This is a genomic window from Longitalea luteola, assembly GCF_017356035.1.
GTDB classification, from domain to species: Bacteria; Bacteroidota; Bacteroidia; order Chitinophagales; family Chitinophagaceae; genus Niastella; species Niastella luteola.
Map to the genome: position 1 here is coordinate 1 of NZ_JAFIQX010000007.1, position 57671 is coordinate 57671.

37 protein-coding genes and 1 tRNA gene (1 of these 38 running past the window's edge) are annotated in these 57671 nt (G+C 47.0%); 27 read left to right on the forward strand and 11 right to left on the reverse strand.

Translation table 11 applies throughout. The features are described from left to right. Positions 1-324: 324 nt before the first annotated feature. Positions 325-399 (reverse strand) — tRNA-Val (locus JUB15_RS17390). Between the two features lie 284 nt (positions 400-683). On the opposite strand from JUB15_RS17390, the gene JUB15_RS17395 reads away from it, so the two are divergent. The 3 genes from JUB15_RS17395 to JUB15_RS17405 all read left to right on the forward strand — a co-directional run bounded on the left by JUB15_RS17395 (position 684) and on the right by JUB15_RS17405 (position 3266). After that, on the forward strand, positions 684-1502 hold the full coding sequence (locus JUB15_RS17395; protein WP_207513779.1) for a helix-turn-helix domain-containing protein: 819 nt from the start codon (positions 684-686) through the stop codon (positions 1500-1502). 181 nt (positions 1503-1683) lie between these two features. Beyond that, positions 1684-2664 (forward strand): hypothetical protein, encoded by a 981-nt coding sequence (locus JUB15_RS17400; protein WP_207513780.1) that lies wholly within the window; start codon positions 1684-1686, stop codon positions 2662-2664. A 92-nt stretch (positions 2665-2756) separates the two neighbouring features. After that, positions 2757-3266: an anthrone oxygenase family protein gene (locus JUB15_RS17405; protein WP_207513781.1), complete on the forward strand. Its 510-nt coding sequence runs from the start codon at positions 2757-2759 to the stop codon at positions 3264-3266. A gap of 84 nt (positions 3267-3350) precedes the next feature. Here JUB15_RS17405 and JUB15_RS17410 read toward each other — a convergent pair whose 3' ends face one another. The 5 genes from JUB15_RS17410 to JUB15_RS17430 form a co-directional block, all read right to left on the reverse strand. Continuing rightward, positions 3351-5225 carry a RagB/SusD family nutrient uptake outer membrane protein gene (locus tag JUB15_RS17410; protein ID WP_207513782.1) on the reverse strand — a complete coding sequence of 625 codons (1875 nt, stop codon included), beginning with the start codon at positions 5223-5225 and terminating at the stop codon, positions 3351-3353. A gap of 106 nt (positions 5226-5331) precedes the next feature. Continuing rightward, a complete protein-coding gene (locus JUB15_RS17415; protein ID WP_207513783.1) occupies positions 5332-8868 on the reverse strand; it encodes a SusC/RagA family TonB-linked outer membrane protein in 3537 nt (1178 codons plus the stop codon). Positions 8869-9016: 148 nt separating this feature from the next. After that, entirely contained in the window at positions 9017-10084 is a 1068-nt protein-coding gene (locus tag JUB15_RS17420; RefSeq protein ID WP_207513784.1) for a FecR domain-containing protein, read from the reverse strand. 252 nt (positions 10085-10336) lie between these two features. Further along, positions 10337-10900 (reverse strand): RNA polymerase sigma-70 factor, encoded by a 564-nt coding sequence (locus tag JUB15_RS17425; protein ID WP_207513785.1) that lies wholly within the window; start codon positions 10898-10900, stop codon positions 10337-10339. Between the two features lie 85 nt (positions 10901-10985). Next, positions 10986-11498, reverse strand: coding sequence for a YybH family protein (locus JUB15_RS17430; RefSeq protein ID WP_207513786.1), 513 nt, complete (start codon positions 11496-11498; stop codon positions 10986-10988). A 201-nt stretch (positions 11499-11699) separates the two neighbouring features. On the opposite strand from JUB15_RS17430, the gene JUB15_RS17435 reads away from it, so the two are divergent. The 17 genes from JUB15_RS17435 (at position 11700) to JUB15_RS17515 (ending at position 31398) form a co-directional block, all read left to right on the forward strand. Further along, positions 11700-12236: a phage tail protein gene (locus tag JUB15_RS17435; protein WP_207513787.1), complete on the forward strand. Its 537-nt coding sequence runs from the start codon at positions 11700-11702 to the stop codon at positions 12234-12236. Positions 12237-12264: 28 nt separating this feature from the next. Then, positions 12265-13197: a methionyl-tRNA formyltransferase gene (locus JUB15_RS17440; RefSeq protein WP_207513788.1), complete on the forward strand. Its 933-nt coding sequence runs from the start codon at positions 12265-12267 to the stop codon at positions 13195-13197. Between the two features lie 11 nt (positions 13198-13208). After that, on the forward strand, positions 13209-14555 hold the full coding sequence (locus tag JUB15_RS17445; protein ID WP_207513789.1) for a T9SS type A sorting domain-containing protein: 1347 nt from the start codon (positions 13209-13211) through the stop codon (positions 14553-14555). A 589-nt stretch (positions 14556-15144) separates the two neighbouring features. Next, positions 15145-15576 carry a CBS domain-containing protein gene (locus tag JUB15_RS17450; RefSeq protein ID WP_207513790.1) on the forward strand — a complete coding sequence of 144 codons (432 nt, stop codon included), beginning with the start codon at positions 15145-15147 and terminating at the stop codon, positions 15574-15576. A gap of 155 nt (positions 15577-15731) precedes the next feature. Then, complete coding sequence (locus tag JUB15_RS17455; RefSeq protein ID WP_242696396.1) at positions 15732-16112, forward strand: NADH-quinone oxidoreductase subunit A; 381 nt, start codon at positions 15732-15734, stop codon at positions 16110-16112. A 150-nt stretch (positions 16113-16262) separates the two neighbouring features. Continuing rightward, positions 16263-16901, forward strand: a complete 639-nt coding sequence (locus JUB15_RS17460; RefSeq protein ID WP_207513792.1) for an NADH-quinone oxidoreductase subunit B — start codon at positions 16263-16265, stop codon at positions 16899-16901. Between the two features lie 119 nt (positions 16902-17020). Further along, positions 17021-18769, forward strand: a complete 1749-nt coding sequence (nuoC, locus tag JUB15_RS17465) for an NADH-quinone oxidoreductase subunit C/D (RefSeq protein ID WP_207513793.1) — start codon at positions 17021-17023, stop codon at positions 18767-18769. A 316-nt stretch (positions 18770-19085) separates the two neighbouring features. Then, positions 19086-19634: an NADH-quinone oxidoreductase subunit NuoE gene (gene nuoE, locus JUB15_RS17470; RefSeq protein WP_207513794.1), complete on the forward strand. Its 549-nt coding sequence runs from the start codon at positions 19086-19088 to the stop codon at positions 19632-19634. Positions 19635-19636: 2 nt separating this feature from the next. Then, positions 19637-20914, forward strand: a complete 1278-nt coding sequence (gene nuoF / locus JUB15_RS17475) for an NADH-quinone oxidoreductase subunit NuoF (RefSeq protein ID WP_207513795.1) — start codon at positions 19637-19639, stop codon at positions 20912-20914. A gap of 161 nt (positions 20915-21075) precedes the next feature. Beyond that, positions 21076-23784, forward strand: coding sequence for an NADH-quinone oxidoreductase subunit NuoG (gene nuoG, locus JUB15_RS17480; RefSeq protein ID WP_207513796.1), 2709 nt, complete (start codon positions 21076-21078; stop codon positions 23782-23784). Between the two features lie 61 nt (positions 23785-23845). Next, the gene (nuoH, locus tag JUB15_RS17485) at positions 23846-24802 is read left to right on the forward strand and encodes an NADH-quinone oxidoreductase subunit NuoH (RefSeq protein WP_207513797.1); all 957 of its coding nucleotides are present in this window, start codon (positions 23846-23848) and stop codon (positions 24800-24802) included. Between the two features lie 111 nt (positions 24803-24913). Further along, positions 24914-25429 carry an NADH-quinone oxidoreductase subunit NuoI gene (gene nuoI, locus JUB15_RS17490; protein ID WP_207513798.1) on the forward strand — a complete coding sequence of 172 codons (516 nt, stop codon included), beginning with the start codon at positions 24914-24916 and terminating at the stop codon, positions 25427-25429. Between the two features lie 116 nt (positions 25430-25545). After that, positions 25546-26142: an NADH-quinone oxidoreductase subunit J gene (gene nuoJ / locus JUB15_RS17495; protein WP_207513799.1), complete on the forward strand. Its 597-nt coding sequence runs from the start codon at positions 25546-25548 to the stop codon at positions 26140-26142. Continuing rightward, complete coding sequence (gene nuoK, locus JUB15_RS17500; RefSeq protein WP_207513800.1) at positions 26135-26440, forward strand: NADH-quinone oxidoreductase subunit NuoK; 306 nt, start codon at positions 26135-26137, stop codon at positions 26438-26440. Before nuoJ ends, nuoK begins: the two co-directional genes overlap by 8 nt. Positions 26441-26503: 63 nt before the next feature. Beyond that, positions 26504-28387 carry an NADH-quinone oxidoreductase subunit L gene (nuoL, locus tag JUB15_RS17505; RefSeq protein WP_207513801.1) on the forward strand — a complete coding sequence of 628 codons (1884 nt, stop codon included), beginning with the start codon at positions 26504-26506 and terminating at the stop codon, positions 28385-28387. 11 nt (positions 28388-28398) lie between these two features. Further along, positions 28399-29868, forward strand: coding sequence for a complex I subunit 4 family protein (locus JUB15_RS17510; RefSeq protein WP_242696397.1), 1470 nt, complete (start codon positions 28399-28401; stop codon positions 29866-29868). A gap of 93 nt (positions 29869-29961) precedes the next feature. Beyond that, positions 29962-31398: an NADH-quinone oxidoreductase subunit N gene (locus JUB15_RS17515; RefSeq protein WP_207513803.1), complete on the forward strand. Its 1437-nt coding sequence runs from the start codon at positions 29962-29964 to the stop codon at positions 31396-31398. Positions 31399-31422: 24 nt separating this feature from the next. On the opposite strand, the gene JUB15_RS17520 is transcribed toward JUB15_RS17515, so the two are convergent. From JUB15_RS17520 to JUB15_RS17540, 5 genes are all read right to left on the reverse strand, one after another. Then, the gene (locus JUB15_RS17520; protein ID WP_207513804.1) at positions 31423-31812 is read right to left on the reverse strand and encodes a helix-turn-helix domain-containing protein; all 390 of its coding nucleotides are present in this window, start codon (positions 31810-31812) and stop codon (positions 31423-31425) included. 76 nt (positions 31813-31888) lie between these two features. Further along, a complete protein-coding gene (locus JUB15_RS17525) occupies positions 31889-32875 on the reverse strand; it encodes an ABC transporter ATP-binding protein (protein WP_207513805.1) in 987 nt (328 codons plus the stop codon). A 65-nt stretch (positions 32876-32940) separates the two neighbouring features. Then, positions 32941-33363, reverse strand: coding sequence for a VOC family protein (locus JUB15_RS17530; protein ID WP_207513806.1), 423 nt, complete (start codon positions 33361-33363; stop codon positions 32941-32943). A gap of 31 nt (positions 33364-33394) precedes the next feature. Continuing rightward, positions 33395-34138 (reverse strand): helix-turn-helix domain-containing protein, encoded by a 744-nt coding sequence (locus JUB15_RS17535; RefSeq protein WP_207513807.1) that lies wholly within the window; start codon positions 34136-34138, stop codon positions 33395-33397. A gap of 9 nt (positions 34139-34147) precedes the next feature. Beyond that, a complete protein-coding gene (locus JUB15_RS17540; protein ID WP_207513808.1) occupies positions 34148-36061 on the reverse strand; it encodes an adenylate/guanylate cyclase domain-containing protein in 1914 nt (637 codons plus the stop codon). A 505-nt stretch (positions 36062-36566) separates the two neighbouring features. Between JUB15_RS17540 and JUB15_RS17545 the strand changes: the two genes are divergently transcribed. From JUB15_RS17545 to JUB15_RS17575, 7 genes are all read left to right on the forward strand, one after another. Next, on the forward strand, positions 36567-37592 hold the full coding sequence (locus JUB15_RS17545) for an endo alpha-1,4 polygalactosaminidase (protein WP_207513809.1): 1026 nt from the start codon (positions 36567-36569) through the stop codon (positions 37590-37592). A 653-nt stretch (positions 37593-38245) separates the two neighbouring features. After that, positions 38246-39352: a hypothetical protein gene (locus tag JUB15_RS28470; RefSeq protein WP_242696398.1), complete on the forward strand. Its 1107-nt coding sequence runs from the start codon at positions 38246-38248 to the stop codon at positions 39350-39352. 89 nt (positions 39353-39441) lie between these two features. Then, on the forward strand, positions 39442-41907 hold the full coding sequence (locus JUB15_RS17555; protein WP_207513810.1) for a hypothetical protein: 2466 nt from the start codon (positions 39442-39444) through the stop codon (positions 41905-41907). Positions 41908-41917: 10 nt separating this feature from the next. Continuing rightward, a complete protein-coding gene (locus JUB15_RS17560; protein ID WP_207513811.1) occupies positions 41918-43021 on the forward strand; it encodes a hypothetical protein in 1104 nt (367 codons plus the stop codon). Between the two features lie 76 nt (positions 43022-43097). Continuing rightward, the gene (locus tag JUB15_RS17565; RefSeq protein ID WP_207513812.1) at positions 43098-51095 is read left to right on the forward strand and encodes a PA14 domain-containing protein; all 7998 of its coding nucleotides are present in this window, start codon (positions 43098-43100) and stop codon (positions 51093-51095) included. A 69-nt stretch (positions 51096-51164) separates the two neighbouring features. Next, positions 51165-51914, forward strand: a complete 750-nt coding sequence (locus JUB15_RS17570) for a LolA3 family protein (RefSeq protein WP_207513813.1) — start codon at positions 51165-51167, stop codon at positions 51912-51914. A gap of 77 nt (positions 51915-51991) precedes the next feature. Then, positions 51992-57671 carry the 5' portion of an EndoU domain-containing protein gene (locus tag JUB15_RS17575; RefSeq protein WP_207513814.1) on the forward strand. 3035 nt of this gene lie beyond the right edge of the window, so the window shows 5680 of its 8715 coding nt (coding positions 1-5680); it begins with the start codon at positions 51992-51994; the stop codon falls past the right edge of the window.

Genomic DNA, 57671 nt, shown 5'->3' on the forward strand with positions numbered 1-57671 from the left:
TCCTTTGGAGTGAAGTGTTTGGCCATTGTATTCGGCCGGTGGAAGGTTCTTTTCTTCCAAAAACAACACAAAACCTTCCTTATCTTTTATAAAATGCGTTATATCAAAATATTCAAGTGTCCCTTCCGGTAAAAAATAGCCTAACAATTGTTTTTCCTGGTCCTTTTCCAATGTTTCTTGTCCGTTTTATTTGGCTGCAAAACAACTACTTTTCTCCTAAATCCCCCAACTTTTCAACCTGATCCGTAATAAGATCATTCAATAAAAAAAGGCTCACATTGCTGTGAACCTTTCTGTTTCTTTGCTCTCTTTCGGTGAGCGCTGTGGGAGTTGACGGGGTCGAACCGCCGACCCTCTGCTTGTAAGGCAGATGCTCTAAACCAACTGAGCTAAACTCCCATTATTTTAAAAAACTTACTTACTCTTGAACCGTCGACTCTCGCGACTGTAAGTCGGGATGCTCTAAACCAACTGAGCTAAACTCCCTTTTTGTTCCCTTTCCCTCTCTTTCTATACCGCTGTTCCGTTTTGGGAGTGCAAAGATAAGGGATCTTATTTTTCCGCCAAATTTTTTTACATTGATAAAGAGGATTTTTTCTCTTTTTTAAACCACCGGGCACCCGGAAAATCAATAAATTGCATTAGCTCTCCATCCGGGGCAATTTTAAATCTTACCTGTTACAATGGACTATCGTATTATTTTGCCGCCTGAAAATTTACAGCGCTATGTAAAGTACTTCTGGGTGCTGGAAAGTAGTAATACCGGTGGATCCACCGTAACGTTCAGTCCGCTCGCCGATGGTTGTCCCGGCATCATGTTCCAACAGCCCGAAAAAGGCAGTTTCTACCTCGATGAAAATAAACAACTGCCCGGCATCTTCCTCTATGGCCAAACGGTTCAACCCACCAAAATGTATTTGAACGGAAAGCTGGATACGGTAGGCATCTGTTTGCAACCGCATGCTCTGCAAAGCGTCTTCGGCATCGACGCTCATGAACTTACCGGTACCTGTGTTGACCTGGGACTGGTTCAACATAAAAAAGAACGGCACCTGCAGGAACAACTTATGGCTGCCGTTGCTGTAGAAGAACAGATCAACCTGATTGCGGCCAGTTTACTCGATTCTGCGGCGCGCAACAGTGAACGGCAAGATGCCATTTCAGGATTTGCCTTAAAGGAAATAATCCATGGCAAAGGGGAGATCTCCTTTGCTGACCTGCAAAAAAAGCTGCAGCTTTCCGAACGCACAATGGAGCGCCGGTTCAAACAATCCATCGGCATTTCTGCTAAGTTATTCTCCCGCATCTGCCGTTTCCAGGAAGCGCTGACCCAGCTTCGGAAAAACAATTATCAGAAATTGTCCGATATCGCGTATGAGAACGGCTATGCCGACCAATCGCATTTTATTCGTTCCTTCAAAGAATTCACCGGCGTATCGCCTTTCGATTACCGTACTCAACTGAGTGAAGTGGCAGAAAATTTCCCTGTTATAAAAAAATAAGGTTCAAGGCTCAACTTACAACACAAGGTACAAGGCACAAGGCCCCGCTACAAGGCGTTGCATTTCCGTGCAAAAGTGTATTCCATTATCATATAATCATATTATCACATTAGTCTTGTCGGTTTTGTTCTATTTTCCACATGGCAGCGCTTATAATTTTGGTTTCATAAAGTTCGCATCTATGTACCGGATAATAACTGTTGCAATATTGGTGGTTTCAGGGGCATTAACGGCTATTTACCTGCCGGGTGCACAGGCCTACGGCGCTGCACCAAACGTTACCGGTATGCTGTTACCGCGGATCTCTGATTACAATATTTTTACAGGTGATCCGGTTAACCTTACGCCTGGCAATGGCTTTCAGGTATACGAACTGGCTACCGGTTTGTTCACCGATCATGCGGAAAAACAACGGCTCATCAAAATACCCGCGGGGCTGGCACTTACCGCCACCAATGATGGGTTGCCTCAATTTCCCGATGGAACCATACTCGTCAAGACCTTTTATTATTTCAACGATAAAACAGATCCGTCAGGAGGTAAACGCCTTATTGAGACGAGGCTGATGATCAAAAACAACGGTCAATGGCTGGCTGGTACATACGTATGGAATAACGATCAAACCGATGCCGTGCCTGGCACCAATGGGTCGAATATTGTCATTAGCTGGATCGACGAACAGGCTAGTACCAGGAAAATAACCTATCGTATTCCGGCTGCCAGGGATTGCGCCAGTTGTCATAATACCGGTAATTCCCTGATGCCGGTAGGGCCGAAAATCAGGAACCTGAACCGGGACGTACTGCGAAACAATAAATCAGTGAACCAGTTACAATATCTTCAGGAAGCCGGTATATTAAATGCGGTTAACCCTAACCGGTTTTCCCGTTTGCCCGACTGGCAAAACGAATCGTATCCATTGCCTGAAAGAGTTCGCGCCTACCTGGACGTGAATTGTGCGCATTGTCATAGCGACGAAGGTTCCTGCGCCCGTTCGGCAGTCCGTTTTGGCTGGGAAGTTCCATTTGCCGACACCCGGATCTCAGCCAAAAAGAACCGTATTATCAGTTTGATGGAAAAGGGCAGTATGCCCCGTACCGGAACTACCACGGTTGATACGAAAGCGCTTTCGCTAATAAAGAAATGTTTTCAAGTTCAATAACATTATTACAATCACAAAGTATAAATCACAAAAACCAGATACCTTCCAAAATACAAAGCCGAAAAAATAAATAAATTATAAACACCAATACAATGACCTTCGCTAACATCGCTCTTCTGATAACCGCTTTTACAACTGCGCTTATTGCAGGACTCTTTTATGCTTATTCCTGCTCGGTTAACGCGGGGCTGGGCAAATTACCGGATGCCGGTTACCTGGCTGCCATGCAATCGATCAACCGGGAAATACTGAATCCTTTATTCTATATGAGCTTTATGGGCACGCTGCTCTTATTGCCGCTCAGCGCCTGGTTGCAATACAGCCATCCTGCGCCCATGCGTTTTTATTTATTACTGGCGGCTACCCTCGTATATGCTATAGGTACTTTTGGCGTTACCATTATGGGCAATGTGCCGCTCAACAATGCGCTGGATGGCTTCAACATCCAGGCCGCTTCTCCCGAATTGATCAGTCAGCAACGATCGCTGTTTGAAAAGCCCTGGAATCAATTGCACAGCATTCGCACCATTGCCAATGCCATTGCATTGATCCTGGTATTGCTGGCCTGCCTCGTGAAACAGGATGGGATGAAAGCGTTGTAATTGTACTCTGTTCAAAGTATTGCCCATTTATACAAAGGCCACTCAATTACGAGTGGCCGTTTTGCTGCGTATGAAAAATACTCCCTACCAACCGGGAGCCTGTTGTAAGGCCGGATCTTTTATCAATTCATCCTGCATAATAGGGAAGAAGTAGTGCGTAGGGGCTACGAATACCCAGGTGGAAACATAAAACCGCTGCATACTGTATTTCTTTCCACCGATCATTATTTTGCCATTGGCATCTTCTACCGGTTTCATGCCATTTACCATGCGCTGGCATTTTGGATATGGCCAGAAGTTTTGCGAGCGGGTATCGTTATCGTTACCGGCTGCCTGCCAGGCCTGTTCCCTCGCCAATTGTACAGCGCTGCTGGGTTCCAGGTACAGGCGTGCCGTAAACCAGCGTTTGTTCTCATAAAAGAACTCTACCCTGCGTTCGCGTTGAATGTATTCATTGGTTTTTTCTTTATCGCCTTTAACGGCCGGTGGTACCGGCGCCATAAACGACCGCTGTCTTATGGTGTTCAGCATGGTCATGATCTCATCGGGTGAACCGCCGGTCTCATTCAGCGCTTCTGCATAAATGAGCATGATCTCGGGTAACCTTATCAGCGGAAAATGGATCTGGAAACCCACGCCATTACCGGGCCGGTAATCTTCTCGGTAGAATTTGCGCAGGAAATAACCGGTGGTAGTGGAATTGGTGGCGCCGATCCTGTCGGGGCCGGTAGCCATATTCTTGACCGAATTGCGGAAGGTGGCGCCATTGTAAATAACGTCTCGGTACAGCCGCGGATCACGTTTGATGCCATCATAGGGGTTGGCATCGTCATAGCCATCGGCCACTGCGCGGGCATCGTATATGGGGTAGCCATAACCATCGGGAGCAATGTATTCATACTCATCTACCTGTTCCTGCACAGGTTGCTGCCGCGACCCACCGCCTTCTGAAGGGGGATAGTTGTCGCCCTGCCATGCTTCCCATTTATCGTTCATGAGCATAAAGATGCCTTCTGTTCTAAACGCATTGAAATCATAGAAAAGCTGGTATAACCGCGTGTACACTTTATTGTTACTGCCCGATACAAAATCGCCTGGTCCGTAGTTGGCATACAATCCATAACGAAGCTGGCCGTTTTCCATTCTCAGGTTTAGCACGGCTTTGGCGGCATCGCGGGCGGCTTCCCACCGTTTATTGTCACGGCCGCTGTAGCTCTCTTTCCCTATGCGGGTATCATTGGGTAAAACACCGCCATTGTACAGGGGGGTAGCGGCCATCCAGCGTACAATCGCTTTCAAGGCCAGGGCTGTTCCTTTTTCAACCCGTGCAAATTGCGGATCGGTTTGATTTACCGGCAACAGGGCTATGGCCGAATCGCAATCGCTGCTGATCTTTTCTACCAGGGTATGAAAGGGTTCCTGTTTAATGGCCAGGTCGCCATTGGGATCGATCAGGTAATCGATATAAGGTACTTCGCCATACAACCTGGCGGCCAGGTAATGATAATAGGCCCGCATAAAATAGGTTTCACCCAGCCGTACGTCCAGGTCGCCTTTGTTGAGCGGGTTATCTGGCGTACCATACATCTTTACGCCATGAAGGATCAAATTGGCAATTCGAAGGGTGGCATAGATATCGCCCCATTTAAATCCGCTGCCCGGCTGGTCGTTGGGATTCCAGCCGCCTGTATTGTAGGTGCGCGACTGGCCATTCTCAACCGTTGATCCGCGGCATTCATCGGTAATGGCGCTCAGGGAAAAATGTTGCAGGAAGGCCAGGCCGCGTGAGCGTGATTTGAGATCGCTGTACAGATCGGTGACCAGCTTGTTCACTTTTTCATAATCGGCGAATACCTGCTGCTCTGTCATCTGATCATCAGGTTTACGATCGAGGAAGTCTTTTTTACAAGCAAAAAGCCCGATGGCAAGTATGTTTATTATTAAGATTGCTTTTTTCATAAAAGAAAATTTTACGAATTAAATGAGCGTTGCAGGTTACAGGTTGCATTTTGCCGGGTTCTTCGCGAATGGCTGGTTTTCCCTGTGACCTGAAACCTGTAACGTATTAGAGGGTGATATCGAGTCCGAAATTCACCACTTTCATGATCGGGTACCAGTTACCATTGGCATCGTTGGTTTCGGGATCAACATCAACAGTTTTCAGGTTATCGAACGTGATCATGTTCATACCCTGAATGTATATGCGGGTCCGCTGCAGTCCTGCCCGTTTCATCCACCTTGTTGGCAGATAGTAGCCCACTTCAAAATTCTTTAACCGCAGGTATTGGGCGTTATACAGGAACAGACTGCTGTTGTATTGTTTGTTGTTGTCGTATTTGCCATAATGCAGGGCTGGATATTTTGCGGTTGCTGCGGTCTCGGGTGTCCACCGTTGCAGGTGCATGGGTTTTACTTTACCCACTTCATCGTTCTGATAGATCGGGAAATCGTAAGTGGCCGGCCCCCCCAGTAACAGTGAAGTATGGGTAGCGCCCTGGAAGAGGATGCTCACATCGAATGATCTGTAGCGGCAACTGATGGGAATGCCGAACTGGATCTCCGGTACACGGGGATAACCCCTGGCTATGCGGTCGTTCAGGTCGGTGATCTGGCCGTCGCCATCGATATCGACATATTTTACATCACCAGGTATTACGGTGCCCCATTTTTGAAAACCGGTGCCATTATTCATCTGGTTCAGGTCATCTGCTTCTTTCTGGCTATTGATAAATCCATCGAATACATATACAAATGGTTGCCCCACGGGCCTGCCTGTACGATATTGCCAGGGATAGGTGCGAAGGACTTCACGCTGGTATTTGATCTTGTTGCGGGCAAAGGAAAAGTTAGGCCGTACGGAATAAGTAAAATGGCTGCCGATCTTATCGCTCCAGGTTATTTCAAAGTCGAGCCCCCTGTTGTCAACAGTACCTACATTCAATAAAGGAGCATTGGTGCCTACGAGCGAAGGAAATCCCTGTTTATCGGCGCCGCTGAGGTCGGTAATGATATCGTAGCGGTGCTCATGGAACAGGTCGACGGTAATGGTGAGTCTTCTGCGTAAAAATTCGAGGTCAACGCCCAGGTTGATCTTTCTGGCTTTTTCCCAGGTAAGTATCGGGTTAGCCAGCCGGCCGGGGCGTATACCGCCGGGATTATTATTGTTTTGGGTACCGAAATTATAGGAGTCACCGGAGTTGTTGTAAAACTGCAGGTAGCCGAACCGGTTATCGCTGGGGTTTGAACCGGCCTGGTCGTTGCCTACGAGTCCAATGGAACCTCTGATCTTAAACAGATCGAGCCAGTTTTGTGTGAACTGCATGAAATGTTCATTGCTTACCACCCAGCCTACAGAACCGGCGGGAAATTTGCCATAGCGCCGGCCGGGGCCAAAGTTTTCAGAACCATTATACCCCATATTGAACTCCAGCAGGTAACGCTGATCGTAGTTATAAGTAAGGCGGCCTGAAATGCCCTGGTAACAGAACGGAACTTCGTTGTTCTTTATTCTGATAGAACGGTTGGCCAGGATTAAGCCGGATATATTGTGTTTGCCGAATGTTCTTAGGTAGTCGAGCTTGAGCTGGTAATAGGTGCGGCCGATCTCGTCGTCGCGCGAATACGTATTGCCCAGTGTGTTATCGGTAGAGCGGCGGGGGGTACTGTATGCACCCGTATAATGACCGGCTTTCATATATACGTCAACGCCTTCGGTGGGATAAAAAGTTGCATAGCCGGGATATACGCGGTAGCCCTGCGATTCGGTGGGCACTGAGCGTGTTACCCAGTAACCGCCCTGCCGGTCGTAGGAGAACATGCCTTCAAACTTCAGACCTTTCGTAAGAGCATCCAGCTTGTAACCCATAATAAAGGTACCATCCAGGTAATTGACGCGCTGGTTCAAATAACCGGTTTTCGACAATTCGCCCAGCATATTGAACCGGTAGGTTTGCGTGCCAAAGAGCATGCCATTGGGAAAGTTCACATTGTAGGCTGCATTGCTCGGGTGGTCATTGCGCTCGAGTACGATGGGGTAGTGGGGCGGTTGGGTGTTGGCAATTTCAATCACCCGGTTAGCGGTAGTGCCAGGCGCATTGCGGTCGGTTAAACGGGCGCCCAGTATCAGGGTGGCGTATAGCGATGGGGTGATATCTACATCTATATTCGATCTGAAATTATACCGCTTGAAAATGGCCTGGGTGTTATATGGATCTTTTATGGTTTGCCGGTAATTTCCGTTCTGTTGAAAATAGTTGCCCATGATGAAATACCGGGCCTTGTTGCTTCCGCCCTGGATGGTTAAACTGTAGTCCTGTTGAAAGCCGGGTTTGAAAGCATAATCGAAATAATCTATGTTATACCCAAGGCCATCGGAATTGTCGCCTTTGGCCTTCCGGTAATTTTCTATTTGTTCTTCGGTAAAAAGGTTCAGGTTACCCGGTGAAACGCCGGGGTTATCGTTGATCCTGGCTTCGTTGAACAAAACGGCGTAATCGGCCGAGCCCAGGTATTTGGGAAAATGGATTGGGGTATTTATGCCGTCGGATACTTTGAAGTTCAGGGACGCTTTTTCCGAAACCTTACCTCTTTTGGTTGAAATGACAATTACGCCATTAGCGCCGCGTACGCCAAATACAGCCGTAGCTGAAGCGTCTTTCAGAATGGTGAAGCTTTCAATTTCATCGGCGCTTAAATAATTCAGCGATCTTTCCACGCCATCGACAATGACAATAGGCCGGGCATTACCATAGGTGCCGATGCCGCGGATATAGATATCGCTGATGTCTACACCCGGTTCACCGCCCGCAAACTGGTTAACGTTCAGTCCGGGCAGCCTGCCGGCGAGGGCATTGGTTAAATTGGCGGTGGGGCTTTGCTGCAGCTCGCGGGAAGAGATAGCAGCTACAGCGCCGGTGACCGTCATCTTTTTTTGGGTGCCGTAACCAACGACCACTACGTCTTTCAAATTCTGCGCATCTTCTTTTAAAGAAACGGCCAGCGATGTGCGTCCCTGCAAGGCTATTTCCTGCGATTGAAAGCCGATAAAGGAAAATACGATCGTTGCTTCTGCATACGGCACATTTAAAGAGAACCGCCCTTCGCGGTCTGTGGTGGTGCCGGTGGAGGCGCCGCGTACCATCACTGATACGCCAGGCAGCGGTGTGCCTTTGTCACTTAGAACCTGCCCGCTTACGGTGATGGGTGGCGGTGTTTCTGGATGCGCTGCCTGTTCGACTGTTTTTTTGGGAATGGCCGGTGCATTGTAAAGCAGGATCTGCTTTTCGTCGATGACGCTGAAGAGAATGCCTACCGGTGAAAGCACATTGGCGAAAAGTTCGGCCAGTTTCCTGTTCACCAGCCGGCAGGTAACTTTTTTATTCAGGTTAATGATGTCGCTGCTGTAAATGAAGGAGACACCTGTTTGTCGTTGAATTTCCTGAAGCACTTTTTTTACTTCAACCTGGTCTATGCTGAGGTTGATCTTTTTGTCGAGCACATTCTGTGCATGTGCCTGTACTGTGTTGCTGCAGGTAATGATAAGGATCAGTTGCCACAAAAGGAGGCGTGTAACGATCCCGATATGCAATCGTTCTTTTCTCATAGTGAAGATTTAATTCAATCAGTAAATAGGTTCGCAGTTTTGGTTTTATATATACAATAGAGGGCCTGTCTGCATTATGCAGCGCAAGACATACCGCAGCAGGCCCCGGTATTTTTCTTAACAGTTTTAAGTGATGAAATGACAGGTGTTACAGATCGCCTGTTCTGGTTTCTTTTATGATTATTTGTGTGCCGTTTATCTCGTAAAAGGTTTGGGTTGATCTACAGATATATTCTAACTGTGTGAACAGGCTATACGTTGACAGGTCTCCGGTAAAATGGCGCCGGCCCAGTTGTTCGTTCTCTACTGTTATAAGAATGCCATATGCATAACTCAGGGTTTCAACTACCTGTTGTAATGCAGCCTCTTCAAATACAAATGGTTCTTTGACTGGCTGGCTGGCGGTGCCGGGTTGTTTGTTTGTTTTTGACAGGGGTTGCGGGTCAGCTACAAGGCCCGTGATCAATTGTTTTGAAGCGGCATTGAAAGTTACTTTTTTGTTAGGGGTAAGCACCACGCCTGTGCTGGCGTCCTGTTCAATTGTATTTTCGGATGCCTGCTGTTTATACACCAATACTTTTCCCGTAACAACAGCCACTTCTATATCCGGGTTGGTTGTATGTTGGGTGATCTGGAAGCTGGTGCCCAGCACTTCTGTTGTTAATCCGTCGTTCAGATGCACTTTGAAATGTTTTTTTTCATCATGATACACGTTGAAAAAAGCGCTTCCCTTTAAATAGATCTCGCGGGTAGTGCCTGTAAATACAGGCGGATAATATATAATGGCGCCGGGTTGCAACGTGATCTTAGTACTGTCTGCCAGCAACACCAAACGCACCTGATCCGTTCTATTCGTCAGGCTGTCATACCCCGCCTGTTTGGCTATAGTTGCCAGTGACCCGTTTTTTGTCGGTTGCTGCCGGTACAAAATAATAGCGGTAGCGATCATTATCAGGAATGCGGCAGCGGCAACCACGCGATACCAAAGCCGCGCCGTGACAGATTTCCGATGCACCGGTTCCGCCTGATCCTGCAGCTTCCCCCGCAAATTCTTCCACAGCCTGGCTTCGATCTGTGATCTTTCGGCTTCGGACAAATGAAGATCGCTGTTCCTGGTCAAGGTCTCATACCATTCCAGTACAAGCTTCTCTTCAGCCGAAGTGCATTCGCCTGCAAGGTATTGTTGTAATAAACGATCAAAGTTCGACTGGTTCAATAACGGTGTTTAGTATATGACGTAGTTTTGAAGGTGATCCCTAAAATATAATACAAGTTTTTTTGAAAGAGAGCTGGGATCAGTTTACAGTTTACTGTTCGCAGTTATTGAGATATTAAGTGCTGTAAAGGAGATGCGGAAAACCGTGAAACCGGCAGCCGTGAAACGTGAAATGCTGAAACCAAATCCTGCCTGTTTGCCGATTATCGATGACGGTTATCGATTGCAGGCCGCCGATTGCCGCATTTACAATTACAACAATGTAAAATAGGTATTCAGGTAATTGCTTAAATGCTGGCGGAGCAGTTTAAGCGATTTGGTGATGTGGTATTCTACGGCTTTTTCGGTGAGTTGCATATGGCCGGCGATTTCCTTGACCGATTTGTGTTCGTACCGGCTTAATTTGAAGATGATCTGCGTTTTTTCGGGTAATTCATGCAGGTGGTTTTCGATCAAGACCATCAGTTGTTCCTGGTCAAGCTGCTCCGCCAAACTGGCCGTGGCGGCAGTGGGTTGATAACTTTCCAGAAATTTATTTTTAACAGCCTGTTGCCGGTGATGATCTATGACCATATTTCTCAGGGAGACCGTAAGAAAGGCGCCCCAGTTCTTTACCTGTAAAGAGGTGCGGTTACGCCATATTTTTTCAAAAAGATTTTGCACCAGTTCTTCAGCGTCGGGCGCAGAACCGGTGTATTTGAAAGCCACACAATATAATTGGTACCAGTACTTTTTATACAAAGCTTCAAAAGCAGCCATGCCGTCCCGTTGCAGGGACAATTCATTTCCACTATTTGACGCGGCGCTGGCAAACATACTGTAAGAGGAAAGGGTTTACTACTAATTTACTTTGAAAGTATGTGTTTTTTGCCAGATAAAAAACGATTTTGCAAAAAATATATTAAGGCTTCTTCATGGGCATGCTGCTGTTCCCGATGTCGCGATAGATCTTCCAGGTGCCGTTTTCGGGTTTCCATACTACTACATATTTGCCTTTGTCAAGCGTTTTATTGTTTGCCCCGATCATTTCATACGTTCCGGTTTCGGCGAGCACCTCGGCACTGCCGATAACATCCTGGGTAGTGATCTTCAGATCTTTCATGCCCATTCTAATGACACCACCCCAGGCGGAAACTATGTCTTTGCCTTTAAATGGTTCTGCATTATTGAACATGAGCCATCCATCAGTTGTGTAATGAGCCGCTAAGGCGTTTGAGTCGCCTCTTTTTGCTTCCTCCATAAACTTTGCGTTATCGCTTTCGATGGCTGCTCTTGCTTTGGAAAGATCAAATGCAGCTGCGGTGTGCCTGTTGGCATTGTTGGCATTGTTGGCTGCGTTTTCAGTAGCAGCATTTTCGCAGGCTGTTATAAAAAGGTTACCAGCCGCTAATAATAAGAAGCAATAGTTTTTCATGTTGATGTTTTGCACTAAAGGTAGTTCAAAACTTAACCAATGATTTCGATTTTGATAATTGTCAAATCCTTTTGCTATTTAAATGGTTCCAACAGTAACAGACAAGTGAAAACATGATCATTGTCAATTTTGTGAATGAATTTCGAATGTATAATTATCATAATTTTAAACAACCATTTTTTCACCATTAAACTACATCTCATGGAGGGTTATATTGGTCAGGTCATTTTATTTGCCGGTAACTTTGCTCCCCGAGGTTGGGCTTTTTGCCAGGGCCAGCTGTTATCGATCGCGCAAAACACAGCACTGTTCTCTATTCTTGGAACAACGTATGGCGGCAACGGTCAAACTACTTTTGGGTTGCCAGATCTTCGTGGCAGGGTGCCCGTTGGTACGGGAACCGGGCCGGGGTTGAGTGCCTGGGATCTGGGGCAGATGGAAGGCGCCGAGAATGTAAGCCTTGGGGTAAATCAAATGCCTGCACATAACCATAGTGTTATGGTAAGCAGCGGTGCTGCCAATTCCGCCACGGGTAAAGGCAATTATCTCGCCAGTCCCAACGGGACGTTTGCCGGTGATCCTGTAAAGGTCAACGCATATAATGGTACACCTACCGATCTTTTGGGTACCAGCACCATAACCAATTCGGGCAGTGGTGCACCGCATTCCAATATTCAGCCTTCACTCGGCTTGAATTATATCATTTGTATGGAAGGTATTTTCCCATCGAGGAATTAAGGGTCTGCTGATTAGTGCCTGGAATAATATGAGAACAGGCATTGTTTCGAATTCAACACTTAGTTTGCCGCTTTTAAATTACCTGCATAGTGCGGGAGAAGACATTATTGTTTTTTCAGCAGAAAAAGCGGTTTATGATAAAGGCGCTGTGGCTTCTTTTTGTGCGGGCGCAGGCATTGCCTGTTTGCATGAAAAGAGCAGCGGCCAGTCTTTATACGATTGGGTAGCTGCACAGCATCCCGATATCGTATTTGTAATTGGCTATGACCGCATCATACGCACGAACAGGGTAGCCAACGTCATGCCCCATATTTATAATGTGCATTTTGGTCATTTGCCAGAATACAGGGGACCTAATCCTGTATTCTGGCAATTAAAAAATGGTGTTCCGTCGCTGGCCATTACTATCCATCGCATCAACGACCAGCTCGATGCCGGCGATATTTCTTGGAAAAAAGAATATCCAAACGAACCTTTTTACAATTATGGATATGTGCATCAACTGATGAGTTATTACCTGGTGGAAGGTGTCAGTTCTTTGTTGCAATTAAAAAAACGCGGACAAACGATACCCAATACGGCGCAGGACGAACAAAAATCGGCATATTTTACCCGCCCAGGCATTGAAGACGTCTGTATATGCTGGAAGACCATGAGCGCCACGGCTATTTGCGATCTTGTAAAAGCCTGCAATCCCTGGAACAATGGGGCTATCACTTTTTACAATGGTTTTGAACTGCGGATCACCGATGCCGAGCCTGTTTCGCCGGAGGAAGCAGGAGCCGCAAAAGAAAATTATCCTCCGGGAACTATCCTCGATACTTCTCCCTTATTACTGGTTGCATGCAATCATAATGAAGTTGTCAAAATTCATTCCCTTGTAGTTAATGGCACATTAATGCCCGGGCGGTTTGCAGCGAACTATGGATTCTCCATAGGACAGTCATTTGCTAATATCTGAAAACATGAATTATGGTCAGAAAATTACACGCTGCATACATCGTATGTTTATTACTCCAATTCGTTATCCAGGAAACGGTATGGGCTCAAACTACTCTGGTGGCCGGTGATATTGTTGTTGTAGGACTAAATGCTGATGACGCATATCCTAATCAACGTTGGGCATTTATTACAACAAGAAGTATAGCTGCTGGCACGGTTATTCATTTTACCGATAAGGGGTACGATGCTACTACTGGTAATTTCAGGCTGCCTAATGCTGATCCTGCCAATGAAAATGATGGGTATATGACATGGACGGTGCCTTCGCCCATTGCAGCAGGAGTTGTGATTTTTGCTACCAATAACACGGTGAATGGCTCTACGAGTGGGGTAACAGGGCAGTTAGGAAGTGCATCGGGCGGAGAAGGATTTACGTTTCAGGGCGACCAGATCATTGTGTACCAGGGAACAAGCGGCACGGCGGCCGGAGCCACTTTTATTTACGCAATAAACACAGGCCAACATGTAAGTTATGGAGCCAGTCCGGGCAGCTGGACCACCACCGGCACAGTTGACTTTGACCATTTTTCTTACCTCCCGCCAGGATTAACCAATGGGTCAACAGCTGTGAGCTTAACATCGAATGTTTCAAATACCCCTGTAACAACGGCTGGTGGTAATTTCGGATACGATAACATGTATTACGGCGGACCAACTACCGGTACCAGGGCGGCTTTACTTACCGCCATTGGTAATCCCGCCAACTGGTTAGGCAACAATACGACTGCTTTCAATTTGTCATCAGGCGGTGTATTACCTGGCACTTTCTCGGTATTACCTGTTACCTTACTTCATTTAAGGGCGGAAGAAGCCACTACCGGCACCGTCACGCTTAACTGGAGTACGGCCATGGAAATTAATAACGACCATTTCACCATTGAACGAAGCGGGGATGGCATTCATTATACGGTGATCGCTATGTTACCGGGCAAAGGGAACTATGACCAGCCAACAGATTATTTATATACAGATCATACAGCCGGTCAGGGCGATAATTTTTACCGGTTAAGTCAAACCGACCGCGATGGTAAAATGACAATACTGGGTGTGCGGCTGGTAACGATCCAACAGGTCCACTTACAGGTGGGGCCCAATCCGGCCGTACACTATATTGACGCTGCCTTTAACAGGGGCGACTGGCACGAAATAAAACTGTATAACAGTGCCGATCAGCTGCTGCAACAAGTTCCATTGGCTGAAACAACCACCCGCATTCGGATCGGTTTGCAGAACTACAGGCCGGGGACTTATTACGTTGCATTTATCGGGCGCAATGGCAAGGGTCATACGGTGCGGAGGATCGTGAGGACTAATTAGCTGATGTGCTGATTAGCTAATGTGATAATTTGATAATTCAATGATCAAAGTGCGGGTACGAAGTCATAGTTGGGGGCCGTGGAAACCGTGGTTGGTAAACACTGTTCTTGCGACAGTCAACTAAAAAAGAAACGCGGGCAATGCTGATCGGAAACAGTAACCAATAACGTAACCGGTAATTAGTGTCAGGCATTTGTAATGGGTAACTGGTATCAGGTATCGGGTCACCGGTAACTTGTATCAGGCATTCGTAATGGGGTAACTATTATCAGGCATCGGGTCACCGGTAACTAGTATGAGGCATCCGGTAATGGGTAACTAATATCAGGTATCAGGTCACCGGGAACTAGTATCAGGCATCCGGTAATGGGTAACTAGTATCAGGTACCCGGTACGCGGCAAAGAGCATTATGTAACTGCCCGCTGGAAAATGCGCATTGCCCATTGCGTACGGCCAACTGCCCGCTGTGCAACGCCAACTGCCTGTTTCACCGGCCCTAAACGGCCACCTGCATTTTCGCGGATAAATTTTTTATTTAATAAAAAAAATTTAACTTAACAGTATAAATAAGCTCTTAAAACAATTACCATGGATACGGTAAGAGATATACTGCAAATCAAAGGACACGTAGTATATACGGTAAATCCGGAGAGCTCCGTGTACGAAGCATTGGAGACCTTGGAGTCGAAAAATCTCGGTTCACTGGTGGTACTGGAAGAAAATGGTAAACTGGATGGAATTTTTACAGAACGTGACTACGCCCGCAAAGTAATATTAAAAGGAAGATCCTCAAAAGAGACCAGGGTACGGGATATAATGACCGAAAGCCCGGTGTTTGTTACTCCTGATTCAAAGATCGAATACTGCATGCAATTGATGACCGATAAACATATCCGTCATTTGCCTGTACTGGAAGACAATGAATTAATTGGACTCGTTTCAATCGGTGACCTCGTTAAGTACATCATCGATCAGAAAGATTTCATTATTCAGAACCTCGAACATTATATTACAAGTTAAGCAACCAACCTGATCGTACTAACATTGTGGGTGTTTGGCCTGGGTGCCTTTAGATTTGATCATCTGAAGGACGTTTATGCATCTGTATAAATGTCCCTCAAGCTAGCCGTATGTTTATGCCGGGAAATGAAATCCATAGTAATCCATTATGGCCAATGCTATTGTACGCAGGACTGGTAGTCTTTCTGCTTGCTGCCATTCTGTTACTGTCTTACCTGTTAGGTCAACATCACCATGACCGTGCTACCAATAAACCATACGAAGGAGGAATAGAACAAACAGGTTCTGCGCGACTTCGTTTTTCTGCCCAGTTTTACCTCGTTGCCATGTTGTTTGTGATCTTCGATGTAGAAGCCGTGTTTATCATCCTCTGGGCATTGGGCTTTTACGAACTCGGCTGGCCGGGCTATATTGGCGTTGCTATCTTCATCGCCCAGCTGGTAGTGGTATTGATTTACGAATGGGGGATAGGGGCACTGGATATAGGGCTCAATGTTAAGAAAATCATGAAAAAATATAAGCAGTTGACGAGTTGACAAGTTAACATGTTGACAAGTTGATAACGGTTAAATAGACAATACGGTTGGATTAATAAGTTGATATAGTTAATACGTTGACAAGTTGAAGTTATTAAATTCTCAGAAGCACGCTTCTGTTAACAGTGAACTGTAAACTTTGAACTATTTATGAAATGGTGGTTAAGCAAAACAAATGATTCCACCGGGAATTTTTCCGGGAACGGCAGCATGGAAGAGGCCGTGCGGCAAAGCATTATGCTTACCTCCGTACAAAGCCTGCTGGCCTGGGGCCGGAAAAATTCCATGTGGCCGTTCCATTTTGGTTTAAGCTGTTGTTTTGTTGAAATGGCCACCAGTATTACCAGTAAATACGATGTGGCGCGTTTTGGCGCCGAAGTCATCCGCGGTACCCCCCGCGAAGCCGATGTGATGGTGATAGCAGGAACGGTATTCATTAAAATGGTGCCTATCATCAAACGGTTACACGAACAAATGATGGAGCCCCGCTGGGTGATCTCTATGGGAAGTTGCGCCAACAGCGGTGGTATGTACGATATATACAGTGTAGTGCAGGGCGTTGACAAATTCCTGCCGGTTGATGTATACGTGCCCGGTTGCCCGCCCCGGCCCGATGCATTTATGCAGGGACTGATGTTACTGGCCGATGCTGTAGGTAAAGAGAAGCGGCCATTAAGCTGGGTGATCGGTGAACAGGGCGTAATTAAACCGGCCATGACTTCCATGAAGGAAGTGAAACGCGAAGAAAGATTGAACCGGGTAGATTTTAAAGGGGTTGATGAAATATAAAACGTTTATTGTTTATGGTTTCTGGTTTATAGTTCTTTCCGGGGCAGATCCCCGTTTTTACTCGAACAGCCAGATAGTTTGAAACCATAAACAAAAAACAATAAACAAGAAACCGTATTATGGACGATGCCGATTCCATATTGCAACAATTACAACAACAGCTGGGCGTTGGATCTTTGTACCAGCAGCAAACTGTTGATGACATACTCACCCTGTGGGTATCGAAGGAGAAAATTATACCTGCCATACAATTCCTGAAGACAGCTGCTGCCGGTCCGTTTAAAATGTTGTATGACCTGTTCGGTATCGATGAACGGAACAGGAACCGCTACAATGGCCTGCCAATGGCCGATTTCACCGTTGTATACGTGCTGTTCTCATTTGAACAGAATTGTTTCATCAAGCTGAAAGTGGCCCTGCGTGGCGAATATCCTTCAATAGCTTCCATTTGTTCTATATTCAAAAATGCGAACTGGTATGAACGCGAAGTATATGATATGTTCGGCATCCGGTTCGACGGACACCCGCATTTGACCCGCATCCTGATGCCGCTTACCTGGGAAGGGCATCCTTTGCGTAAGGAACATCCGGCACGGGCAACCGAAATGGGACCTTTTCAGTTGCGGGATGAATACCAGGACCGCCAGCAGGAAGCGCTCCGCTTCAAACCGGAAGACTGGGGCCTGCTGGAACATGGCGATGATGCCGATTTTATGTTCCTGAACATCGGCCCGCAACACCCGGGCACCCATGGTGTGTTACGCATCATTTTACAGCTGAATGGAGAAGATATAGTGGATGCCGTACCAGAGATCGGCTTTCACCATCGGGGGGCCGAAAAAATGGCCGAGCGTCAAAGCTGGCATACCTACATTCCTTATACCGACCGTGTTGATTACCTGGGCGGCGTTATGAATAACCTCGCTTACCTGCAGTCAGTGGAAAAGCTGGCAGGTATTGAACTGCCCGACCGGGCGTTGGTGATCCGCGTAATGTTGTGCGAACTGTTCCGTATTGCCAGTCACCTCGTTTGGTTTGGCACTTTTGCCCAGGACCTGGGTCAGTTGTCACCCGTTTTTTACATGTTCACCGACCGGGAAAAGATTTTCGATATTGTTGAAGCTATCTGCGGCGGCCGTATGCATCCCAACTGGTTCCGCATTGGTGGGGTGGCGCAGGACCTGCCCAACGGCTGGCAGCAATTGGTACAACATTTTGTCGACTATTTTCCGCCCAAGATCAGAGAGTATGAAAAGATGGTCATTCGCAACAGTTTGTTCAAGGCCCGCACCAAGGGAATTGGCATTTATACGTTGGAAGAAGCCATCGAGTGGGGCGTTACCGGACCCGGTTTGAGAGCCTGTGGCCTGGAATGGGACTGGCGCAAAAAACGTCCATACAGCGGGTATGACATGTTTGAATTCGATATACCTGTTGCCCAGCATGGTGATTGTTTCGATCGCGCATTGGTACGGGTGGAAGAAATGCGGCAAAGCCTGCGTATTGTTAAGCAGTGCCTGGAAAATATGCCGGCCGGAGATTATAAATCGAGCCACCCGTTGACCACGCCGCCATTGAAGAAATTTACCATGCAGGATATTGAAACGCTAATCACGCATTTTCTGAATGTGAGCTGGGGACCGGTAATCCCAGCGGGTGAAGCCATGAGTTGTATTGAAGCTACCAAGGGTGCCAATAGTTATTACTGCATCAGTGACGGCAGTACGGCAGCCTATCGCGTACGCATCCGCACCCCGTCATTTCCGCACATGCAAATGGTACCCTATATCAGTAAGGGATATACTGTCGGCGATCTGTTAAGCATTTTGGGAAGTATAGACTTTGTGTTGGCTGATATTGATCGGTAATCCCCCCAGCCCCCTAAAGGGGGAGAAAGAAGTATGAAGTAAGAAGAGGTATGAAGTAGGAACTGCGAAGTATGAAGTATGGAGGAGATTTAAGACTGGAGTGGTTGGGTTTGACGATTGTCGATTGTCGATTGTCGATTGTCGATTGCCGATTGTTGATTGCCGATTGTTGATTGCCGATTGCCGTTTGACAATTGCCGTTTGCCGTCTGCCGACTCGCCCGGGTGCCGCCCTGGCGGAGGCCGATTCACCATTCACCATTGACCATTGACCATTGACCATTGACCATTTGACCAAAAAGCCTGAACAATTATAAATGATAACACAAAAAATAAATAAGGACAATATAACTACATCCGGTGACACTGCTCATTACACCGAGGGCTTACAGGAAGAACAATACCTGACCGACCTGGAACGGCAGGCTATTGATCATGAAGTGGCCCTTGTTCCCTATAAAAGCGCAGCAGTGATTGAGGCATTGAAAATTGTGCAGCATCACCGCCGGTGGATCAGCGATGACAGCCTGAATGCCATTGCAGCTTACCTGCAAATGAGTCCGGCCGAAGTAGACAGCGTGGCCACTTTTTATAACCTCATTTTCCGTAAGCCGGTGGGCCGCCATGTGATCCTGGTATGCGACAGCATTTCGTGTTATGTGATGAAATATGGTGACATCTATAAAGCCTTGCAGGAAAAGCTGCATATAAAATTTGGTGAAACCACCAGCGATCAATGTTATACGCTATTGCCGAACTGCTGCCTGGGTTGTTGCGACCATGCGCCGGCAATGATGATTGATAATGATCTGTACAAAGATGTAACTGTAGACATGCTCGACCGCATATTACAAAAATACAGCTGATCATGGAACGTCCGCTCACACAATACATTCATCCAGGCTGCCCGCCCTTCGATATCCGGGAATATGAAATGACGGGCGGTTATTCAGCGCTGCAAAAAGTGCTGAAAAGTATGACACCCCAGGAAGTGCAAAAGCTGGTGCAGGACAGCGGACTCAAAGGCCGTGGCGGCGCTGGTTTCAATACGGGTATGAAATGGAGTTTTGTGCCGATGGGTGATAGTGCCCCGCATCCGAAATATCTTATTGCGAATGCCGATGAAATGGAACCCGGCACCTTTAAGGATCGCCTGTTGCTTGAAGGCAATCCGCATCAATTGATCGAAGGTATGATACTCGCGGCCTATGCCATTCAGGCCGATGTATCTTATATCTTTTTGCGCTGGGCTTATAAGAAAGCCGCGCAGTTGCTGCGTAAGAGCATTCATGAAGCGTATGCGGCCGGCTTACTGGGTAAGAACATTCTTGGCAGCGGCTTCAGTCTGGAAATGCATTTGCATACCGGCGTTGGCCGCTATATGTGTGGCGAGGAAACAGCGCTCTTGAATGCCCTTGAGGGAAAGCGGGCCACACCAAGAGCCAAGCCTCCCTTCCCGCAGATAAGTGGTTTGTATGGCAAGCCAACCATTGTGAATAATGTAGAAACACTTTGTAACCTCCCACACATCGTGAATAATGGCGCCGAATGGTTCAAAAGCCTGGGTAATGGCAGTGCAGACAGCGGTACCAAATTATACGGGGTTAGCGGAAAAGTCAATAATCCCGGATGCTGGGAACTGCCCATGGGTGTCACCGTGCGCGAACTGATCGAAGAGCATGCCGGTGGAATGAAGAATGGTTACCAGTTAAAAGGTTTCTTACCAGGTGGCGCTTCCACCGATTTCCTGACCGCTGAACACCTCGATGTAAAAATGGATTTTGCGTCTGTGACTGCGGCGGGCAGCCGGTTAGGTACTGGTACTATGGTCGTGATGGACGATGCCACCTGCCCGGTTGGCTTTGTACATAACCTGCAACATTTTTTTGCGCAGGAAAGCTGCGGCTGGTGTACGCCCTGCCGGGAAGGTTTACCGTGGGTAGAAAAACTGTTACTGAGCCTGGAGCAGGGTAGTGGCACCACGGAAGATGTAGAACTGCTGCAGATGCATACACAATGGCTGGGGCCCGGTAATACGTTTTGTGCTTTAGCGCCGGGCGCTATGGAGCCATTGCAGAGTGCGTTGAAGTATTTTAGGGAAGATTTTGAGAAGCATGTGGCGCTACGTAGATGCCCTTATCAATAAAAATATAAGTATGAGAAATTAATAAAGCGTTACAAGTTACAGGTTGCAAAGTTGCAGGGCAGAAAACTGAATTGACGGCCTTGAAACCTGGAACTTGTAACCTGCAACAGTTACTTAGGATCCCAAAACGGTTAATTGAACGAAATACATTTTTTAGTTTCATGTCAACCATCTACATCGATAACAAACAATACGAAGTAAAAGCAGGTAAGAACCTGCTGGAAGCCTGTTTGGGGTTGGGCATCGACCTGCCTTATTTCTGCTGGCATCCGGCACTGGGAAGTGTGGGCGCCTGCCGCCAATGTGCCGTTAAGGTTTTCAAAGATGAGAACGATACCCATGGCCGGCTGGTCATGAGCTGTATGGAAAGTATAAGGGACGGATTGCATTTGTCGGTGTCAGATAAAACGGCCAAAGCTTTTCGCAGCCAGGTGATAGAATGGCTGATGACCAATCATCCGCACGATTGCCCCGTATGTGACGAAGGGGGTAGTTGCCACCTGCAGGATATGACCGTAATGACAGGACATGATTACCGGCGGTATCATTATAAAAAAAGAACCTATACCAATCAATACCTGGGTCCCTTCATTCATCATGAAATGAACCGTTGCATACAATGTTACCGGTGTGTGAGGTATTATCATGAGTATGCAGGAGGCAAAGACCTGAATGTATTTGCCGCCCATAACCATGTTTACTTTGGCCGGGAACGCGATGGCATATTGGAAAGCCCGTTCAGCGGGAACCTGGTAGAAGTTTGTCCGACCGGTGTATTTACCGATAAAACGCTGCGCGAGCATTATACCCGGAAATGGGATCTTACCACCGCGCCGTCTGTATGTAATCATTGCAGCGTGGGGTGTAATACCATTGCGGGCGAGCGGTACGGACAATTGCGCTGTATCACCAATCGCTACAACAGCCAGGTGAATGGTTATTTTCTTTGCGACCGCGGACGGTTCGGGTATGAGTTTGTGAACAGTGCGAACCGCATTACGCAACCGCTTATCCGGAATCGCACTGTCGAAGCGGTGGACGAAGCGGTGTTAATGGATCACCTGCGTGCTTTATTGACCAATCATACTCTTATAGGCATTGGCTCGCCAAGGGCTTCTATGGAAAGTAATATCGCGCTGATGCAGCTGGTGGGCAAGGAAAACTTTTACCAGGGCATTAGTGACAATGCAGTATTCGTTGAAAAGCGGATCGTAGAAGTGATGCAATCAGGTGTTATCAAAACGGCTTCCCTGCATGACATCCAGCAATCAGACGCCATAGTTATCCTGGGCGAAGATCTCTGGAACACAGCCCCGGTAATGGCCCTGGCTGTTCGGCAGGGCGTGATGAAAACAGCCGCCCATCAGGCGCTGCAAAACCGGGCGATCGCTGAGTGGCACGATGCTGCCGTTAAAGAACTGGTGCAGCAGGAAAAGGGTTTCCTGGCCAATTGTACGGTGAGTTCTTCACCGCTCGATGAGATCAGCAGTAGTGTAATGCATAAAGCCCCCGAGGATCTCGCCCGGTTAGGTTTTGCCATTGCGCAGCGATTGAATATGGTATTGCCTGTGGTACAGTTGAACGACGACATGAGCACGCCGGCAGCAGTCATCGCCGCTGCTCTACAAAAAGCAAAACGGCCGGTGATCATCAGCGGCGCGGGTTATTACAATGAAGCTTTGATAAGGGCCGCTTTCGATATTGCCGCAGCTTGTAAAGCAACCGCTGAAGAAGTGCACCTGGCTTATGTAATGCCCGAATGCAACAGCATGGGGCTGGCCATGATGCAGGCCTCCGGTTTCGAGAATGCAGTGCTGCGCACCAGCCGCGTCAATAACGTCACCGCTATTGTGCTGGAAAACGACTTATATAGAAACGTGCCTGCACAGATTGCGGATGTATTCTTTAACAACTGTCAGCATTGCATCGTGCTCGATTCCTTACATAACGCTACCACCCAACATGCCGATGTATTGATACCTGCCGCCAGTTTTGCCGAAGCCGATGGCACGCTGGTGAATTATGAAGGCCGTGCCCAACGGTTCTACCAGGTGTTTGTGCCGGCGAATAAAAACATGCAGGAAAGCTGGAAATGGCTGATGAAAATGCAGCCGGTACAAACCGGATCAGCCGTTGAACGATCTTATCATCCGGAAGAAGTGCTGGCAATGGGCGAACAACTGTTGCCCCGCCTGTCGGGAATAACGGCGGTTGCGCCTCCTCGTAACTTCAGGGTGAACGGGCAACCCCTGCCGCGCGCACCGCATCGCTATAGCGGACGCACAGCTATGTTGTCGAACCTGACGGTTAGTGAACCCAAACCAAAGCAGGATTACGATTCGCCCTTCACATTTACGATGGAAGGCTATTCCGGTATGCCGCCGTCGCCACTGATCCCCTTTTTCTGGTCGCCGGGCTGGAATTCGAATCAGGCGGTGAATAAATACCAGGAGGAGCCGGGTGGTTCGCTGAAGAATGAACATGCCGGGAAACTATTGTTTGAATATAAACAGGATGCCACACCGGTTTATTTTAAAGATATCCCGGAAGCATTTATGGTGCGCCACGAAAAGTGGCTGTTGTTACCACAGTACGAGGTATTTGGTTCAGAAGAATTGAGTGCGTATTCAAAAGGGATCAGCGAGCTGTCGCCATCGCCCTATGCCGCTTTGTCGCAGCTGGATGCAGACCCGCTGAGTCTGGTAAACGGATCGTTGATCACGGTAAAAATATTTGAACAGGTGTATGAATTGCCGGTGAGGATCAATGCTGCCATTCCCAAAGGTGTAATGCTGATGCCTGCGGGACTGGCGGGAATGCCGGTGATGGCCTGGAACTCTTGGGTGCAGATCATCAGCATCAGGTTATAAGTTCAAAGTTTATAGTTGAAAGTTCAAAGTTTTAAGTTCACCACTCACCATTCACCATTATATGAGTGCAACAGAACATATACTAATTGTCGTCGGCGTTTTATTCGTGCTGCTGAATATTGCGGCCGGGTTGATCTGGGTTGAACGCCGTTTGCTGGCGCTCTGGCAGGACAGGCTGGGACCGAACCGGGCCGGTCCGCTGGGAGTCCTGATCGTGCTGGCCGATACGCTGAAATTATTCTTCAAAGAAGACTGGATCCCGCCTTTTGCCGATAAATGGGTGTTTATACTGGCGCCGGCCATAGTGGTTGGCAGTGTATTGTTAAGTTTTGTGGTCATTCCGTTTGCACCGGGCATTGTTGTCGCCGATCTCAACATCGGCATCCTTTTCTTTTTAGCCATGTCATCGCTCGGCGTGTATAGTATTGTGTTAGGCGGCTGGGCTTCGAATAATAAATATGCTTTGCTGGGTGCTTTACGCGGCGCTTCACAGATGATCGCTTATGAAGTGTTTATGGGACTGTCGCTGATGGGGGTAGTAATGCTGTCTGGTTCTTTCAACCTGGGTGATATAGTAGCTGCCCAGCAGAACTTATGGTTTGTAGTGACCCAGCCTGTTGGCTTTGTCATATTTTTTATTGCGGGTATTGCCGAAACGCATCGACTGCCATTTGATATTCCGGAAGCGGAAAGTGAGCTCATTGCCGGTTATCATGCAGAGTATTCCGGAATGAAATTCGGGATGTTCTTTATCGGTGAGTACCTCGGTATCACTTTGATCTCGGCCATGATCGTTACGCTGTTCTTTGGCGGCTGGCTGGGACCTGCATTCTTGCCGCCACTGGCCTGGTTTGTGATCAAGTTGTTTTTCTTTATCGGGTTGTTCATTCTTTTACGTGCCTCGTTGCCCCGGCCGCGGTATGATCAACTGATCTCCTATGGCTGGAAGATAATACTGGCGATAGTACTGGCGAATCTGTTAATAACAGGCGCTATCGCTTTATGGTTAAGAGGGTAATGGTGAATGTGATAATTGGCTAATGTGATAATATGATAATGATCTTCACTTAACGCCAATTGATAATGGTCGATTCACGATTGAATCTTTTGAAGTAATAAATCAGTGATTATGATAAGTCATTTAAGAACAATGTGGTTGGTGTTTCTACACCTTTTCAAAAAAAAGGTAACGATCGAGTATCCCGAAGAAAAAGCGGAATTGCATCCGCGTTACCGGGGCCGCATCGTGTTGACCAAAGACCCTGATGGCGGTGAACGTTGCGTGGGTTGCTATTTGTGTGCAGTGGCTTGTCCGGTAGATTGTATAGCGCTGCAGGCGACGGAAGATGAGAATGGCCGCCGTTACCCCGACTTTTTCAGGATCAATTTCTCGCGCTGTATTTTCTGCGGTTATTGTGAAGATGCCTGTCCAACCTATGCTATACAGCTGATCCCGGATTTCGAAATGGCTGACTATAACCGGCAGAACCTGGTGTTTGAAAAGGAAGATCTGTTGATTGATAGCCAGGGAAAATACCCGGGTTATAATTTTTACCGCGTGGCTGGTCTGGAAGCCGGCGTTAAGAAAAAAGGGGAAGGGGAGAATGAGGAGAAGCCTGTGGATGTGCATAGTTTATTACCGTAGGTAATGGTGTTCCAGGGTCCCCTGTAACCTGCAACTTGTAACCTCTTACGGCCTCTTAGGTTCCCTAACAACAAAATTGTCAACCAACCTACTTATTCATTTATCAAACTATCAACTTGTCAACTCTTTTTTATATATCGTCCATCGTGGCCATAGCATCAACCATCATGGTGATCACAAGGTATCATCCGGTGCATGCCTTGTTATATCTGGCGGTGTCTTTTCTGTCAGTGGGAATGATCTTTTTATCGCTGGGCGCTCCTTTTGTGGCAGCGCTTGAGATCATTGTGTATGCCGGGGCCATCATCGTGCTGTTCATATTCGTGGTGATGATGCTGAACCTGGGGCAGGAAACAGCCCAGCAGGAGAAAGAATGGCTGAAACCAAAAGTATGGGTAGTGCCATCGGCCCTTGTATTGGTATTACTTGCCGAAATGCTGTTATTGTTGTTTACCGGCAGTCAGCAGGTGATGCAGGTATCGCAGGTAGATCCGCGCAAAGTTGCGCTCTCCTTATATGGTGAATATATTATTGCTGTGGAGCTGATCGGTTTTCTCCTGATGGCCGGTATCGTGGGAGCAGCCCATATCGGCAAACACAGGAAACCGTCTTTGCACCGGTTCCTGCAGAATGGTGATACGGAAAAAGAGAAGGCAATGCCGGTGCGGGAGCAGGAAGTTATTTCAAACGAACAAACCGTATTACATGACTGATAGCGCCAATATGGTATTGATGGTTGCCACGGTATTGTTTGCCCTGGGACTGGTAGGTGTGCTTACGCGCAAAAATGTAGTGTTTATGCTGATCTCTGTCGAGGTCATGTTGAATGCTGCGGGAATGGCATTTATAGCGGCGGGGTCCAAATGGCAACAACCCGATGGGCAGGTCATGTTTCTATTTATTCTGGCCATGGCTGCCGCCGAAGTGTCGGTGGGACTGGCGCTGGTCTTACAGATCTATCATCAGCATAAAACGATGGATGTTGAGGATCTGAAAGAACTCAAAGACTAACTAGCTGATGTGATAATTTGATAATGTGATAATTCGATAATGAAATACAATAAACTGTAAACTATGAATAGTTTACTGGCATATATACCAGCCTTACCATTACTTGGTTTTATAATCCTGTCATTGTTCGGAAGACGGTCGCCGAAGCCCGTCATTGCATGGGTTGGCGCCGGAACAGTGTGTTTGGCTGCACTCATTACCATCGCCGTTGGAGTGGCATTCATGCAATCGACACCAGCGAATGGCGCGTACAGTCAATTGTTGTGGTCCTGGTTCAGAGTAGGGGCGTTATCGGTTGATATCAATCTGCGTGTTGATGCATTAACCCTTGTCTTTATTTTTATCATCACCTTCGTTGGGGCCCTCATTCATATATACTCGGCTTTCTTTATGTGGCACGACAGGGATATGGCCCGCTTTTTTGCCTCGATGAACCTGTTCGTGTGTTCCATGTTGTTACTGGTTATGGCCGATAACCTGGTGCTCCTCTACCTGGGCTGGGAGGGCGTTGGTCTGTGTAGTTACCTGCTCATCGGTTTCTGGTATGAGGTGCCCTCCAACAGCCGGGCAGCCAATAAGGCCTTCCTCATTACCCGTATCGGCGATACCGCTTTGCTGATCGGTTTATTCCTGTTGTTCAAAGAACTGGGCACCCTGAACATGAATGCCATTCAGCAACAGGCGCCACAGCATTTTACCACCGGAAGCGCTGACATCGTGCTCATTACGGTTCTTTTGCTGGTAGGCGGTATGGGTAAATCGGCACAAATGCCTTTGCAGACCTGGCTGCCCGATGCCATGGCGGGACCTTCCCCGGTAAGTGCGCTTATTCATGCAGCTACAATGGTTACCGCCGGGGTATATCTTATTGCCCGCATGCATGGACTGTTTTTGCTATCACCGGTAACCATGGCGATTGTCGCAATTGTCGGGGCAGTCACCCTGCTGGTTGCGGGGTGCAGCGCGCTGGCGCAAACAGATATCAAAAGGATACTGGCGTATTCAACCATCAGCCAGATCGGTTATATGTTCCTTGCATTGGGAGTGGGCGCCTGGAGTGCAGCCATTTTCCATTTCTTTACCCATGCTTTTTTCAAAGCCCTGTTATTCCTTGCTGCCGGGGTGGTAATAGAAGCCCTGCATCATGAGCATAATATTTTCAGGATGGGCGGACTCCGAAAAAGAATGCCGGAAGTATTTATCACTTTCCTGGCCGGAGCGGCGGCGTTGAGCGCCCTGCCGCTGGTGACTGCAGGATTTTTCAGCAAGGATGCTATTCTCTGGTATAGCTGGAGCAGTGCCGGCGGAACTTCCGTATTATGGTTCATGGCATTGGTGGGTGCTTTCATTACGGCTTTGTACAGCACCCGTTTAATGCTGGTAGTATTTTGGGGCGAAATGCGAACGCCTGTTCATCAGCAACCTGATCGCGGTATGGTCATTCCCCTGATCATTCTGGCTTTTTTCTCCATTACGGCCGGGTTTATAGAATGGCCGCACAATATGCTCCATCTGTCGCTTTTCTCTGACCATGTTCAACAGGTATTACCCGCGACAGTAATGAAACGCGACCTGCCCTCCGAGTGGTTGTTCCAGGCAATAGCAACGGTCATTACACTAACGGGCGTATACATAGGCTACATGTTGTATTACGGGAAGTCGGGTGTACGGTGGCAGCAATCGCCGCCTTTGGCAGCCACCCGCGATTTCTTTTTCAGCGGATGGAAATTCGATCAGTTGTATAATTTTCTGTTTGTAAAACCATTCCTGTTCTTAACCCGGGTAAATAAAAGTGATGTAATCGACAAATTGTACAACGGCATTGCCCAGGCGGGTTTGCGTCTGAACGGCTGGTTCTCCGTTTCGCAGAACGGCTCCCTGCGCTTGTATATCGTAGGTGTGCTGGCAGGCATCCTGTTTATTATAACCCTTCAATTATTGTTATGATATTGGTTTTAATGATAGGCATATTACTCGTGGGTGGCCTTACCTGCTGGCTGGTGGCCCAACGGTATCCGTTAATGGGCCGGTTGATCGCATTGATAGCAGTCATCATTGCCTTCCTGTTGCCGGTGGGCTGGTATGCACAGTATGCGTCGGAGCTCACGGTAACCGGTAACAATTGGTTAATTGATTACCAGGTGAACTGGATCCCTGCATTTGGTATCAGCTTTCACCTGGCTATGGACGGACTGAGCTTTATTATGATACTGCTCACTTTTTTGCTGGGCATGTTATCGGTATTGTGTTCCTGGAATGAGGTGCGTGAGAAAACCGGATTTTATTTCTTCAACCTTTTATGGACACTGGCTGGCATTGCCGGCGTTTTTGTCGCCATGGACCTTTTCCTGTTTTATTTCTTCTGGGAAGTGATGCTGGTGCCCATGTACTTCCTGATCGCCATCTGGGGTGATTTCAATCGCCGGTATGCTGCGTATAAATTTTTCATTTTTACCCAAACCGGTGGACTGCTCATGCTGTTGGCCATACTGGCCCTGTATTTTATTCACGCCCAACAGAATGGCGGCCAGTTTACATTTGATTATTTCGCGCTGTTAAATACCACATTCGACAACAATGTTACTGCCCGCTGGATCATGCTGGGATTCCTGATCGCTTTTGTGATCAAGCTGCCTATGGTGCCGCTGCATAACTGGCTGCCCGATGCACATAGCGAAGCGCCTACCGCCGGTAGTTTGATCCTGGCCGGATTGTTATTAAAGACGGGTGCTTATGGTATCATCCGGTTTGTATTGACTTTGTTCCCTGAAGCTTCAGCAAGTATTGCCTGGTGGGCCATGCTGTTAGGTGTGGTGGGTATTGTGTATGGCGCTTTGCTGGCCTTTGCACAAACCGATCTTAAACGGCTTATTGCCTATACATCAGTGAGCCATATGGGATTCGTGTTGTTGGGTGTTTTTGCTTTTCGGGAAATAGCCCTGCAGGGGGTGGTCATGCAATTGCTGACGCACGGTGTAAGCACAGGCGCATTGTTTGTGCTGGCCGGCATGTTAAAAGAAAGATTACACACGAGGGATATCAATCAAATGGGTGGTTTGTGGACGGCCATGCCGCATATGGGCGCCCTGGCGATGGTATTTGTGATGGCTTCGCTGGGCCTGCCCTTCCTGGGAAATTTCATTGCCGAATTCCTGATCCTGATGGGCGCCTTTGAAGTGAGCCCGGTATTGACCATCATTGCCAGTGCCGGTTTGGTGTTGTCGGCTTTGTATTCCCTGCGGATCATGCAGAAAGTATTTCAGGGGCAGTTGCAAACTGTTTCGGAACCGCCTAAAGACCTTAGTGCCAGAGAATGGATCATCATGGCCTCTTTAACAGCGACGATCATTTTTCTCGGTCTTTATCCGCAACCGGTCCTTGATACGGTACAGGGTTTTGTAGCGCAGTTAGCACGTTCTAATTTATAGTTTACAGTTTATAGTTTAAAGAATCCGGTTTTTATAAGTTAAAACTGAGAACTTAAAACTTAGAACTTAGAACTTAGAACTTAAAACGTTGTTATGACAAATTTACAATTGCTTGCTCTTCTGCCTTTCATGGTGCTGGCCACCGCAGCTGTTGTGGTGATCCTGCTTATTGCGTTTAAGCAAAGTCATACCGTTATACAGGTTACCGGCTTTTTCATGATGTGCGCAGTAGTGCTTGCGATGTGGTTTGTGCGCGATACCCTGCCGCGCGAAGTACCGCCCCTGTTGGTGGTGGATGGACTTGCCGCTTTGTTTACCGGGCTAATTATTTTTTCGGTATTGGTGGTAGGGCTGCTTTCCTATATTTATTTTGAAGAACGGGAAGAGAACCCGAAGGAATATTATATCCTGCTCTTTCTGGCCACGCTTGGAGCGGCTGTTCTTACCATCAGCCGGCATTTTATTTCTTTTTTTATAGGGTTGGAATTATTGAGTGTAAGCCTGTATGCGTTGATCGCCTATTTGCGCAACCGCAATAATGCAATAGAAGCGGGCGTGAAATACCTGATGCTGGCCGCCTTGACCTCGGCTTTCCTGTTGTTCGGCATGGCCCTCATCTATATGGAAACAGGCAGCATGGAGTTTACAGCCATTGGCAACGCTATCACAAAAAGCGGTACTTCGGTATTGTTCCTGATGGGCATTGGCTTAATAGTGGTGGCCATTGGATTTAAGCTGGCGCTGGTGCCTTTTCATCTATGGGCTGCAGATGTTTACCAGGGCGCACCTGCGCCGGTGACTGCGTTTATTGCCACTGTTTCGAAGATCGGGGTGTTTGCGGTGTTTGTACGATTTGCCCAGGCGATCCATTTACATGAAAATGCGCTGGCTGTAACCGTTCTTACAGTTATTGCCATTGCCTGTATGATTGCCGGCAATGTGCTGGCCCTGATGCAGCAGAATATTAAGCGACTGCTGGCATATTCTTCCATTGCCCATTTTGGCTATTTGCTGGTGGCGTTTTTGTCGGGAGATGCCGGTGTTGGCGCCGGGGTATTTTACCTGCTTGCCTACAGCATTACGCTGTTATCAGCTTTTGGGATCATTACCTTGTTATCAACCCGCCGGAAGGATGCCGATGAGTTGAGCGGCTATCGCGGACTGTTCTGGCGTAATCCGTTAATGGCGGCGATCTTTACCGTGGCGCTGTTGTCGTTGGCAGGCATTCCGCTGACGGCAGGTTTCCCGGCCAAATTCTTCATACTTACAGTTGGCGTGCAACAGCATATGTGGTTGCTGGCCGTCGTACTGGTGCTCACCAGTGTTATCGGTTTGTATTATTACCTGCGCATCATCAGCACGTTGTTTGCATCGCCGCCATTGTCACCGGCAAAGGAAAAAAGCCTGCATCCATTGTTTTATGCAGCCACATATACCTCTTTGGTGGTGTTAATGTTCCTCCTGGCCTGGCTCGGTATTTTCCCTGGCTTCATAATAGACAATGTGCAGGAGTTTTTGGTCATAAGATAACGGCGGGCACAGGAAAAGGCCATCCTAAGCTGTTGGCGGCAGTGAAATAGTTTCCCGGAAGGTTTTGGGAGTCATACCGGTGAACCGTTTGAAGAATTTTACAAAATTCGACGGATCGTACGTAAGCTGACGCGCTATTTCCGAAATGGACAAAGGAGAAGTAGCTAACAGATCTTTTGACAACGCTACCAGGCGCTCTTCAAAAAGATCGCAGCTCGAACGGCCCGTTACTTCCTTTACGGTATTGCTTAAATGAATGGGATGGATATGAAGAATATTCGCAAAGTCGGCGATCTCATGCATAACCTCTACCTGTCCGGCCTTTAATTCCTGGATATGTTTGTCAAGCTCAGCAACATACTGGTTTACGATCTCTCTTTGGCGGGCAGAAGTTATTGTCGTAGTCTGTTCCATATTGATCACTAAAGTTACGAATAATTATGACAGCCCTTAGCCACCAGGGATTGAGTTAAATTCCGCCAGCCAACAGCTATTTAATGCCAGCTGAATATTTTTTAAAGCTAACGAAAACTGTCTGCCCTCGGCCAACTTCACAAGTATCCATTTTCACCGTGACCATGCTTTCAGGCAATGCAATTTCTATTTCATAACTGCTGCCCAGGAATGTAATTTCGGTTACTTTTCCCGCAACCGCTGTCTTGCTTTTTTTTGCAGAGAGGGTAAAGGCTTCCGGCCGGATAAATAATTTCTTACCATTACCGTATCCTTTAGGGATCTCACCGAAAGCAGCGGCCTGTGTTTTTGTCAGTACGATAAATTTGCCGAACAGGCCCGCTACATAGTCATTGACCGGTTGCCGGTAGATCATTTCAGGCATATCCTGTTGAACGATCTGGCCGCTTTTCATAACAATAATTTCATCGGCCCAGCTGAGGGCGTCTGCCGGATCATGAGATACCATTAAACAGGTAATGCCCAGTTTTTCACCCATCGCCCTGATCACTGCCCGCAGGGTATTACGGTGTAAAATATCGAGGTTGGAAAAAGGTTCATCGAGCAAAAATAATTTAGGCGCACCGATCAGTAAACGTGCCATCGCGATCCGTTGTTTTTCACCCCCCGAAACCTGGTCAGTTTTCCGTTTCAGTAAATGACTGATATGACATATTTCATAGAGGTTCTGAGCTTCCTCCCCAGGCAGTGTATTGGCATATTCCAGGATCTCTTCTACGCGGTAATTGTTTCTTAACTCAAAATGCTGCGACAAATACGCCATTTTCGGATGACCGGGGATCAGTTTTTCATTCGGTCCTTCTACGTGTTTGTTCTCAAACAATACATCGCCGCTATCAGGTTGAATCAGTCCGCCAATGATCTTCAGCAGGGTACTTTTACCAGAGCCTGATTCGCCCACGATGGCCAGTTTCTGAAATTTTTTCTGATTGAATGAAATGTCCTGCAGAACCTGGTTGCCATTGATTTCCTTACTGATCGACTGGACCTTTAATAACGTCATATTGGCCTCAAAAGTAATTCAATAAGGCGCAAGTTCCAAGGTAGGCAGGATGATAAAGGTTTGAATTAGCTGGCTTTTTCAGCAAATCCAAGTATGTAACCATTGGGGTCTTTCAGATAAAATTCATGCATGCCGTACCAGGTTGTTTTTAAATCGGTTACCTGCAGGTTTTTCGCTTTCATTTTTTGATGGAATTCTTTGATTCCGGTAATGTCCATATAAAAGGAAACCGAGGCGCCGATAGACAAACCCTGTGAAAAAACAACATCTTCTTTGAATGTGTCGGAACGCTGGAAAAAGATCTCTACAGAATCCTTTTGCATCATGGCATAAACGTATGATTTGTCTTTTGCAAAGGATTGTTCAACTCCGTCTTGTGATTCAGGAACGCACATCACCAGTTTAAACCCGAAATGCTCTTCGTAATAAGCAACAGTTTGAATTACGTCTGTCACTTCAAAATTGGGGGTGAGTTTTGTAATTTTCATTATAATCGTTCTTTTGATTTATAATACAAAACTACCGGTAGGATTTCGTGGTCAATTGTAAAAATCGGACGTTCTGGTTTTTGAACAGTTCGCGCGGTGTAGTACCCGTAAACTTTCTGATCTCTTTTATAAAATGTGACTGGTCAAAGAAATTATTATCCGGAAAAAGGTTTCCTTTAGCGATCTCATGATAGGAAGCGTTGCATCGTACGATGTTTAGAAAAGTTTTTAGGGAGAAGCCAAACTGACTGTTAAAGTATCGGTTGATCTGGCGGCTACTCCAAAAAACTTTATCAGCAAGTTCGTCAACAGAAAGAATTTGCTTATTATAGACCAGGTCAAAAAGTTTGAGTTTCCTGTTGTCAATCTCTTTTAAGTGTTTAATGGAATATTCCAAACGATTGGTTATCTCCAGGGTGAATCTTTCAAAATCATTACGCTGATACTCGTCAATATTCCAAAACTGTAACGGTAAGTTTTTGCGGGTGTTGAGTAGGGATCTAATTTCGTGTTGAAATAAATATTCGGTTGCTAAAAGTTTAAAGCGAATAGCAAATAGTTTGGTGGATGTTGGAATGCTTACGTTTATTGGTTTTGTCCAAACGCCTGTTAAGTTTACGCGGCTTAAAATTCCATCTTCAAATGCTGCGATCAGGTCGAAATAGCCGTCTGGAATGATGGTGTGTTCAACTTCCGTGTCAAAAGTTTCATATTCCCAAAAACTTTGGATAAAGTTTGTTAAAAATCCTTTTGCTGCTATTTCTCTGTATCTCATCGAAGTACTTTAAATGCCCATTCTTTGCTTCAATCCTTCAAACCTCGGGTCTGCTTTCACCACTTTATACGGCGGGTATTCAATGAAGCAGGCCACAGGTCCCATTCTTTTGTCGATGCATTCGTTCAGGTAATGAAAAGTTTTATCAAGGTCGCCGATGCCCAGCCAAACGGCGGCAAGGTCGCCATCCACCACAGAGTCGGGTTCTTCCTGTTGCCTTTTTTCGAGTTTATGCACGCATTCCATAGCTTTATCCATCATGCCTAGGCGGGCATAACAAACACCGAGTCCCATAATACCTTTCAACGGGTGATTGGTAAGCCGGTGCACTTCTTTGAACAGCTCAAGGGCGGCATGCCAGTCGCCTTTCATGCCTATGGCCCACGCTTTCAGCTCGATCGCACTACGCATTTCGGGATTCATCTCCAGCAGTTTTTCTGCCTGGCGAACGGCATCATCGAAGCGTTCCTGGAATATATACATGTTGCCGAGCGACCGGATGATGCCGGGAGACAGTGGATCGATCTGTTCTGCCTGTTCCAGCACTTTTACGGCCTGTGCTTTTTGCGCCTGGGCCACATAATAAAAACCGAGCAGGTCGTAGGCGGCTACCTCGCTGGGATTTAATTCAATGGCTTTTTGCAGGGCATCGTATGCTTCCTGCCATTTCCACTCATAATATAAGTACGCCATCGCCTTGGCAATATAGCCTTCAGCAATGGTGTCATCCAGCTCCAGGGCTTTATCGGCATATTGATGACCGATCTCGAAAGCCGTGTGCGGGATCATTTGCCCGTATGATCCGAGGGCGCAATAGGTTTGGGCTACCATGGCATAGGCCTGGGCATAACCGGGCTCCAGGGCAATAGCCTGCTTAAAACATTCAATGGCCTTACGATTGTCAGCCGGCGTTATCTTGTTCTTGAAATGTAATCCTTTCAGATAATGGGTATAGGCGGTAATGTTTTTGATGCTCGATTTAATGGTCGGTTTTTCCCTGCCCGTCAGATCTTCCTTCAGTTTGTTGGCAATGATACCGCTGATCTCATCCTGTACTTCAAAGATATCATCGAGCTTGCGGTCGTAGGTTTCGCTCCAGATATGAAAACCATCGGCGGCGTTGATGAGCTGGGCGGTAATGCGTACGCGGTTACCGGCTTTGCGTACGCTGCCTTCGAGGATCTTGTCAACGTTCAGTTGAATGGCAATGTCGCGAATGTCGTCGTGTTTGCCTTTAAAGGCAAATGCCGATGTACGGGAGGTCACCTGCAACCCATCTACGCGGGTAAGCGCGTTCAGCAATTCTTCGGTAATGCCGTCGCTGAAATATTCGTTTTCAGGATCAGCGCTCATGTTTACAAAGGGAAGAACAGCCAGCCGGTTTACCGGAGCCGCCGTCTTACCTCGAACTTCGTTGCGGCCCGGTACCACTATGCCGTTGTTGGCAATGGCAAATACCCTGACAGGCTGTTTGATGTTCTTGAGTTCGAAATAACCCAGCTCACGGGTTTGAATATGTTCCTGGTTACGGATCTCGTCAAACACTTTTTCTGACACAAAAACACCGCCGGGTACGGCCAGCGATTCAATGCGGGAAGCAAGGTTAACGCCATCGCCATAAATTGCTTCTTCTTCAATGATCACATCACCGGTATGGATGCCGATGCGTAATTCTACCCTGGGATGTTGCTGTAATTGCTGTTGGATATCAATAGCGGCGTGTACGCTATCTATAGCGCTGTTGAAAATGCTCAGGGAACCGTCGCCATAATATTGTAAAATTTTACCATGGAACCGGGCGATGGTGGCTTCCAGTACTTCCTTAAGCCGCTGGCGTTTACTGCGGGCCAGTTGCTCATTTTCCTGCATGAGGGCTGTGTAGCCGGTCATATCGGCAAATAATATAGCTGCAAGTTGACGCATAACAGATGCAATTTAAGTAATCTGTGGCAGGTAGCGAGTAGGAAGTGGCTACTGGGGGGAATTGGTCAATGGGGAATGGTCAATGGTGAATGGTGAATGGTCAATGGTGAATGGTGAATGGTCAATGGTCAATGGGGAGTGGTTAATGGGAAAAGGTCAGTGATCGATGGTCAAACATAAGGAATGTTGCGCTATTCCGTAAATTCCGGCACGGCCCAGGCGATTTAAACCCGGGCATATAATGATAATCATTTACTCCCGTATTTTCATTAGCACATTAGCAGATTATCAAATTAGCGTATTGGTTTTTCCATTTTTATTCAGATATGCATAACTGGTATAGTTATTGGAAGGAAGGGGCGGTTTTTAAAATGCTCATATGTGATAATAACTTATAATTAGCCGATAAAGCAGTGGTATAATGCACGATCATCACTTTATCTGTTCTCTATTAGCATATTGGCAGATTATCCCATTATCACATTGACGAAACAATCCTTATAATATGAAGAAGATCCAAACCCGCTATCTGTGGATAGCAGCCTTGTTAGTTTATGGAACAGCCTGTAAGAAGAACACAGGAGACGCTGGCTCAAAAGAAAAAGAAACTTCAAAGATCAATGCAACCGTTGATCATGTGGAGGAAATGAGGACTTTTATTGAAGACATCAGTGCTTATGCCCGGCAACAGAAGCCCGGCTTTTTGATCGTACCGCAGGATGGACTTCCGTTGTTAACCAATACAGGTGATACAACCGGTTTGCCTGATACTGCTTATCTGAATGCAATCGATGGCGTAGGGCAGGAGGAAGTGTATTATGGCTACGATAATGCGGATGATGTAGCCACTCCATCCGGCGCGCGCAATGCTTACCTGCGCATGTTGCGCCTGGCAGAAAGAAACGGCAAACAGGCGCTTGTCACCGACTATTGCTACACGCCTCTGAAGGTTACCAACTCGTACACCAATAATTTCAACAATGGTTTTATTTCCTATGTTGCTACGAGTCGCGAGTTGGATAATATTGCCATCACCACACCGCATAATGTGCATGCCGGTAATGTGAATACGCTGAACGATGCAAAGAACTTTCTGTACCTGATCAACCCGCATACCTATTCGAGTAAGTCGGCATTCGTGAAAAAATTAGATTCTACCAATTTTGATGTGCTTATCCTGGATGGCTTTTTTAACGATGATTCGGAGCCTTTGACGTACAATGACCTGCAGCTGTTAAAAACAAAAGCCAACGGAGGCAGGCGGTTGGTGCTGGCTTATGTGGCCATTGGACATGCGGAAGATTATCGCGCTTATTGGAATCCGGATTGGTTTACGAATCCACCGGCCTGGTTAGATATCGCAGAAGATGAGGATTGGGAGGGCAATTACATGGTACGGTACTGGATGCCCGAATGGAAATCGATCGTTTATGGAAACGATACGTCTTATATAAAGCGGTTTACAAATGTTGGTTTCGACGGTGCATACCTCGATCTGTATGATTATGAATATTGGGAAACACATGATTAAAGCACATAACCGAAAGGTGTAAGGATCATATTTATGGCGTTTGACCATTAATGCCTTTATCTTTTTTGCATTATAGCCATGAATGCATCAGCATTCCGCTTCACGCGGAATGGCTTAACGGAGAACCCGCTGCAAAGCGGGTTTTTTTATTTGCCAGAGGTATCAGATATCGGTATGCTAAAATTCGTATCGGGTGTTGTTTGCACACTTATCGCCTAAAACGACGCGCTTTTCGTCTAAAACTGCACAGTTATTTTTTATTAGGTTGTTTTTGACGGGATGATTAATTTTATTGTCAACCGGCTATATTTGTTATGTGGTTATGTGCCTAATTGGTAACTAAAAACTAACGGAAAATTTGCCGGTCGATTATCAGGTACTGTATATTTGCATCATATAGCACTCTCCAAAAAGAACCTGGAACCATTTTAATAACCCAACCAAAACCTGTTTATGATTTGTAGTATGGAACCAAAACCTTATCGCTTTACCACCCATTTTTCCATTCATTCATTTTTCCATTTTATTTATTGAAGCGATCAGCGTGCCGGCTGAACTGACAATGTTTTAGTTCGTCGGTTATTTGTAGTCTTTACCTCCCTTGTTCAGGGAGCAGGGAATTATTTTTTGTAATTGTAAAACAAAAGTGTTTTATGAATCGCTTCCTTATGTTGCTTGTACTCACCTGTACGGGCCAGGCAATCTATGCCCAATATGTATACACGATCAAAGCGGATAGTGTGAAGATCACTAACACCTGTGATACCGCGGAGCTCATTATCGAAAACCATACACAAAATGTTCCCGGGTTCCTGTATAATAAAGGTAAGGGACGTACGGAGTTCCGGCGAGGGGTGTTTGCCATCAATGACAGTCTCTATCTTATAGGCGGCGATACGATGAACCTGTATAAAGGCCGGGTGAACGTAACAGCTTCGAATGGTTTGCATGCTAATGACGGCCACGTGAAGATGGGCGGTGAATTGGTTGACATCGAAACAGACCTGAAGTTCCGGTTCACGGATGAAGAGCTTTTTACCGCCAAGTGGTTCCGGGTCAAATCGCACGATGATAATTCTTTCTTCCAAATTCAGGAAAATTATGAGGGGCAGGATCCTAATGGGCAGGAATATAACCCCACTTCATTAGTTTTTCATTCCTGGACGCCCTCTTCACATGCAAGTTTTGGGTGCGATCATACGGGCTTTTCTGTTTCCGCCGGTGCACCCGGAAATATGAATAAAGCATTAAGGTTTGATACGGTTGCTTTGCAGGTTATTAATGGGCGTATGACGGTTGGTTTCCCGGGCGGAGGCCCCCATTATAGTCTTGGCACAGCAACGTTGCATATTGCTGCCGGAACTTCTGCGCCCGGTACCGCTCCCCTGAAATTTGCTCCAGGCCCATTACTTACTACCATAGAAAACAATGCTGTGGAATACGATGGCAATGATCTGTACTTAACACAAGGTTCCATTCGGTACAAGCTTGCCAAAATGCTCGACGGCCAGTTGACCACCAATTTTGGCGGCCCCTCTTTAGGCGCCTTCAATTCAGTTACTACCAGCCTTACGGTTACCGGCGCCAAACCTGGCGATGTTGTAAATGTAAGCGCCAACAGCGGCGCCGTTAATCCGCCTTCTATTATAGTTACCGCTTATGTAACGTCGAACAACACCGTAACGCTGCAGGCTTACAATGCCAGCAACAGTGCCGTAACCATTGCAGCTGATACTTATAAAGTAAGAGTGATCAAGTAATCGAACAGATAGCATTGACCACTTTTTAAGCATAGCTGATGGGCTCATGTAACAAAGTAAATATGTTCTCAATTATTTAAATATTTTTTTTGCCTAAGGGTATCGTAACCATATTGATCCTGATGTGCTGCATGGGTGCAAATGCACAGATAATTCAACCTGACATTGGCAAAGAGGTGAGGCCTGTTTTGTCAACGCTTAAACAAAAAGCAAACACCGTGAAGGATTCCGTAATTACATCAACCAAACAGGTATTGCAACAGGCGCCGGTTCAACGCGGTGCAGGTACTGTGCTGCATGCGGTTGATACGGCCATCCCGAAAAGGGCCTTGCCGGCAGAGCCGCTCACAGCAACGGATGACGATGCACCTACCACCTGGCTCCTGGAGCACCGCGGTTGCAAAACCGTCATTAAAGTGCCCATTTATGCTTATGTATATGTGCCTGTCATGAAAGAACCCATGAAGATGATTGAACCTGCAAAGCCAGCGCGCACGCCTTTCCTGCAGGTGCATGGTAATATCATGTACAATGTGAATTATTATAGTAATATAGATACGCCTTTTAACGAACAGGATATTTATCAGCATACGGTTCAAACCTACCTGGACGTAACAGTTAAAGGAAAATATCCCATGCGGGTGTACCTGACCAACCGGTTCACCAATTCCAGGCTATTCCGGAATTTTTCAGACCTCAATTTGAATTATAACAATACCCAATTCACCCAGAAAATAAAGACCCAGGTACGGGATAAGTTCCTGGCTTCTTTACCATCCCCAACTGCACCGGACAGTTTGAAAAATGAACTGGAGGCGGCGATCAAAAAATTAAAAATGCTCGATGGATGGATCAAAAATCCGGGGCTGATCCAGAAAATGGTAGAAGCAAGGGAGAAAGCCATGTGCGATTCCCTGGCGAGGCTGGCGAACAAATGGGACACCACTTTCCAGGTTCAACCTTCATTAAAAATAGTAGATACGGCATTGTCCCGCCTGGGTTTAGATACTTCAGATATCCATGCTGAGTATGCAAAGCGTAAGCAACAGGCCGATTCATTGCGTGCGCAGGTGGTGGTATTACAGCAACTGATCAAAACAGCTAAAGGAAGATCGCAGGAAGCGGTGAACAAAGTGCTCAGGGATATAGAACAGGCAAAAAGTGCGGGTAAGCTGAAAGAGATCATGGAAGAGAACCAGATCGCTGATACTATTCTACCCAAAGGTTATAAAACATTAATGGCTACCCGTTCATTCGGTATAGGCAGGACAGTGGTGAATTATTCCGAACTGTCGGCCAAAAATATCTCAGTGAATGGATTCCAGGCGGAATACAATCCGGATGCATATTATGCAGTTGCTACCGGCAGTGTTGATTACCGGTTCCGCGATTTTATTGTAAAAGGGCCGAAGCAGTCGGGCCAATACCTCACGGTGTTGCGCTATGGCCGGGGATTGAAAGACGGCAATAATATCATCTTTACCTGGTTTGGCGGCCGCCGGCAATTATACAACTCCGGTATGGTGGATTCGCAACAGGTACAAACGCCTTCTTCCGGTTTGATGGGTTTTACGCTGGAAGGTACTTACAAGCTCACCAAAAATATTTTGTTGACGGCTGAAGTAGCCAAATCTTCTTATCCCGTTTATGCAAAAGATTCATCGCATAATAACAGCCTGCCTTCGCAGATGCTGGAGATGAGCAATCGTCATAATGAAGCGTATTCGCTGAAAGCAGATGCTTTCTTTCCTAAAACAGAAACTACGGTACGAGGCATCTTAAAACGCCTGGGCGCCAATTTTCAATCGTTCAGCACCTTTACGGATGGTTCTGCGCAAACTGCCTGGAGTGCTCATGTGCAGCAGCTGTTCTTCAAACGGCAGCTGACCATGGTCTTGGGCGCAAACACAAACGACTTCAGCAATCCGTTTATTGGCAGTCAGTATAAAAGTACAACGATATTCAAAAGTATACAGGCCACCTGGCGCAGGAACCGATGGCCGGTTATGTCGGCAGGTTATTTCCCCAGCAGCCAGATCACTAAACTGGGTGACGGGCAATACCAGGAAAATCTCTTTTATACACTTACTGGTAATGTTACGCATACATACAAAGTGCGCCAGTTAATGATGAATTCGGCATTGGTGTATACCCAGTTCTATAACCGTTCTTCCGATTCAGGTTTTGTGTACTTCAATACAAAGAACCTGTTGCTGAGCCAATCGGCGTTCATGCAGCAGTTAACGCTGCAAGCCAATGCGGCCGCCGCCATTAACCAGGATTACCGGTTATATACACTTGAAGGCAAATTTTTGCTCCCCCTCCTCGGGAGGGGGCAGGGGGGAGGCCTCGACCTGTCAATAGGTGCAGGTCTTAAATACAATTATCAAACGCAATTTAATATAGAACAGCTTGGGTATTCTGCAGAAACAACCGTGCAGCTGCCGAAGTTGGGACAAATACAATTTTCAGCCGAGAAAGGGTTTATTCCCGGTATGAATAAACAACTCGTGCCGAATAATACCGGCAGGGCCACTTATTTTAAAACTTTTTGAACAGGTTATTATGTCTAGAAAATGGATGCTGCTTTGTTTATTGCTGTCCGGGGTAATGGTTACTTCACAAGCACAGCTAAGCATGACATTACAGGTGCCACCGGCAGGCGTACTCATGAAAAATCAGTTATGGAATGTAGTGCTGGTAAATGCCGGTAATTTCAATATGCTGGTAAAAGTAAATCTGGTTTTGCTGGATGCGCAGACCAACCAGCCGGTGATCACTGCGGTATCGGCGCCCGTGGCCTTGGGCAAAGGCGCCCGGCAGTTACAGGCCAAAGATGTTGCCCCTGTTCAATACACCTATAGTATTACGGCCGGGAAGGTTGATATGGACCCAAACGGTTTGTTACCGGCCGGCCGTTACCAGGCCTGTTATTCAATAGTGAGCGCAGACAAAGGGAATATTACCTGGGTGGAGAATTGTATTCCCGTTAACGTGGATCCGTTGAGCCCGCCCTTGCTGAATACCCCTGCCAACGAGGATAAATTGATTACGCCATATCCGCAATTTACGTGGTTGCCGCCTACGCCGTTAGGACTGTTCAATGACCTGGGTTATGCCATTGTGGTCGTAGAGGTTTTGCCGGGGCAGGGAAAAGCCGATGCTATTCAACAGAATGTGCCATTGAACGCTTCTGTATATACGAAAGATCTTTTTTGGAATTATCCTGCATCAACCAGGTCATTGGATACCGGCAAGGTGTATGCATGGCGGATAGTAGCTATGAATAGTGGCAAAGCGGTTGCGTTGAGTGATATCTGGACGTTCGGGGTAACGGCTGTTAAACCGGCTGTTGCCACTGTAAAAGAAGCGCCTTATGTTGAAGTACAACGCGCCCAGGACGCCTCTATTGCCACTGCAGGGAACGTGCTGCGGGTAACTTATAATAATGCAGCCGCCGATACCTCAATAAAATATACCATTACCAGTATTGAAGAGCCCGGTAACCCGGTCGTACAGGAAGGTGAGTTGAAGGTGCAATATGGCCCCAACCAGTTGCAGGTGCCCATAAAGAAAAATAGAAGGATCGTTGAAAGCAGGGTATACCTGTTCCGGTTTACCAGCAGCCGTAATGAAAGCTGGAGTGTAAAATTCACTGTGACGAAATAACCAGCTATCTAAAGAACGCATAACGTTGATATAAAGACTTGAATAATTACTGCACCACCATATATACCCCAGTACTATGATATTGAGTTTAGCTTATAGGTATCAGAAACATATCGCCTTATTCCTGATAAGTATTTCATTTGTTCAGGTGACAATTGCAGAGCGGATTGTTTACTATAAAGGATCGTCAACAGTAACTTTTTCTTATAAAAGTTATGGTGAAAAGGGTATTGGAAGTCCTGCCTTTTCATTTGAGAAGATGAAGAGCCCGGAGTTGGATTACAAGCCCCGAATTTCGGAAGTTGGCCAATATAGTCAGAGTGATGCAAACTCCCCCTCCACTGAAGGGGGCCGGCGGGAGGCCGTATTCATCGGCGGTCCCACACAACCCGAGAGCCAGTCGTTCTCATCGGTTAACAGCAACAACATGGTTGACCTGTTCACCGGTGATTTCAGCTACAATATTCCGTTGCTCGATGTGGGCGGTTACCCGGTCAATATCGCTTATCACAGTGGTATTACCATGGATGAAGAAGCCAGCTGGGTAGGTCTTGGCTGGAATATCAATCCTGGTTCCATTACGCGTAATATGCGTGGTGTGCCGGATGATTTCAATGGCGGGGCCGATACCATGAAGAAAGTGTCTTCGATAAAGCCAAATAAGAACTGGGGAGTTACAGTAGGAGCGGATTTTGAATTGTTTGGTCTTTCTGCGTATGCAAAAAACAACCAGATTGTTATCGATACCGTTAGTAAGGGCATAACCGTTGGCGGAAGTTTTGGCATCTTTCACAATACCTATAAAGGCTGGGGTTTTGAACGTTCTTTGAATGCCTCAATTAATGTAGGTAACAAATCAACCGGTACCCTGAGCGGGGGCCTTTCCCTGACGGATAATTCGCAGGAAGGTATTACCATAAGGCCCAGTTTGTCGTACCAATATACGTTGAATACCAAAAATGAAAATTTTACTGCCGGAGCCGGCATATCTCTGGCTGCTCCTTACAATTCCAGAACTGGCTTAAAAGCCATTCAGTTAGGAATGAATGTAAAGCCAAGGATATATGGTATAAGCAGACGCTTCGAGGCTGGTCTCGACTTTGCCTGGCCTACCTATTCACCCAGCATCACGATGCCAATGACCAATTCAAACACCAGCGTCACAATTAAGGTGGGATATGAGGCAAAAGGAACCCATCCTACAGGATTCATAAGTGGCTATTGGGGTCAGGAGTATATAGCACCAGCAGATACCTCGGTGTCCATCCCTGTCTTTGGTTACCTTAATTACCAGAACCTGGTTGGTAACCGCGACGCCGTAACAGATTTTAACCGGGAAAAAGAAATGATCTACCGCGAAAAACCGGCTATTCCACACATTGCTGTACCATCTTACACTTATGATGTGTTTTCAATGTCGGGTGAAGGTACGGGAGGGAGCTTCCGGCCATATCGCGGCGACATAGGATTTATTGCAGATCACCGCAGCCGCACAAAAACAACTACCGATGCTGCGAGTATTGATATCGGATTAGGCGACGCCGTTCATGGTGGAGTGGATTTGAACCGCAATTATTCATATACTCAAACCGGACCCTGGGAATCGGAAAATATTATAGCAAATACGATCAATTTCAAAAGCAGTAAAAAGCTGTTTGAAGCGGTGTATTTTCGTAATCCAGCAGAAAAAGCGATCAATACAACTGCTTTTTATGACGCTATTGGCGGCGATGACGTAGTGGTGCCTGCCCTCGCACAGGACAGCAGGAACAGTCCGTCAATAACTGCCTCCAATACACTTAACAGATACAGCGGAAAAACCAAGGTAGGCAGTATTGATATCAATGCAGCCAGTGCTACCCGCAATACCCGCGACAAACGGTCGCAGGTGATTACCTACCTCACTGCACAGGAAGCAGCTGTTTCGGGATTGGATAAATACATCTATCATCATACTATAAATAAATTCGGATCCCGCCATTGTGACGATGTTTCTGTAAGTGACAAATTGGGTAAAGGCGTCGGTGTGATCGGCTATTATTACCCCAATAGAGAATTCAAACCTCCCTATTTTAATCCGACACAACTAAACTCAACTATTTACTTCGATTGGGAAAGGTGGACGCCTTACTGGCTTGATAAGGACGGGTATCCGCGAATCAAGATTGACAGAAATTTCGTGAATGATAATTTCACTGTTCGCTGGCTGGGCAGCCTGAAAGCTCCGGTGACGGGCACTTATGATTTTGGCGTGCGGATGGACGACAGATGCCGGCTATGGATGAATGATACCTTGTTGTTTGATAACTGGAAGCCAGGTTCCGGCCCCGATTGGATGACGAAAAGGATAAACCTGGTCAAGGACCATTTCTATAAACTTCGGGTAGAATACATAGAGTTGGGTGGTAATGGTTATGCACATATGGCATTTGCCTGGAGAAGACCCGACCAGCAAAATCGCCCGTGGGACAAGGACCATAAAGATTCTATTCCCGGAATCTACATGTATCCTCCCACATATGTTGATACCGCTATTGTTGATGAGGTCATTACACGCGAAGACCGCGTGAATAATTTCCGTAAAAGCAACCATATCTCAGAAATAAATGTGCTGAATCCCGATGGGCGGCGATATGTATACGGTATACCGGTATATAATATTCAACAGAAGGAAGTAAGCTTTTCTGTAACAAAAGACAACCGTCAGAATAACCAGACGGGGATGACCACTTTCTCTCCCGATGAAAACAGTACGCGTAACTCCAGTGGTAAGTCGGGCTATTACAGCCGGCAGGAAACGCCCGCCTATGCACACTCGTTCCTGTTGACGGGCATTTTGTCGCCCGACTATGTAGATGTTACCAGTAATGGTATCAGCGATGATGACATTGGCGATGCGGTGAAATTCAATTATGCCAAAAGCGCCGGTATTGCAAGTCCTTTTGAATGGCGCGCACCTTATAACGACAGCGCCAATTACAGCGAGGGGTTGAAAACCTATAACCGGGATGATAAAGCGCATTATATCAGCGGTAAAAAAGAAATGTGGTATTTGCATTCTATTGAATCAAAGACCATGATAGCCACTTTTACGCTTCAGCACAGGGAAGACCTGCAAGCGATCAGCGAAAGCGGTATGAAATCTAAAAGCTTAAAAGCTTTCTGCCTGAAACAGATCGATCTGTATTCAAAAGCTGACTTTTTAGCCCGTGGCACCAACGCGACTCCTGTAAAAACAGTTCATTTCGAATACAGCTATGAGTTGTGCCGTGGAATAAACAAATTTGGAAATAATCAGGGTAACGATTCAGGTAAACTGACGTTGAAAAAAATATGGTTCACTTATAATGGCAACGAGAAAGGCAAGTTGAATCCGTATGTGTTTTATTATCACAAGAACAATCCCCGGTACATAAGCAATGCCAGCGATAAGTGGGGAACCTATAAGGATCCGGCGCAAAACCCGGGTGCCACTGCAGGCAATCCGCTGACCAATGCCGACTATCCATATGCATTACAGGACAGCGCCCTGGCTGCCTATAACGCAGCTGCGTGGATGCTGGATTCAATAAAATTACCTTCCGGCGGGCGCATTAAAGTGAAATACGAAAGTGACGATTATGCGTATGTTCAAAACAGGCGGTCGACACAAATGCTGCAACTGGCAGGCTTTGGACAAACCAGCTCCGGCTCGTATAACGATAGATTGTATACAGTGGAGGGGGATCTAAGCACCCACGATCATTTATTTGCTTATGTAAGGATTCCGGTACCGGTAGCTACAAAAGCAGAATTGTATGCCCGCTACCTGGAAGGTATGAGCAAACTATACTTCAGGCTGTTTGTGCAGATGCCCGATAATGATGGGTATGGTTCCGGTTCGGAGTATGTGCCCTGTTATGCGGAACCTGATGTGGCAGCCGCCAACTGGTATGGATTTACCAACGATCCGAATGTGATCTGGATCAAAGTAGCTGGTGTGAACAATGACGGTGATGGCGGCGGATCGTTGAGTCCGCTGGCACAGGCTGCCATCAACTATCTGCGGTTAAACCTGCCATCAAAAGCATACTACCGGTCAGAGCCAGGTGATGATCTTAACCCCATGGATGCTGTACGGGTGCTGGTGCCTTCATTGCCCGACCTGTCGAATATGCTGCTCGGCTATACCAAATCGGCACGGTTCAGGAACCAGGCTGCTCATACTGTTCCGGCCCGTTCATATGTTCGGTTGAATTATGCAACCGGCAAAAAGTTAGGTGGCGGTTTACGGGTAAAAACCATTCTGATCTATGATCACTGGAACGCCATGACGCGGAAAAAGGAAACCATATACGGACAAAACTATGATTATACAACAACGCAAACCATAAATGGAAAAGAAACGCGCGTAAGCAGTGGCGTGGCTGCCTGGGAACCGGTTATCGGCGCAGAGGAAAACCCTTTCCACCTGCCCATCGAATACCAGGACCGGGTTTCGATCATGGCGCCTACTGCGGCGCAGTATAGTGAAGAACCATTGGGGGAAGCATTTTTTCCAGGAGCAACAGTTGGATACAGCAAAGTGCGGGTAAGAGGTATACACACCGATAAAACCCGCTCTGCGAATGGTTATGCTGAAACAAGATTCTATACGACTTATGATTTCCCCACTACATGGGACTGGTCGGTAATTGATAATGATACCAAGAAGCGCTATAAACCACTGCTCAGGAATTTCCTCCGCATAGATGCCAAAAGCTTCCTCAGCATTGCACAGGGTTTTAAAGTGGAACTGAATGATATGAACGGAAAACTGCGTTCTGAAGCCAGCTATGCAGAAAACGATCCTAAAAACCCTGTTACTTACACAGAGTATTTCTATCATGTTGAAAATGGCGATGTAACGTTTAAACAATTGAAAAATCTGGTTACGACCATCGATCCCTACGGAAATGTTGATACGGCGGCTACTATTGGTAAGGATGTGGAATTGATGGCTGATATGCGCGACCAGACTTCTGTCTCCATCGGCGCCAACGTAAATGTGAACAGCGACTTTTTTACGGTGGGATCATTCCCTGCGCTCATTCCAACACTCATCCCGCTGTTCCAGAAAGAGACTAACCAGTTCAGGTCAGCGGCAATGACAAAAGTGATCCGCCGGTATGGAATTGTTGACAGTGTAGTGGTCATTGATAAAGGAAGTAAGATATCTACAAAAAATATCCTGTATGATGCAGAAACGGGTGATCCGTTGCTGACAAGAACACAAAATGAGTTTAATGATCCGGTTTACAATTTCACTTACCCGTCACATTGGGTGTATAAAGGGGTGGGACCAGCCTACCAGAATATCGGTGCTATTCTTGAACACCTGGAAGTAAAGAATGGTAAGATCACTGACGGATTGAACGGTTTGGATACGTTATACCTGACGGCCGGCGATGAATTGTTGGTGTACAGCAAGGAAACTATAAATGCAACAGGCTGTTCTATCAGTTCCTATGCGTTCTTCCCGGATAGTTATAAATTATGGGTCATAGATTCCAATGCTGTTAACGGAGGTCCGCAGCAACTGTTCCTTGTAGATAAGAACGGAACACCCTTCTCTGGTAATGATATAACACTAAAAGTAACCCGTTCAGGCCACCGGAATATAAATGGTTCCGTAGGTTCCGTAACATCATTGCGCAGCCCATTGGTAAGGGGCGGCGATGGAAAATATCACCTGGTGTTTGATACGGCTACAAAGGTGGTAAATGCCGGCGCCAGTGAGCTGGCGCAATACTGGAAAGTAGCTGATAGAAGAAGAATGGATGTGCTGAAAGATTGTGTACCTACATCCAGGGATAGTGCGCGGTTTGCCAATGAAGCCTGCTCCTGTATGAAACCGTTCTTCGATCATCTGATACAGAGCAATCAGTTATTTATAAGAAGTTTTTTTCAGCGTAAAACCATAGGCCAGTTGGTGAGTGAAATAAATACGCCAGGTTTTGATATAAACAACTGTCCTATATTGAAGGAGAACCTGAACAGCTATTTCCGGCCCGTATCTGCCGATCCTAACGGGGAAGTGTATGCCTGTCGTATTGGAAATATTGAGATCAACCTGCTTCGCCGCAGTCCTTCCAGTATGTCATTCTACGATCTAACGACGAGCACATGTACTTCGGAAGGGGTTATATATAAAAGTCCGAACGTGGTGATCCCCGAACCGGATACCGTTACCGTTCGCATAGCGCCTGATTTTTCGGCCAGCATGTTGTCGACACAGAATTGTCCAACATTCAGGGATTCGCTTACGCTGATCGATTCAACGTCAGACAGGTTGTTGGTAGAAACCAACCTCAACCTGGGTGGCACTGAACGCAATGCTATTTCCATTATGCGCTTCAACAATGTAAGCCAGATCCCCGCCAGGGCCGACATTTTATCAGCCCGGCTCATTTTGCAGGCCGATCAGCGCGGACATCATCCTACTTATTTCCCCTATGCCAACTCGGTGAATCCGGTTGATACCCTGAGTGTGTCCTTGTCTGCAACAGGGTGGTTTCCCCGGGTGCCGCTGGAATCGTTGCACGATCAGTTGACCACCAGTCCGTGGCATAGAGAGATCGGGAGAACGGTGCCATTCCAGAATGATACGATCGACGTAAGATCATACGTGGAAGGTTACAGGAATAGAGATTACACTTCTGCGTCGTTCATCCTGGCGCAGGGCTCCAAGGATTTTCATACAAATGTTTCAGGTTATGGTGCAGGTTATGAAGAAGCGCCCGGTTACATGCAAAGCGGTTATGGAAATTATTATTCAACCATTTATTCGCAGCGATATGCCGATCCGGCGAAATGGCCGGTGATGGAGGTGACCTACGTAGTATATCCGCCATTCCCCGATACCATGGGCGCTGTGCTGCGCTATAATTCTACCCTGGAATGTACTGATATCAGCAGCAGCTTATGTTATAGTGCTGTTACTGATACTACGGTAAACCCTTATCAATATGGCATCCTGGGTAATTATCGTGCGTTGCGCAGTTATGTATATTATGGCCGTCGTATAGAATCTGATCCCCTGCAACCCATCAATACTCGTAAAAATGGGGTTATAAAGGATTTCGCACCATTCTGGATCTTACAGGGTAAAAACTGGGTGCCCACTTATGATACTACCCGATGGGTATGGAACGCACAAACCACCTTGTTTAACCGAAAAGGTTTTGAGCTCGAAAATAAAGATCCGCTCGGCCGCTATAATGCAGGTATCTATGGCTATGGTTTAACGCTGCCCGTAGCAGTGCTGCAGAACAGCCATTTCCAGGAAGGCGCTTATGAAGGCTTTGAAGATTATGGCTTTGAAACAAACAACTGTGACAATGCCTGTCCGGTGGCTAGATCCTTCGACTGGTCATCGCACCAGGACGATTTCACCAAAGTACAATCGCATTCAGGTTTGTATAGTTTGAAGGTAGACAGAGACAGCCTCACAAGTATTACCACCGATATACTGCCTGCTGCTGATGGCGTTGTCACCACGTTGTCATCAGCACTGAAATCAGGCCCCTGTGGTAACCAGCTCAAGGGTATGCAGGCCTCAAGGAGCACCGTGCTGCCAAACTTTGCACCGATAGCCGGTAAAAAGGTGATCGTGGGGGGATGGGTAAAAGAAGAGAACAGTTGCCAGTGTAAAAGCTACACCCGCAATCATATTCTGGTTGGCTTTACGGTAGGCGGAACCGTGAATACCGTTCAGTTAAGTCCATCGGGCAACCTGGTTGAGGGATGGCAGCGATATGAAGCAGTGGTAGATATTCCTGCCAATGCCACAAAAATGACGCTGACATTGCAGGCCTCGGATTCTGCCACTACGTATTTCGACGACATCCGCATTCATCCTTTCAATGCACAAATGAAATCGTTTGTATACAATGCGGTGAACCTGCGCTTAATGGCGGAGCTGGATGAGAACAACTATGCTACTTTCTATGAATACGATGATGATGGCACGTTGGTGCGGGTAAAGAAGGAAACCGAACGCGGCGTGCAAACGATTAAGGAAAGCAGGAGTGCGCTGTTAAAAGAACCACAATAATTAAAAATGAATAATTAAGCTGTCAGGCTACCAGCCTGGCAGGCCTGTAATAAAGTATAAAATCATTGTATGAGAAAGATCATATTGTGTATGCTCACAGGGTGTTTGCTGATCCAGGTTTCAGCTACGGCCGCAGATTCTACAGGTGCAGTGAAACAGTTTATGCAGCGGGTGCAGCAGGCATACAGGTCGGCGTCGTACCTAAGCTTTCATGTGCATTACCGGTATGCGAATCAGAACCAGCCTGAAAATTATATCGACACGATGTCGGGCGAAGTGGCAATGGATAAGAACCGCATGCGGTATTTGATCGAGGATATAGAAACGGTCACCAACGATAAGTATACGATACAGGTAATAAAGGATCAAAAGCTGATCTATCTCTCTATGCCCCGGCCGGCCCAATTGCCCGATCCGGTGGCTATGCTCGATACGGTGCTGGCCCGTCTGGATGGAATACGTACGCAGATCACCCGTGACAAAGGCATTGCTACGTTGCAAATCAATTTTCCACCCGGGCAAACCTATAAGAACATAACTATGTCGGTGAATGAAGCAACGGGTTATTTTCAAAAAATAGTGTATGAATTATATACCGAAGGTTTCGTGGAGAAAGATCAGTTGAAGCAGCCAGGTAACAATGGATCTTATCAGGCGGAAGGTCGTATAGAGATCTTGTTTACTGGTTACCGGCAGGGGCAGTTCACCGATAAACTGTTCAGCGAAGACCAGTACTTCACCCGGCTGGGCCAGGGAACGTATGAGCCATCGGAAAAGTACAAGGATTACCAGCTATTCCTGGCATCTCCAAAATTGTAAGCTTAACCAGAGACCTTAACCATATAGAAGCTTTTTCAGGCATTGTAACACTGAGAAAGGTATAAAATAAGATTAACATGCAGACCCATTTCCTTTATCGTTATTTACTACTGATCGGCTTTATTTGTAGTATAGCTGTAGCCCGTGCCGGTGATGGCGGAGGCGTGGTGGCGCGAACTGTTCTGGATGGTAGTAAAAACCAGGTGCATGCAGATTCTTCACGTACCGTAGAAGATTCCGCGTTCTTCAATGCTGCTGCCATTGGAGTTGATACCGGTTATTCGGTTCAGAATGTGATCACGTTTAAAATAAATGAAGCCGCGAAAATATACCTGCGAACAGCGTTCACCGTTACCGCACACCTGCGGATCATTTATAGCAATGGGTCTGCTATAGATTCGATCGACAGGCCATTTACCATCAACTACGATTCGGCCAACAGTTACAATGCCCGCAACAGTTTTGTGTTTTATGGCGGCCGCCGAGTGACGGTAAAAGTGTTGTCGATAGACTCCAATGGCGCTACCTGGAATGTATCATCGGCACTGATGATCGAGAACCAGCTGACCGCCAAACCTAAATATGTTTTCTCCTGCACGAATACGGTAACCAATATTACAGTAACACCCGTGGCTGATACGGCCGATGAACTGCCGGTAAGCTGGACGGCTGTAAGAGGCGCCGATCAATATGACCTGGAATGGACCTACATCGATGCTTCAGCGCTGGCGCTGGGCCGGTACAACACCAATGGTGTGCCTGACCCGGCATTGATCTTTTATCATAATGCCACCCGCGTTAGCACGACCGGTAACTCGTATAACATTCCATTGATGTATGAAAACAACGGAACATTATTTATAAGGGTGCGACCGGTGCAGATCGGTAAAGCGAATGCTGTCCTGGCTGCCCTCTGGAGCTCGGAAGCATCGCCATCGGTAATGGGACAGTATACATTTAACGGTCATGAACGAATGCTGAACTGGCAATCAAGCGTCAGTTTTGCCGAAGAAGGCAAAAGAAAAGTGGTGGTGCAGTATTTTGACGGGGGCCTTCGTGGCCGACAGACCGTGACGAAAGACAATACCAATAACAATGTAATTGTCGCAGAGACTTTTTATGATTACCAGGGCCGGCCGGCCATCCAGGTGATGCCTTCCCCTTCATTGAGCAATGTGATCCGGTATGCTGCCGGTTTCAATGTAAGCATCAATAACGCGGAGTACAGCCAAAGTAATTATGATACGCTGATCAGCCCTGATCTGTATTGTAACACGCATGCAGAGGCGATGGGGCCCGGTTCAGGCGCCAGCCAGTATTATTCCCCCAACAACCCAAAGAAAACGATCGGGATGAACCAGTTCATTCCCGATGCGCAGGGCTATCCTTTTACCGAAACGGAATATACCCCCGATAATACCGGCCGCATCAGCCGGCAAAGTGGAGTAGGGCCTGACCACCAACTGGGCAGCGGTCATGAGACAAAATATTTTTATGGCACGCCCGATCAAAAAGAACTGGATGGCCTGTTTGGTACGGACGTAGGGGATGCCTCGCACTACTTTAAGAATATGGTGCGGGATGCCAATGGGCAGTTCAGCATCAGCTATGTTGATATGCATGGCCGCACCATTGCCACCGGCCTGGCTGGTGAAGCCCCAACAAACCTGGCGCCATTGGCGTCGAACGGCAGCCGCCAGGTGACGGAGAACCTCGTTGATTCTGCCGGAAGGTTCATTCAGAACTGGGACCTGCTGAGCCAGAAATCGCTGGTAGTATCCAAACCGGGGGAGCACACCTTTAAATATAAACTCGACCCTGCCTCTTTAATAGAGCAGAACTGCGATACGCAAAATATTTGCTATACCTGCTTGTACGACCTGCAGGTAACGATCACCGACAATTGTAATAACCAGTTGTTGCCTGGTAAAAAAGCCTTTGATACGGTGCTGCATAATTTTTCCCTTGGTGCTATTACGCCTGACTGCAGCAGCCCTTCACCGGTAAATCTGAACTTTACTTTGTATTTGCCTGCAGGCAGCTACCAGATAACCAAACGGCTTACGGTGAACCGCAATGCCTTTAATTATTATCGCGATAGCCTGTACATGCCCAACAATACGTGCCGGTCACTGCAGGATTTTATTACGGAGCAACGCAAATTGATTGCGGAGCAGAATGCTAACTGCGAGCCCACCTGTGATGGCTGCCGGGCCAGTGTAGGTACGCTGGAGCAGTACCGCACTAAATTTATCACGCAAACCGGTATAGCGCCGCAAGACGTGGCAGGTTATGAAACGCAAATAGCGCTGGCTTATAAAAGCGCCATTGAAGCCTGTAATGAACTTTGTGGCGATAGTTCCTCCACCGATAATGATGTTCGCGCCGCGATGTTGCAGGACCTGACGCCGCCTTACGGCCAGTATGCAGATACGACCAAAGAGAACGGCGAAGATATTTATTCGATCTTTTATATAGATCCCAAGAAAGAATTTACCTATGATCCGGTATTTAAGCTGGAAGGTGTGGTGTACCGTGATGCCAACGGTCAACCTGACAAGGTCTACAACCTGCAAACCAACCTGATGGTAGAACCGAACGCGCTGACGAAGCTGGAGTTTACGCAAAACTTCCGCACAAGTTGGGCGGAAGCTTTGTTGCCCTATCACCCGGAGTATTGCAAGCTGAAGGTGCTGGAATCATTAAAGGCCAGCAATGTGTGGGACCGCCGGATGGAGAAGGTAGATAACTACCATGATGCCATTGACTCGGGTTACCTGAACCCTACGGGCATACAAAGCTTAAGTGGTAAGTATCCGATCAAGGCCAGCAATCTGGATCCATTTATCAGTTTACGTCCGGATAAAAAGGCGGAGCTGGAGACCAGACTGAATCAATACCTGCAGTTGAAAAACGGCCCGATGGTGAATATGTGGAGCATGGCCAATGCGATCGTGAAGTGTGATTCAGGTAATACAGCCTGCGTAAGTTATTACCACAATAATGGCAATCAGTCGCGCAATTTTGATCCTTCCTGGTGCGATGGCGATCTGGACCAGGCGTGGCAAACCTTCCGACAGTTGTACCTGGCGGCGAAACAGGACATCATCAACAAGCTGGTGAACAATCCAACGGGCTGTACACCGCTCAACCAGGCGTTTAATAATAAGATCCCGACGCGTAAGGAGCTCATCGATAAAGGGCATCAGCCGCAGTTTACAGAAGATACCAAACAGGCAGCCAGCGATGAAGGGCTTGATTATATGAATGATCCTGATAAGGTGAACGAGGCTAAAGCCGGCGGCCAGCAGGAGCTGAATAGAATGTACGATGAGAACTGCACGGCGCTGGTAGAGCAGTGGCGCGCGCAATTGTCGCATTGTTACAATGAGGGTGCGTTAAATACGATCCTACCCTTGTTGAAGGGGCTGTGCCGCACGGCTTGTGATCTGGAGCATTTATTTGGCGCCAGTACGTTGCCTGCCGGAAGAGATTACCAGGGTTATCACAGCTTTAAAGAGATCATAGACAATTATAACAGTACCCATGGCATAACCAATAATGTAGATTGTAATGCCGAGTTGATCACGATGCCTGCTCCCTATGACAAACAACCGGCATATTATAACAAACCGGTTTTTACCAAACCTGGGGACTGTGAGTGTAAACTGATCAATGATCATTATATCCGTTACACGGTAGGCAAAAGACGGGGCAGTGGCGATGGCAGTTTTTCGGCTTATATGAAAAGAACGCAAGGGGTGACGATGACCGACAGTGATCTTGAGATCTTACGCAATGTATGTAACACCCTTAGTACTCCTACGGAAGCAGGTATAGCGTGTACATTCCTGAAAACGCCCATTTACCTGCCACCGGCGCTGCAATGTAATACAGGAGAGTCATGTAGCTCCTGCACGGTGGTACAGGGCCTGTATCAAAGTTTTAAACAAGAGTATCCCAACGATACGCCGCGTATCGCAGAAGCAGATGATACGTTACAGATCAAACGCAATACGCTTTTCCAGAACTATATGAATAACCGGTTGGGTTATTCCCTCCAAAGCTGGGAGTACCTGCAGTTTTTGAAGCAGTGCGCCGACTCAGCCGGCACGATCCGCAATGTTACCGAGTGTGTAGATCAGCGGATCGGTGGGTTCTTCCTGGCGGCCGCTTCGGGTAAACTGGAAGATGTGCAGGCAACGCCGGATCATGGTTATATCATGGCTGGTAAAACAGGTTCCAATGCGGTATTGATAAAAACCGACAGTGTGGGCGCCATTCAATGGTCAAGACAATATGAAGGCAGTAGCGACGATTACTTTAAACGGGTACGGCGCACCGCTGATAATGGGTACATCTCTATTGGTACAACCAAATCGGGTCATTATGCAAGCGGCGCCATACTGGTGGTTAAGACCGATGCGAGTGGTGCGGTCCTTTGGGAAAAAGCGATTGGTTTTGGAACACCTTTGGGTGAGCGTGGTTATGATATTATTGAGACTACCGACGGTGACTACGCTGCACTGGGCTTATATAACCAGCATACTGGTTTTGGAGAACTTGTACTGACCAGTCTGCAAAGCAATGGAACCATAAACTGGACACACCGTTTTGGCACCAGCCGGTTGCAGAATAATAGTTATGCCTGTTATAACCCCGGCGCCGATACGGTGGACTATGATGGTTCTCCGTCTTACGGCCTGTTGCAGGATGCCGATACGTTGCTGGTGACCGGCGCAGCTTATGACCGCAATGTAAGTGATCGCTATTTTGGCGTGGTGCACCGCATCGATAAGAAGAATGGCAGCCTGCTATGTTCCTGGCATTATGCCGATAGCACCAGTGAAACGAAGAGCCTTTGGTTCAGGGATATTTATGCTACAGCCAATGGCTACTTGTTGATGGCCAATAATGCCGAAAAGCTTGGAACAGTCAACCAGCAGGTGTCAGTAGTGAACCTGGCAAAAAGCGGTGAAGTAATATCTTATAAACGGTTCAATGTACCAGCGGGTAGTAATAGGATGGTGACCTCGGCCGTGTTCCCAACTACCGATGGAGGTTACATGATAGCACAAACAGGCAACAACAGCCAGCATATAATCTGGCAGCGGATGGATGCAGCGGGAACTTTATTATGGTCAGCTGAAACAGCATTACCCGGTACGCAAACCGTTGGCCGGATCATCCAGAAAAATGACAGCAGCTTTGCGGCAGTGGGTGATAATAATGGCCAGATGGTGATGCTGGTGATAAAACCGAATTTTGGTTGTTATGATAATACGGTTCAGTTGGGTACTGCTGATCCGGTTATGGGCCGGATCAACTGGGCGCCGGTGGCCAGTGAGTTTGTAACACCTGCGAACACCGAAATCAGTCTAACGCCAATGGCGGTGATGGCAAAAGATTCAAGCCTGACCTGCCCCGGTAGTGGCAATTGTTATGAATATTATGAAGGGCCAAGGTTGTGTGGTAAATCACAGCCTGTACTGCCGCCCTTCCGTGATGAATACATAGGCGCCTGTTCTGACAGTACGTTCTTTGCGATCACTAAAGGAACAGAGTTGCATAAAGTATATACCGATTCACTAACGGGTGCCTTTGAGCGGAACTATATTGAAAAATGTTTGCAGGCTTACCGGTATGAGTCGTTTACGGTTACCTACACGAAGAATGAATATCATTACACATTGTATTATTATGATCAGGCGGGCAATTTGATCCGTACGGTATCACCCGCGGGTGTAAATCCAATCA

Excerpts from the sequence above, each read along its gene's own strand:
- nuoE (WP_207513794.1), top strand. The coding sequence starts at position 19,086 with ATGATAACACAAAAAATAAATAAGGACAATATAACTACATCCGGTGAC.
- JUB15_RS17570 (WP_207513813.1), top strand. The coding sequence starts at position 51,165 with ATGAGAAAGATCATATTGTGTATGCTCACAGGGTGTTTGCTGATCCAG.
- JUB15_RS17455 (WP_242696396.1), top strand. The coding sequence starts at position 15,732 with ATGCTATTGTACGCAGGACTGGTAGTCTTTCTGCTTGCTGCCATTCTG.
- JUB15_RS17435 (WP_207513787.1), top strand. The coding sequence starts at position 11,700 with ATGGAGGGTTATATTGGTCAGGTCATTTTATTTGCCGGTAACTTTGCT.
- JUB15_RS17395 (WP_207513779.1), top strand. The coding sequence starts at position 684 with ATGGACTATCGTATTATTTTGCCGCCTGAAAATTTACAGCGCTATGTA.
- JUB15_RS17510 (WP_242696397.1), top strand. The coding sequence starts at position 28,399 with ATGATAGGCATATTACTCGTGGGTGGCCTTACCTGCTGGCTGGTGGCC.
- nuoL (WP_207513801.1), top strand. The coding sequence starts at position 26,504 with ATGAATAGTTTACTGGCATATATACCAGCCTTACCATTACTTGGTTTT.
- JUB15_RS17525 (WP_207513805.1), bottom strand. The coding sequence starts at position 32,875 with ATGACGTTATTAAAGGTCCAGTCGATCAGTAAGGAAATCAATGGCAAC.
- JUB15_RS17530 (WP_207513806.1), bottom strand. The coding sequence starts at position 33,363 with ATGAAAATTACAAAACTCACCCCCAATTTTGAAGTGACAGACGTAATT.
- JUB15_RS17415 (WP_207513783.1), bottom strand. The coding sequence starts at position 8,868 with ATGAGAAAAGAACGATTGCATATCGGGATCGTTACACGCCTCCTTTTG.
- JUB15_RS17520 (WP_207513804.1), bottom strand. The coding sequence starts at position 31,812 with ATGGAACAGACTACGACAATAACTTCTGCCCGCCAAAGAGAGATCGTA.
- nuoH (WP_207513797.1), top strand. The coding sequence starts at position 23,846 with ATGAGTGCAACAGAACATATACTAATTGTCGTCGGCGTTTTATTCGTG.
- nuoK (WP_207513800.1), top strand. The coding sequence starts at position 26,135 with ATGACTGATAGCGCCAATATGGTATTGATGGTTGCCACGGTATTGTTT.
- JUB15_RS17430 (WP_207513786.1), bottom strand. The coding sequence starts at position 11,498 with ATGAAAAACTATTGCTTCTTATTATTAGCGGCTGGTAACCTTTTTATA.
- JUB15_RS17445 (WP_207513789.1), top strand. The coding sequence starts at position 13,209 with ATGGTCAGAAAATTACACGCTGCATACATCGTATGTTTATTACTCCAA.
- JUB15_RS17565 (WP_207513812.1), top strand. The coding sequence starts at position 43,098 with ATGATATTGAGTTTAGCTTATAGGTATCAGAAACATATCGCCTTATTC.
- JUB15_RS17405 (WP_207513781.1), top strand. The coding sequence starts at position 2,757 with ATGACCTTCGCTAACATCGCTCTTCTGATAACCGCTTTTACAACTGCG.
- nuoF (WP_207513795.1), top strand. The coding sequence starts at position 19,637 with ATGGAACGTCCGCTCACACAATACATTCATCCAGGCTGCCCGCCCTTC.
- nuoG (WP_207513796.1), top strand. The coding sequence starts at position 21,076 with ATGTCAACCATCTACATCGATAACAAACAATACGAAGTAAAAGCAGGT.
- JUB15_RS17450 (WP_207513790.1), top strand. The coding sequence starts at position 15,145 with ATGGATACGGTAAGAGATATACTGCAAATCAAAGGACACGTAGTATAT.
- JUB15_RS17410 (WP_207513782.1), bottom strand. The coding sequence starts at position 5,225 with ATGAAAAAAGCAATCTTAATAATAAACATACTTGCCATCGGGCTTTTT.
- nuoI (WP_207513798.1), top strand. The coding sequence starts at position 24,914 with ATGATAAGTCATTTAAGAACAATGTGGTTGGTGTTTCTACACCTTTTC.
- JUB15_RS17545 (WP_207513809.1), top strand. The coding sequence starts at position 36,567 with ATGAAGAAGATCCAAACCCGCTATCTGTGGATAGCAGCCTTGTTAGTT.
- JUB15_RS17460 (WP_207513792.1), top strand. The coding sequence starts at position 16,263 with ATGAAATGGTGGTTAAGCAAAACAAATGATTCCACCGGGAATTTTTCC.
- JUB15_RS17560 (WP_207513811.1), top strand. The coding sequence starts at position 41,918 with ATGTCTAGAAAATGGATGCTGCTTTGTTTATTGCTGTCCGGGGTAATG.
- JUB15_RS17540 (WP_207513808.1), bottom strand. The coding sequence starts at position 36,061 with ATGCGTCAACTTGCAGCTATATTATTTGCCGATATGACCGGCTACACA.
- JUB15_RS17425 (WP_207513785.1), bottom strand. The coding sequence starts at position 10,900 with ATGTTTGCCAGCGCCGCGTCAAATAGTGGAAATGAATTGTCCCTGCAA.
- JUB15_RS17440 (WP_207513788.1), top strand. The coding sequence starts at position 12,265 with ATGAGAACAGGCATTGTTTCGAATTCAACACTTAGTTTGCCGCTTTTA.
- JUB15_RS17515 (WP_207513803.1), top strand. The coding sequence starts at position 29,962 with ATGACAAATTTACAATTGCTTGCTCTTCTGCCTTTCATGGTGCTGGCC.
- JUB15_RS17535 (WP_207513807.1), bottom strand. The coding sequence starts at position 34,138 with ATGAGATACAGAGAAATAGCAGCAAAAGGATTTTTAACAAACTTTATC.
- JUB15_RS28470 (WP_242696398.1), top strand. The coding sequence starts at position 38,246 with ATGAATCGCTTCCTTATGTTGCTTGTACTCACCTGTACGGGCCAGGCA.
- JUB15_RS17400 (WP_207513780.1), top strand. The coding sequence starts at position 1,684 with ATGTACCGGATAATAACTGTTGCAATATTGGTGGTTTCAGGGGCATTA.
- nuoC (WP_207513793.1), top strand. The coding sequence starts at position 17,021 with ATGGACGATGCCGATTCCATATTGCAACAATTACAACAACAGCTGGGC.